At 67.6% G+C, this 57,069-nt stretch carries 50 protein-coding genes, 1 tRNA gene and 1 pseudogene (1 of these 52 only partly in view); 18 read left to right on the forward strand and 34 right to left on the reverse strand.

Annotation, left to right across the window (positions count from 1 at the left end; genetic code table 11):
- The 3 genes and pseudogenes from E3T54_RS17180 to E3T54_RS02420 all read right to left on the reverse strand — a co-directional run.
- Positions 1-151, reverse strand: a pseudogene (locus E3T54_RS17180) (IS256 family transposase); the annotation flags it as partial.
- Positions 152-734: 583 nt separating this feature from the next.
- On the reverse strand, positions 735-3,542 hold the full coding sequence (locus E3T54_RS02415) for a cation-transporting P-type ATPase (protein WP_134474411.1): 2,808 nt from the start codon (positions 3,540-3,542) through the stop codon (positions 735-737).
- A gap of 273 nt (positions 3,543-3,815) precedes the next feature.
- Positions 3,816-4,070 carry a winged helix-turn-helix transcriptional regulator gene (locus tag E3T54_RS02420; protein ID WP_370254673.1) on the reverse strand — a complete coding sequence of 85 codons (255 nt, stop codon included), beginning with the start codon at positions 4,068-4,070 and terminating at the stop codon, positions 3,816-3,818.
- Positions 4,071-4,982: 912 nt separating this feature from the next.
- On the opposite strand from E3T54_RS02420, the gene istA reads away from it, so the two are divergent.
- The 3 genes from istA to E3T54_RS02435 all read left to right on the forward strand — a co-directional run bounded on the left by istA (position 4,983) and on the right by E3T54_RS02435 (position 7,921).
- Positions 4,983-6,458, forward strand: coding sequence for an IS21 family transposase (istA, locus tag E3T54_RS02425; RefSeq protein WP_134474413.1), 1,476 nt, complete (start codon positions 4,983-4,985; stop codon positions 6,456-6,458).
- A complete protein-coding gene (locus E3T54_RS02430; protein ID WP_134474414.1) occupies positions 6,455-7,204 on the forward strand; it encodes an ATP-binding protein in 750 nt (249 codons plus the stop codon). Before istA ends, E3T54_RS02430 begins: the two co-directional genes overlap by 4 nt.
- A gap of 435 nt (positions 7,205-7,639) precedes the next feature.
- The gene (locus tag E3T54_RS02435) at positions 7,640-7,921 is read left to right on the forward strand and encodes a LacI family transcriptional regulator (protein ID WP_134474415.1); all 282 of its coding nucleotides are present in this window, start codon (positions 7,640-7,642) and stop codon (positions 7,919-7,921) included.
- Positions 7,922-8,205: 284 nt separating this feature from the next.
- Here E3T54_RS02435 and E3T54_RS02440 read toward each other — a convergent pair whose 3' ends face one another.
- A complete protein-coding gene (locus E3T54_RS02440) occupies positions 8,206-8,505 on the reverse strand; it encodes a winged helix-turn-helix domain-containing protein (RefSeq protein ID WP_134474416.1) in 300 nt (99 codons plus the stop codon).
- Between the two features lie 851 nt (positions 8,506-9,356).
- On the opposite strand from E3T54_RS02440, the gene E3T54_RS02450 reads away from it, so the two are divergent.
- Both E3T54_RS02450 and E3T54_RS02455 read left to right on the forward strand, forming a co-directional pair.
- Positions 9,357-10,301: a sodium-dependent bicarbonate transport family permease gene (locus E3T54_RS02450; RefSeq protein ID WP_134474418.1), complete on the forward strand. Its 945-nt coding sequence runs from the start codon at positions 9,357-9,359 to the stop codon at positions 10,299-10,301.
- Positions 10,302-10,306: 5 nt separating this feature from the next.
- Complete coding sequence (locus E3T54_RS02455) at positions 10,307-10,609, forward strand: transcriptional regulator (protein WP_134474419.1); 303 nt, start codon at positions 10,307-10,309, stop codon at positions 10,607-10,609.
- A 64-nt stretch (positions 10,610-10,673) separates the two neighbouring features.
- Here the strand turns inward: E3T54_RS02455 and E3T54_RS02460 are convergent, their stop codons facing one another.
- Positions 10,674-11,156, reverse strand: a complete 483-nt coding sequence (locus E3T54_RS02460) for a universal stress protein (protein ID WP_134474420.1) — start codon at positions 11,154-11,156, stop codon at positions 10,674-10,676.
- A gap of 363 nt (positions 11,157-11,519) precedes the next feature.
- On the opposite strand from E3T54_RS02460, the gene E3T54_RS02465 reads away from it, so the two are divergent.
- On the forward strand, positions 11,520-12,524 hold the full coding sequence (locus E3T54_RS02465) for a TerC/Alx family metal homeostasis membrane protein (protein ID WP_134474421.1): 1,005 nt from the start codon (positions 11,520-11,522) through the stop codon (positions 12,522-12,524).
- Between the two features lie 63 nt (positions 12,525-12,587).
- On the opposite strand, the gene E3T54_RS16605 is transcribed toward E3T54_RS02465, so the two are convergent.
- From E3T54_RS16605 to E3T54_RS02490, 5 genes are all read right to left on the reverse strand, one after another.
- The gene (locus tag E3T54_RS16605) at positions 12,588-12,752 is read right to left on the reverse strand and encodes a hypothetical protein (RefSeq protein WP_166804801.1); all 165 of its coding nucleotides are present in this window, start codon (positions 12,750-12,752) and stop codon (positions 12,588-12,590) included.
- Positions 12,753-13,306: 554 nt separating this feature from the next.
- A tRNA-Gln gene (locus E3T54_RS02475) sits at positions 13,307-13,378 on the reverse strand.
- Positions 13,379-13,477: 99 nt separating this feature from the next.
- Positions 13,478-14,149 carry a hypothetical protein gene (locus tag E3T54_RS02480; protein WP_134474422.1) on the reverse strand — a complete coding sequence of 224 codons (672 nt, stop codon included), beginning with the start codon at positions 14,147-14,149 and terminating at the stop codon, positions 13,478-13,480.
- A gap of 48 nt (positions 14,150-14,197) precedes the next feature.
- Complete coding sequence (gltX, locus tag E3T54_RS02485) at positions 14,198-15,718, reverse strand: glutamate--tRNA ligase (protein ID WP_134474423.1); 1,521 nt, start codon at positions 15,716-15,718, stop codon at positions 14,198-14,200.
- A gap of 11 nt (positions 15,719-15,729) precedes the next feature.
- Positions 15,730-16,710, reverse strand: coding sequence for a LysR family transcriptional regulator (locus E3T54_RS02490; protein WP_134474424.1), 981 nt, complete (start codon positions 16,708-16,710; stop codon positions 15,730-15,732).
- Positions 16,711-16,791: 81 nt separating this feature from the next.
- Between E3T54_RS02490 and E3T54_RS02495 the strand changes: the two genes are divergently transcribed.
- Positions 16,792-17,940, forward strand: a complete 1,149-nt coding sequence (locus tag E3T54_RS02495) for an aminotransferase class V-fold PLP-dependent enzyme (RefSeq protein WP_241977020.1) — start codon at positions 16,792-16,794, stop codon at positions 17,938-17,940.
- Positions 17,941-18,090: 150 nt separating this feature from the next.
- On the opposite strand, the gene E3T54_RS02500 is transcribed toward E3T54_RS02495, so the two are convergent.
- A complete protein-coding gene (locus E3T54_RS02500) occupies positions 18,091-19,104 on the reverse strand; it encodes an NADP-dependent oxidoreductase (RefSeq protein WP_134474425.1) in 1,014 nt (337 codons plus the stop codon).
- A 210-nt stretch (positions 19,105-19,314) separates the two neighbouring features.
- On the opposite strand from E3T54_RS02500, the gene E3T54_RS02505 reads away from it, so the two are divergent.
- Positions 19,315-20,565 (forward strand): HNH endonuclease signature motif containing protein, encoded by a 1,251-nt coding sequence (locus tag E3T54_RS02505; RefSeq protein WP_134474426.1) that lies wholly within the window; start codon positions 19,315-19,317, stop codon positions 20,563-20,565.
- Positions 20,566-20,678: 113 nt separating this feature from the next.
- Here the strand turns inward: E3T54_RS02505 and E3T54_RS02510 are convergent, their stop codons facing one another.
- The 3 genes from E3T54_RS02510 to E3T54_RS02520 are packed head-to-tail and all read right to left on the reverse strand — an operon-like array spanning position 20,679 to position 23,688.
- Entirely contained in the window at positions 20,679-21,446 is a 768-nt protein-coding gene (locus tag E3T54_RS02510) for a fumarylacetoacetate hydrolase family protein (RefSeq protein WP_134474427.1), read from the reverse strand.
- The gene (locus tag E3T54_RS02515) at positions 21,443-22,585 is read right to left on the reverse strand and encodes a branched-chain amino acid aminotransferase (protein ID WP_198414425.1); all 1,143 of its coding nucleotides are present in this window, start codon (positions 22,583-22,585) and stop codon (positions 21,443-21,445) included. Before E3T54_RS02515 ends, E3T54_RS02510 begins: the two co-directional genes overlap by 4 nt.
- Positions 22,582-23,688: a 3-isopropylmalate dehydrogenase gene (locus E3T54_RS02520; protein WP_134474428.1), complete on the reverse strand. Its 1,107-nt coding sequence runs from the start codon at positions 23,686-23,688 to the stop codon at positions 22,582-22,584. The genes E3T54_RS02515 and E3T54_RS02520 overlap by 4 nt, the downstream gene beginning before the upstream one ends.
- A 102-nt stretch (positions 23,689-23,790) precedes the next feature.
- Here E3T54_RS02520 and E3T54_RS02525 point away from each other — a divergent pair, with 102 nt between their 5' ends.
- The gene (locus E3T54_RS02525) at positions 23,791-24,042 is read left to right on the forward strand and encodes a DUF6458 family protein (protein WP_092324220.1); all 252 of its coding nucleotides are present in this window, start codon (positions 23,791-23,793) and stop codon (positions 24,040-24,042) included.
- Between the two features lie 108 nt (positions 24,043-24,150).
- On the opposite strand, the gene E3T54_RS02530 is transcribed toward E3T54_RS02525, so the two are convergent.
- Complete coding sequence (locus E3T54_RS02530) at positions 24,151-25,680, reverse strand: MFS transporter (RefSeq protein WP_134474429.1); 1,530 nt, start codon at positions 25,678-25,680, stop codon at positions 24,151-24,153.
- 133 nt (positions 25,681-25,813) lie between these two features.
- Here E3T54_RS02530 and E3T54_RS17525 point away from each other — a divergent pair, with 133 nt between their 5' ends.
- On the forward strand, positions 25,814-26,407 hold the full coding sequence (locus E3T54_RS17525) for a TetR/AcrR family transcriptional regulator (RefSeq protein WP_092324223.1): 594 nt from the start codon (positions 25,814-25,816) through the stop codon (positions 26,405-26,407).
- Positions 26,408-26,439: 32 nt separating this feature from the next.
- Here E3T54_RS17525 and serA read toward each other — a convergent pair whose 3' ends face one another.
- The gene (gene serA, locus E3T54_RS02540) at positions 26,440-28,032 is read right to left on the reverse strand and encodes a phosphoglycerate dehydrogenase (protein ID WP_134474430.1); all 1,593 of its coding nucleotides are present in this window, start codon (positions 28,030-28,032) and stop codon (positions 26,440-26,442) included.
- A gap of 95 nt (positions 28,033-28,127) precedes the next feature.
- Between serA and E3T54_RS02545 the strand changes: the two genes are divergently transcribed.
- The gene (locus tag E3T54_RS02545; RefSeq protein ID WP_134474431.1) at positions 28,128-28,523 is read left to right on the forward strand and encodes a DoxX family protein; all 396 of its coding nucleotides are present in this window, start codon (positions 28,128-28,130) and stop codon (positions 28,521-28,523) included.
- Positions 28,524-28,604: 81 nt separating this feature from the next.
- On the opposite strand, the gene E3T54_RS02550 is transcribed toward E3T54_RS02545, so the two are convergent.
- The 3 genes from E3T54_RS02550 to E3T54_RS02560 are packed head-to-tail and all read right to left on the reverse strand — an operon-like array spanning position 28,605 to position 30,602.
- Complete coding sequence (locus E3T54_RS02550; RefSeq protein WP_134474432.1) at positions 28,605-28,970, reverse strand: hypothetical protein; 366 nt, start codon at positions 28,968-28,970, stop codon at positions 28,605-28,607.
- Positions 28,967-29,518 (reverse strand): hypothetical protein, encoded by a 552-nt coding sequence (locus E3T54_RS02555; RefSeq protein ID WP_134474433.1) that lies wholly within the window; start codon positions 29,516-29,518, stop codon positions 28,967-28,969. Before E3T54_RS02555 ends, E3T54_RS02550 begins: the two co-directional genes overlap by 4 nt.
- Before the next feature lie 28 nt (positions 29,519-29,546).
- A complete protein-coding gene (locus E3T54_RS02560; RefSeq protein WP_134474434.1) occupies positions 29,547-30,602 on the reverse strand; it encodes a zinc-dependent alcohol dehydrogenase family protein in 1,056 nt (351 codons plus the stop codon).
- 117 nt (positions 30,603-30,719) lie between these two features.
- Here E3T54_RS02560 and E3T54_RS02565 point away from each other — a divergent pair, with 117 nt between their 5' ends.
- On the forward strand, positions 30,720-31,643 hold the full coding sequence (locus tag E3T54_RS02565) for an alpha/beta fold hydrolase (RefSeq protein WP_134474435.1): 924 nt from the start codon (positions 30,720-30,722) through the stop codon (positions 31,641-31,643).
- Here the strand turns inward: E3T54_RS02565 and E3T54_RS02570 are convergent.
- From E3T54_RS02570 to E3T54_RS02580, 3 genes are all read right to left on the reverse strand, one after another.
- Positions 31,640-33,040: an FAD-binding oxidoreductase gene (locus E3T54_RS02570; protein ID WP_134474436.1), complete on the reverse strand. Its 1,401-nt coding sequence runs from the start codon at positions 33,038-33,040 to the stop codon at positions 31,640-31,642. The two genes, E3T54_RS02565 and E3T54_RS02570, sit on opposite strands and share 4 nt — an antisense overlap.
- A gap of 165 nt (positions 33,041-33,205) precedes the next feature.
- Entirely contained in the window at positions 33,206-34,507 is a 1,302-nt protein-coding gene (locus tag E3T54_RS02575; RefSeq protein ID WP_134474437.1) for an alkaline phosphatase family protein, read from the reverse strand.
- Entirely contained in the window at positions 34,504-36,141 is a 1,638-nt protein-coding gene (locus tag E3T54_RS02580) for an alkaline phosphatase (protein WP_134474438.1), read from the reverse strand. Before E3T54_RS02580 ends, E3T54_RS02575 begins: the two co-directional genes overlap by 4 nt.
- Positions 36,142-36,306: 165 nt before the next feature.
- On the opposite strand from E3T54_RS02580, the gene ppsA reads away from it, so the two are divergent.
- Positions 36,307-38,682 carry a phosphoenolpyruvate synthase gene (gene ppsA / locus E3T54_RS02585; RefSeq protein WP_134474439.1) on the forward strand — a complete coding sequence of 792 codons (2,376 nt, stop codon included), beginning with the start codon at positions 36,307-36,309 and terminating at the stop codon, positions 38,680-38,682.
- Here ppsA and E3T54_RS02590 read toward each other — a convergent pair.
- Genes E3T54_RS02590 through E3T54_RS02615 form a run of 6 tightly spaced genes read right to left on the reverse strand, consistent with a single transcriptional unit; the run spans position 38,580 to position 46,823 of the window.
- Positions 38,580-39,374, reverse strand: coding sequence for a DUF998 domain-containing protein (locus E3T54_RS02590; protein ID WP_134474440.1), 795 nt, complete (start codon positions 39,372-39,374; stop codon positions 38,580-38,582). The two genes, ppsA and E3T54_RS02590, sit on opposite strands and share 103 nt — an antisense overlap.
- A gap of 10 nt (positions 39,375-39,384) precedes the next feature.
- A complete protein-coding gene (gene ilvC / locus E3T54_RS02595) occupies positions 39,385-40,413 on the reverse strand; it encodes a ketol-acid reductoisomerase (RefSeq protein ID WP_092324242.1) in 1,029 nt (342 codons plus the stop codon).
- 31 nt (positions 40,414-40,444) lie between these two features.
- Positions 40,445-40,954 carry an acetolactate synthase small subunit gene (ilvN, locus tag E3T54_RS02600; protein WP_134474441.1) on the reverse strand — a complete coding sequence of 170 codons (510 nt, stop codon included), beginning with the start codon at positions 40,952-40,954 and terminating at the stop codon, positions 40,445-40,447.
- Between the two features lie 2 nt (positions 40,955-40,956).
- Entirely contained in the window at positions 40,957-42,786 is a 1,830-nt protein-coding gene (locus tag E3T54_RS02605; protein ID WP_134474442.1) for an acetolactate synthase large subunit, read from the reverse strand.
- Positions 42,787-42,831: 45 nt separating this feature from the next.
- A complete protein-coding gene (ilvD, locus tag E3T54_RS02610; RefSeq protein WP_134474443.1) occupies positions 42,832-44,526 on the reverse strand; it encodes a dihydroxy-acid dehydratase in 1,695 nt (564 codons plus the stop codon).
- Positions 44,527-44,582: 56 nt separating this feature from the next.
- Positions 44,583-46,823, reverse strand: a complete 2,241-nt coding sequence (locus E3T54_RS02615) for a bifunctional alpha,alpha-trehalose-phosphate synthase (UDP-forming)/trehalose-phosphatase (protein ID WP_134474444.1) — start codon at positions 46,821-46,823, stop codon at positions 44,583-44,585.
- Between the two features lie 164 nt (positions 46,824-46,987).
- On the opposite strand from E3T54_RS02615, the gene E3T54_RS02620 reads away from it, so the two are divergent.
- A complete protein-coding gene (locus E3T54_RS02620; RefSeq protein ID WP_134474445.1) occupies positions 46,988-47,176 on the forward strand; it encodes a hypothetical protein in 189 nt (62 codons plus the stop codon).
- A gap of 63 nt (positions 47,177-47,239) precedes the next feature.
- On the opposite strand, the gene E3T54_RS02625 is transcribed toward E3T54_RS02620, so the two are convergent.
- Together E3T54_RS02625 and E3T54_RS02630 are read right to left on the reverse strand one after the other, a co-directional pair.
- Positions 47,240-49,039: a glucose-6-phosphate dehydrogenase gene (locus E3T54_RS02625; RefSeq protein WP_134474446.1), complete on the reverse strand. Its 1,800-nt coding sequence runs from the start codon at positions 49,037-49,039 to the stop codon at positions 47,240-47,242.
- 102 nt (positions 49,040-49,141) lie between these two features.
- Positions 49,142-49,405: a GlsB/YeaQ/YmgE family stress response membrane protein gene (locus E3T54_RS02630; RefSeq protein WP_092324255.1), complete on the reverse strand. Its 264-nt coding sequence runs from the start codon at positions 49,403-49,405 to the stop codon at positions 49,142-49,144.
- 154 nt (positions 49,406-49,559) lie between these two features.
- Here E3T54_RS02630 and E3T54_RS02635 point away from each other — a divergent pair, with 154 nt between their 5' ends.
- From E3T54_RS02635 to E3T54_RS02650, 4 genes are all read left to right on the forward strand, one after another.
- A complete protein-coding gene (locus E3T54_RS02635; protein WP_134474447.1) occupies positions 49,560-50,213 on the forward strand; it encodes a biotin transporter BioY in 654 nt (217 codons plus the stop codon).
- Between the two features lie 7 nt (positions 50,214-50,220).
- Entirely contained in the window at positions 50,221-50,901 is a 681-nt protein-coding gene (locus E3T54_RS02640; protein ID WP_092324258.1) for an energy-coupling factor ABC transporter ATP-binding protein, read from the forward strand.
- 10 nt (positions 50,902-50,911) lie between these two features.
- Entirely contained in the window at positions 50,912-51,505 is a 594-nt protein-coding gene (locus E3T54_RS02645) for an energy-coupling factor transporter transmembrane protein EcfT (protein ID WP_134474448.1), read from the forward strand.
- 169 nt (positions 51,506-51,674) lie between these two features.
- Positions 51,675-52,148 (forward strand): flavodoxin family protein, encoded by a 474-nt coding sequence (locus E3T54_RS02650; RefSeq protein ID WP_134474449.1) that lies wholly within the window; start codon positions 51,675-51,677, stop codon positions 52,146-52,148.
- A gap of 107 nt (positions 52,149-52,255) precedes the next feature.
- Here E3T54_RS02650 and E3T54_RS02655 read toward each other — a convergent pair whose 3' ends face one another.
- The 4 genes from E3T54_RS02655 to E3T54_RS02670 all read right to left on the reverse strand — a co-directional run.
- A complete protein-coding gene (locus E3T54_RS02655; RefSeq protein ID WP_134474450.1) occupies positions 52,256-53,149 on the reverse strand; it encodes a glycine betaine ABC transporter substrate-binding protein in 894 nt (297 codons plus the stop codon).
- Between the two features lie 50 nt (positions 53,150-53,199).
- Positions 53,200-54,087, reverse strand: coding sequence for a proline/glycine betaine ABC transporter permease (locus E3T54_RS02660; protein ID WP_134474451.1), 888 nt, complete (start codon positions 54,085-54,087; stop codon positions 53,200-53,202).
- Entirely contained in the window at positions 54,084-55,370 is a 1,287-nt protein-coding gene (locus E3T54_RS02665; RefSeq protein ID WP_241977021.1) for a glycine betaine/L-proline ABC transporter ATP-binding protein, read from the reverse strand. Before E3T54_RS02665 ends, E3T54_RS02660 begins: the two co-directional genes overlap by 4 nt.
- A 374-nt stretch (positions 55,371-55,744) precedes the next feature.
- Positions 55,745-57,069, reverse strand: the 3' portion of a protein-coding gene (locus E3T54_RS02670; protein WP_134474453.1) for a cation:dicarboxylate symporter family transporter. 97 nt of this gene lie beyond the right edge of the window; only the last 1,325 of its 1,422 coding nucleotides appear in the window; the start codon falls outside the window, past its right edge; it ends in the stop codon at positions 55,745-55,747.

The raw sequence follows: 57,069 nt of genomic DNA on the forward strand, positions 1-57,069 counted from the left end.
GTTCGAACGGGGCGGCGCCGATGAACGCGGACGCTTCCGCATCGATCAATTCTTGATACAGGGTTTCGGTCGCGACGCGGATGCGGTCGGTGACATCGGTGAGTTTGAGTTCCCCAAGCAGGTTGAGCAGGGCAGACTGGTCTAGAGCCATCGTGTGGTGTCCTTCGTGAGTTGCTTTAGTCGGTACTCACTGACCATCCCACGGTGGCTCTTTACGTTGACGGAGCAACGCTCAACAGCGGGAAACCACACCACTCACGGGGACGCAACCNAAACCACACCACTCACGGGGACGCAACCGAACCAAGAACAACTGAGAGTCGTCTCGGTCGGTTCACCGACCCGCAACTGGGGCGGAATTCCGCGGATTTCCGCGGTTCTCATGTACAGAGTCTACGCGCTGGCACGGAAGCGTACGGGCCGTTTCAGGTCACGTCGCGGTGCTTTCGGTCCGTTTCTGGTCACATTCCAGAGGCGTGGGATCAACGTAGCCCGCACTGAATCTTGTCGGCGATGCGGAGCCGTTCGGACGGTTCGGGCATCCGTGCGCGCCGCGGGCCTCGCCGCCTACCTGACGAGACGGCCGAGTTCGGACGACTCGTCGACGCGGCTGCCCAATCATCGGCACTTGTTCGTCGCGTTGGCCGCCGAGACTGAGGCGCGGATGCGGAGGGTTGGTGACTATCTTGCCCTCGTCGACGACGCTCCGCGTTCCCCGGGGCCTGGCAGTCGTCTCAGCGCTTGCGTACCGCCCATCGAACAAGCTTGATCGCTTCCTCGATTGCGAGGATTGACGACGCTACCGCAACGCAGATCAGCCACTGGGTAGCGGAAAGCGCCGTGGTGTCGAAGACGCTCTGCAGGAGGGGAAGCTGCACCACGAGGACCTGCAGAATGAGGACTGCCGCGAACGAGATCCACAGCCAACGGTTCGTGAAGAGGTGACTGGTGAACACCGTCTGCCGCTCGTCCCGGCTATTGAGTGCGTTGAAGAACTGGAAGAGCACGAAGGTGGTGAACGCCATGGTGGTCGCCACTGCGACGCCGTATGCCCCCTCGCCCATTGCGAGCACCGACAGCGTGCCGATCGCCATAATGGCACCAGCCCGCAGCATACCCATCAGCCGAGTCAGGTTGAGGATACGGTCGTCGGACCGACGCGGCTGCTCATCCATCAGGCCCGGCCGGGGCCGCTCGACGCCGAGGGCCATTGCCGGCGGGCCATCCATGATGATGTTGACCCACAGCACCTGGATGGCGGTCAGCGGCGCCGTCAGCCCGGCCACGGTCGCGCCGAGGAAGGAGAGGATGGCGCCGATGTTGGTCGACAGTTGGAAGCGGACGAACTTGACGACGTTGTCGTAGATTGACCGGCCCTCGCGGACCGAGGCGACGATGGTGGTGAAGTCGTCGTCGGTGAGGATCATGTCGCCGGCTTCCTTGGTCACCTCGGTACCCGTGATCCCCATGGCCACACCCATGTGCGCCGAGCGCAGCGCAGCCGCGTCGTTGACACCGTCTCCGGTCATCGCCGTCACGTGCCCGCGGGCGGTCAACGCCGTGACGATGGCAACCTTGTGCTCGGGAGCGACTCGGGCGAACACCCCGATGCTTTCCACTCGATCGGACAGCTCCTCCAAGGTCATCTGGTCCAGCTCGGTGCCGGTGACCACGTCGCCTCGGATGCCGAGTTCGTCGGCGATCGCGGAGGCGGTGTCTCGGTGGTCACCGGTGATCATCTTGACCGAAACCCCCGCCCGGTGAGCCAATGCGATGGCGTCTTTGACCTGCGGGCGGGGCGGGTCGGCGATGCCCACCAGGCCGAGCAGGGTCAGACCTGTCAGCCCACCTTCGAGGGCGTCAGCCCTTGCCCGGTCGCCCTCCGCGGGCAGGTCGTCCAGCAGCATCGTCGCGCCGGCCAGTACCCGGAGGCCCCCCGAGGCAAGGCGAGACACCTCGGCTGCCAGCCGGTCCCGGTCTGCGGCGTCGATGTCGCGGACTCCTTCGGGAGTGATCATCGCCGTGCTTCGCTCGAGGAGGATGTCGGGCGCACCCTTGATGTAGACGCGAACCCGGCCGTTCTCGCCGTATGCGGTGGCCATGAACTTCCGGGCGCTGTCGAAGGGGAGTTCGGCGACCCTCGCATGAGACGCTCGCAGCGTCGTGGCGTCGATTCCGACCTTCGCTGCCGCGACGACCAGCGCGCCCTCGGTGGGGTCACCGACGATGCCAGGCCGTCCCCCTGCCTCCAGGCTGGTAAGGGTTGCGTCACTGCACAAGACGAGGGGTTCCAGCAGTCGCTCGGCATTCTCAGCGGGTTCCCCGGTCGCCTCGTCGATGATCGCACCATGCGGTAGATATCCCTCACCGTCGATGCGCATTCGCCGGCCGTTCAGGACCAGTGCGCGGGCGGTCATCTGGTTCAGCGTCAGCGTGCCGGTCTTGTCGCTGCAGATGACCGTGGCCGAGCCCAGCGTCTCCACCGACGCGAGCCGCTTCACGATGGCGCCGCGCCGGGCCATCCGGGCGACGCCGAGGGCGAGGGTCAGCGCGAGAACGGCTGGCAGACCCTCAGGCACCGTGGCCACGACGAGAGCCACGGCGGAGAGCGCCAGGTCGCCCGGCGCCTCCCCGCGCATGAAGGCGATGATTACGTAGACAGTGATGGCGATGCCGCCGATCAGGGCGATGCGCTTGCCCAACGAGTCCAGCTGGATCTGGAGCGGAGTCTTGGGCTCCTCGCCGCTCGTGAGCAGTGCGGCGATCGCGCCGACCTCGGTCTGCATCCCCGTGGCGGTCACTATGAGTTCGGCCCGACCGCGGGTGAGCGTGGTGTTCATGTAGGCCATGCCGGTGCGGTCGGCCAGCGGCACCTTGTCCCCGGGTGCGGCGGCCACCGGAGCGGTGTCCTTGGCCACCGGCAGTGATTCACCGGTCAGCGCGGACTCGTTGACTTCCACTGACTCCGCCACAATGAATCGTCCGTCGGTTGGTACCCGGTCGCCGGCTTCGAGCAGCACCACGTCCCCCGGCACGAGCTCAGCCGCATCGACCACGCGCGCGGTCCCGTCACGCCGAACCCGCGCGGTGGGCACCAGCATGTCACGCAGCGCCTCGAGGCTGCGCTCAGCCCTGTTCTCCTGGACGAAGCCAATCGTGGCATTGATCAGCAGCACGACGAGGATGACGATGGTGTCCTTAAGGTCGCCGACCAAGCCGGCAAGGACCGCAGCACCGAGCAGGATGAGGATCAGCAGGCTGCGGAACTGGTCGAGGAAGCGCAGCCAACCCGGCCGCCGCGGCTGCTCTGCCAGTCGGTTCTCGCCGACAAGTCCCCGCCGACGGGTGACCTCGGTCTCGTCGAGCCCCTGCGCAGGATTGACGCCTAAGGACTCCGCCACGGCAGTCGCGGGCCGCAGGTGCGGATCTGGCGGTTGCGCGCTCTCTGGGCCGCTCGTGGGAAGGAAGGGAGGTGGCTGGGTCACGAGGCGCCTTTCATGACGGGGAGTCTCCGTCACAGATTCTCGCTGTAGCGGGGGCATCGGTAGGACGGTACGGACAACCAGCGGTCAGTGTCATTGGCAGGACCCGAGTCGGACCAACGGTGGCATGGCCGGTGTCGGAAGCGCGCTCTGGCCCGCGATGCCACGCGGCGCCCAGCGACGGGTCCGCGGGTGCACTCGAGGTGCAATGGTGGCGCACCAAAAAATCTAGAGCCAGCCATCGGATCAAATTAGACATGAAGCCTCCCTCCGCTGTGACGGCAAGCCGTGGCGTCCACCGCAACGCTTTCGAGGGCCGAGTCAGCCGCGGCCTCAGGCGTCCTCGCCCTGGGTGCGGGCGAGGACGCGGAGGAGTTCGCCGATCTCATGGTCCGCGATCGTGGGGTGACGGAACGGTTGGTGCCGGTCGATGGTGTACTCGTTGCGACGTCCGATCCGGTTTCGTCTGAGGTATCCCGCCGACTCGAGGTCGCTGAGGATCGTGAGTGTTGCCCGGGGGGTGATTCCGATGGAGGCGGCGATGTCCCTGACCCGCGTGTCGGGATCACGAGCAACCGCGACCAGCACGTGACCATGGTTGGACAGCAATGTCCACTTTGGACGCACGACGGTTCGCGGCCGAGAGGTGCCTTCTACCGGCGCGAGTGCGGAACGCTCCGGCGTCATTGGTACCGCTTCCCCGCGGCAGGTTCCGCATATGAGGTGCCGTGCCCGTCGGCGTCCAACCCGTGCTGGCGCGGCGGCAAGTACCTCGAGGAATCGACCAGCACTATTTCTCCGCCAAACCGAACGCGCGAGGGAAGGTGGGCCGGGGAAACCAGCACAGTCGCGGATGCCCGGCGCGCGGCGCGCACCAAGGCCGCGGCCGAACCGCCCGGCCACTTATGGTGCCAGACCACTTGCCATGTGAACGGCACACCGTGCGCCTCGAGAGTGGGGCGAGTACGCGCGACAATGGCCTGCGCCTGGTGGACCGCAGTCCGATGCTGCCGGGCAACGATCGCAGCGTCTGTCGTGAACGCGGGTCTGGGCATTGGGACCAACAGCAGCAGCTGTGCTCCTCGTTGGCCGGCGATGCGGGCAGCTGATCGCGTGACACGGACGGCTGCCGCTCCGTCGGTGATGACAGCTGCGATCAGGTCAGACGAGCCGTTGTTTTCGGTAGTCATGAGAACAAGTTCCTTCCGATCTCGATTAATCGGAGGTCTCTCCCGGCCTCTGCGGCCCGACCGCCGGACCCCGGAGGGGCCGAAATGACGACGGTGCGTGGATGGGGTACTCCCCTCGCTGAAACAAGTGAAGCACACTTCAGGTGATCAGGCTGAATATTCGTCTCTGAGGGGTCCAGGTGTGGTGCGGGTCAGAGCCGCTGCTCCACCCACGGATCGTGTCGTTCAGAGCCAGCGTTGGTGTGGATGAGAGCCACCTGAAAAGCTCCTTCCACCACGTGACGGCCACGTGGTGGAAGGAGTACCGGTAATGGTACGGAAGATCAAGGCGAAACTCGTCTTGCAGTTACGCAACCAAGGTTTGTCGGGCAGGGCTATTGCGTCCGCGCAGGGCATTGCCCGTAACAGCGTCCAGGCGGTGATCGATGCTGCCGATCAGCTCAATGTCGGCTGGGATGACGTCGCGGCGATGTCCGAGGGCGAGGTATATTCGGCGCTGTTCCCCGGCCGAGGGGTGCGGGAGAGCGTCTTTATGCAGCCGGACTGGCCCCGGGTGCACAGCGAGCTGGCGCGGGTCGGGGTGACGTTGAAGCTGCTGCACCAGGAGCATGTCGACGACTGCGGTCGGGCGGGCCAGGCGGTGATGAGTTATGACCGGTTCTGCAGGCTTTACGGCGAGTACGCCGCTGTCTCCGGTGCGTCGTCCCGGGTCGGCCACAAGGCCGGCCGCAGCATCGAGGTCGACTGGTCCGGGCCCACGATGCAGTTGCTCGATCCGACCACCGGCGAGATCTCGAAGGTGTATTTGTTCGTCGCGTGCCTGCCGTTCAGCCGGTTTGCGTTCGTGGAGGCGACGCTGGACATGCGGCAGGAGTCGTGGCTGCGCGCCCATACGGCGATGTTTGCCTTCTTCGGCGGCAGTGTCCCACGCCTGGTGCCCGACAACCTGAAGACCGGGGTGATCTCCCACCCGCGCGAGGGCGAGGGCGAGGTGATCCTCAACGATGCCTACCGCGAGATGGCGGCGCACTATTCGGCGGCCGTGCTGCCGGGCCGGGTCCGACACCCGAAGGACAAGGCGAGCGTCGAAAACACGGTGTCCCATGTTGCCACCTGGGTCATCGCTTCCCTGCGCCAGGAACAGTTCGTTTCCCTTCCGCAGTTGCGGGGCCGGATCCGGGAGCAGATCGATGCCTACAACCGGCAGCCCTTCCAGGAGCGGGAAGGGTCCCGGCTGAGCGTGTTCACTGCCGAGGAGAAGCCGGTGATGCAACCGCTGCCGGCGGTTCCGTTCGAGATCAGCACCTGGACATATAAGCGCAAGGTGAGCAAGAACGCTCATGTGGTCTGGGCGAAGAACTTCTATTCCGTGCCCTTCACCCATATCGGCGCCCATGTTGACCTTCGTCAGACGAACGAGGCGGACCTTCCCGAGGGGCGCAGCTGGCAGGCCTGGGACCGGGCCCGGATTGACGACTGGGCCTCCCGGACGGGACCTGCGACGGTGACGGTGGTCGGCAAGATCTTCGAATCCGCGGCCATCGAGGAGGCCGGCTACGACCCCGCCCTGGCAGTGTTGCGTCTGTCGCGCCGGTTCTCCCCAGCCCGGGTGGAGGCCGCCTGCGAGCTGGCGTTGCGCGGGCCGATCCGCTCTCCCCGTTACGCGCACCTGCGGCCGATCCTCGACACCGGGCAAGACAAGACCGGGCACGTCCCCGATGAACCCGAGGCCGACGGCGGCGGGTACGTCCGTGGCAGCGCCTACTACGCCGGCGGCACCCGATGAGCCGGCTGGACGGGGAGACCAAACGCAAGCTGCGCGAGATGAACGCCGGCGAGCTGTTGGAGGCGATCGACACCCAAGACGAAACGCTCAGCATCGGCCTGCCGTTCGAGGACCGGGTCCGGTTGGCCGTCGATGACGCCTATTCCACCTTCACGCACTCCAAAGTCGCGGGCCTGATCCGGCGGGCGGGGCTGCGTTACCCGAACGCCGACCTGCGCCGCATCGACCTGCTCGACGAGCGCAGCCTCAACCGGCAGCTGCTGGCGCAGCTCGGCACCTGCTCCTTCGTGACCCGGCAGCAGAACGTCGTCCTCCAAGGGTTCACCGGGTCGGGAAAGTCGTATCTGGGGTGCGCGATCGCCAAACGCGCCTGCGAACACCGCATCCGCGCCCACTACGTCCGCATGCCCGACCTCGAGGAAGCCTGGGTCGCCGCGCAAGACAGCCCCGGCGGGTCCGGCAAGTTCCTGCGCAAATACGCCGCCTTCACCCTGCTGGTCATTGACGAGTGGTTGCTGGATCGGCCCACGGAATCGATGCGCGGCATGCTGTTGGACTTGATGGAGCGCCGCTACGGCGAGACCTCGACAGTGTTCTGCACCCAGTACTCGCAGAAGGACTGGCACCAGCGGCTGGGCTCGGGAGTCCACGCGGACGCGATCATGGACCGGATCATCCACAACACGATCTGGGTCGAGACCGGCACCTACAACATGCGCGAGCACACCGCCCTCGCCAGCGCCTAACGACGGGCGGAGAGAGCCAGTGGCTCCCAGTAACACCACCACTGGCTCTCTCTCGCACGATCGCTGGCTCTGAACCGCACGATCGGGTGGCTCTCAAAGCATCAAATACTCAAGGCAACGTATCGCCCAGAGAGAAGCACGCGTGTGGGTCGCCACACCAAAAACCAGGGTTCCTTCAGGACGTGGATTCGATCGTGAAATGTTCCGCTGGGATCGAAATAATCGATCGAAAGTGAGCTGATGCGCGGTCGCGCTCGGAAGGGTGCGTCCGTACAAGCGCTTGCACGGCATGGTTCTGTGAAAGGTCAGTGGTCTTGCCCAGCTGACGGGATCGTCGGCGGTGAACATCAGGGGAGATCTTGCCAACCTTGGTAAACGAGCGCGTGATTCACCGTGCCCACGGTGGCGCCATGCTCGCCTCGTCCACAAAACACCTTGAGCCCCACCAGCAGGCGGCGACGAACGACGATAATTCGCCGATCATCGGACTTTGTCGTTCCTGCATCCGGCTACTACTTCGCCATCGTGCTCGAAGGCATCCGGTCGGCGGCGCGTGACGTGGGTGTGCGAATCGTCCTGGCTGTGTCCGGGTACTCGGGAGAGCGGGAACGACGACGAATCGCCGGGCTCGTCGAGCTCGGCGCGAGCGGGCTCATCGTCAGTCCGTCGCCGACCGTCAATCTCGAGAGCGAACGTTCACCGACCTGGCCGGCATGAGGAGCCCCAGAGTGGCGATGGCGCGAGAGGTCAACGACGGGCTCCGACGGCTGGATGTGGTCCGATCGGATCACGCAGCTGGTGCGCTGGAAGCGTTCACCAGTTTCGCCGAGCACTAGCATCGCGGCACTGCACTGAGCTCGCTTGTGCCGGGACCCGTCGCATGGCTGAGAACGCTGACGCGGAGCGTGGAGGGCGCAGAGGGACGTGTTTGCGGTGTGGAGGCTGTGGATCGAAAACGCCAAGCCCTCACGCGTTCGCCCGACGGGGATTCGATTGGGAACTCAGGGCATCGGAGGCTCCACGCGGTGTTCGGATCCAAGCGCCGCGAGGAGTTCGCCAATCTGGTGGTGGCGTTCCAGGGGATGCCGAAGCGGCAGCTCCGGGTAGAGCTGGTAGCGGTTGCGCCGCCCATCGCGTCGACGCGTGAGATAGCCGTCTGCGACGAGTTCTGCGATGATGCGCTGGCCGGCACGTTCGGTAATGCCCACGGCTTCGGCGATATCCCGCAGCCGCATACCGGGATCTTTGGCAACACACAGCAGAACATGCGCGTGATTAGTAAGAAAGGTCCAGTCGGCCACCTCCCAAGCATAGAAGACATACGATACGCAATACACGCCATTCTAAGCACGTGTCATTCGATTTGTCCTATGGAAGGATGGCGGCGACTTTTCGCCTCGGTGTTACTTGCTGTCGCCGTGATCAACGCGGCGATTAGCTACGCTCAGGAGTGCCGGGCGGAAAGTGCCTTGGACTGCATTCGCAAGATGCACTCTCTACACGCGCACTCTCGCCGCGAGGAGGTTTGGGTCGATGGGAACGCGGAAGCGGGGGTCCCTGTCGACGTCACACGATTGAAGTCCGGTGACAAGGTGTCCATCGACGTTTGCCTCACCGGGTCAATCAATTCGCGGGAAAAGGAAGCCGCACTCACCGGTTTGCCCGTTCCCGCCGAAAAGACGATCCATCCTGGTTCGCCAATGCCGAGGTCGGCAACCGGCACTCGCCTGGAGCTCCGCTGTCTCGACCCTGATACCCCAGTTCGCCTTCTCCTGCACCCCGCGCATGAACCCATGATTCCCACTCAGCCGCTCTCGGTTTGCACAAGTGAAGCGACCCTCGGCCTGTAAGTGGCGATGCTCCCGCTCGCCAATACAGGCGAAGATATCGAACGCGGCTGCGCACCAACAGTGGTGACGGTTCTTCACCGTCGCGGTGCAGGCCCGAGTTGTTCGCAGCAGCAAACCGCTGGCCAGCTCAGGGTGTTCGAATTGCGTGCGCAAGGGTGGCTGGTCAGTTCGGTATGCATGTCCGTATACAAGACATGCGTTCCGCAATACGCGCTACTGTTAGCGTACATTGCTTAGCGTATATCGGAAGGACTGTCCTTCTCTGTGGCGCTACGAGCAGAGTCGAACCAGAGAGCCACCGCGTGATCGATCCCATCATCCTTTTCTTTCTGCTCGGAGCCGTCGCCGGCCTGCTGCGTTCGGAATTGCGCCTGCCGGCGGCGATTTACGAGTTCGTCAGTATCGTGCTGCTGCTCGCCATCGGCCTCAAGGGTGGCGTCGAACTCGCCAGGCAGCCTTTCGCCGACCTTTTACCGCACATGGTGATTGTGGTGGCTATGGGCTTCTTCCTCGCTCTAGTCGCCTTCCCCGTTTTGCGCTATCTGGGCCGGTTCAAGCGCGCGGACGCGGCCTCCATCGCTGCCCACTACGGTTCGGTGAGCGTCGGAACGTACGCCGTGGCCGTCGCCTACCTCGGCAGTCGGCAGATCGCTTTCGAAGAACACATGCCGTTGCTTCTGGTCTTGCTGGAGGTTCCGGCCATTCTGGTGGGAATTGTCCTCGCGCGAGGCCTTTCGCGCGAGACGCGCTGGAGGTCGGTCGCCCATGAGGTGTTCCTGGGCAAGGGCATCGTTCTGCTCCTGGGTGGACTGCTCATCGGCTGGGCAGCGGGGCCGGATGGTTTGTCGTCGATCGAGCCGTTGTTCTTCGATCTCTTCAAGGGAATCCTCGCCCTTTTTCTGCTGGAGATGGGGTTGATCACGGCGAAACAGGTGGGGAGCCTGCGCCGGTATGGACCATTTCTGGTCGCCTTCGGAGTTGGGATGCCGCTCTTTTCGGCACTGGTGGGGACCGGGCTGGGGTGGGCTCTTGGCCTCTCCATCGGCGGAACGACCATCCTCGCGACGCTGGCGGCGAGTGCTTCCTATATCGCGGTGCCGGCGGCCATGCGCATTTCCGTGCCCGAGGCCAACCCCACCCTGTCGCTGGCCGCATCGCTGGGGATCACGTTCCCATTCAATGTCCTGCTCGGCATCCCGATCTACCACGCGCTCGCCGTGTGGGCACATACATTCGCGGAAGGATGAGACCCATGCACAGCCATACCCGCAAGCTATTGACCGTCATCACCGAAACAGCACTCGAGGGCACCCTCGTCCGGGATATCGACCGGTTGAACGCCCACGGCTACACCATCACCGACGCCCGCGGCAAAGGGAGCCGAGGCGTTCGCGACGCCGGCTGGGAGGCGAGCGGCAACATCCGCATCGAGGTGGTGTGCGACGCAGAGACGGCCGGAGCGATCACCGCCTATTTTCAGGAGCATTACTACGACGATTACGCCATGATCCTGTTCATGAGCGACATCGACGTGCTGCGATCGGAGAAATTCTAAGCCTCGATCCGCCGGTCGAATCGGACACGTGAACCTACGCCGGAGATGCAGGCGCGGTGTCGGGTCAGGTGCGAGGCCGCACGACAAGGACTGCGCAAGCCGCGTGCCGCACGCACTGCTCACTCACGGAGCCGAGCAGCATCCCCGCGAGGCCACCACGCCCGCGGGTTCCGACGACGAGCAGTCGGGCGTCTCGTGAGAGGTCGATGAGGCTAGTCGCGGGGCTGGCGTGAACGGCACAGTAGCTCACCGAAATCGCGGGATACTTCTTGACGGCGGCGCGCGCGTCCTGCACGAGTTCGTCGTGGACCGCCGCGGAGTACTGATCGAACGAAGAGACGTACCCGAACTCCCAATTTGACGGGCGTGGAGCCGTGGCGATGGACCAGGCCCGCACCACCACGACCGGCACGTGGAGCTGGTCGGCGAGTTCGAGGGCCGCGGTCAATGCGTCATCGGCACCGTCGGATCCATCGTGTCCGACCACAATGCTGTTGCGCGCTGCGGGTACCAGTTCGGTGTTGTCGATCGCGTCTTCAATGCTCATGGATGGTTCTCCTTCTTGGGGGTGACAGCGATGCCGGCTCTCAGGACGCTGGGGTGGTGGTGGGATGATCGGTTGTGAAGGCAGCGGCGTGGCACCGTGGCGGCGCGCCAGGCGGATCATCGCCGCAGACACTGGATCCAAAAGGGAAAAAGGCAGGTGTTTCTCGACTGGACAACAACGAAATCCCTTCCTGCGGCAGATCGGCGGAGCCGTGCCGGATACCTTCCAGTTGGACATGCTGGCTACGTGACGTGTGCGGAAACCAATCAACGTACGTATTTAGATTAGCGAATTGCGCTTCAGGTGTCTATCCTTGGAAGCGAACGCGGGATGTAATCTCGACCGACGACAGAAAGGTCACTGGTGCTCGAAGTCACCGCGCTCCGCTGGGCGCTCACCATCGGACTCATTCTGGGGCTGCTCGCTCTGGACCTGGGTCTGGCCGCCGCCCGGCCGCACGTTGTCAAGTTCCGCGAAGCGGCAATCTCATCGGTCCTCTACATCGCAGTGGCGATCGTGTTCGGTCTGGTATTCGCCGCCCAGGTGGGCTGGGACTTCGGCGCGGAATACTTCGCCGGCTACATCGTCGAGAAGAGCCTGTCGATCGACAACCTCTTCGTCTTCGTGATCATCATGTCGACCTTTGCCGTCCCGCAGAAGTACCAGCAGAAGGTTCTCATCTTCGGAATAGTACTGGCCCTGGTCCTGCGAGCGATCTTCATCGCGCTGGGTGCCGCGCTGCTGTCGCTGTTCTCCTTCATGTTCCTGATCTTCGGTCTCGTGCTGATCGTGACGGCCGTACAACTTTTCCGCCACCGCAACGTCGACCCCGACGTGCAAGACAACGTGCTGGTACGGGTGGCTCGCCGCGGCCTGACCGTCACCACGGACTATGACGGCGGGCGAATGTTCACGCGCAGCGCCGGCCGCCGGGCGGTGACGCCGCTTTTCATCGTGCTGCTGGCAATCGGGAGCACCGACCTGTTGTTCGCGCTCGACTCGATTCCGGCGATTTTCGGTATCACCGACGAACCGTACATCGTCTTCACCGCCAACGCCTTCGCCCTGCTCGGGCTGAGGGCGCTTTTCTTCCTCGTCAAAGGGCTTCTGGACCGGCTGGTCTACCTCTCCACCGGCCTGGCTCTCATCCTGGCCTTCATCGGCGTGAAACTCGTTCTCCACTGGGGGCATGGCCTGGACAACCGTGTGCCGGAGATCAGCACCAACCTCAGCCTTGTCGTCATCGCTGTCGTCCTGACCGTGACTACAATCGCCAGCCTGATCCGGGTCCGGCTCGACCCCACCGCACGCGCCCACGCCGGCTCGTTGACGGCGGAGGATCCGCCCGACTCCGGTCGGACAAGCTGACCGTCTGATCAGGCAATTGCCCTCGTTCACCATCGGGGGTGTCGCGACTAGCGCCGGTGTATTTTAGTCTCGATCCACCTTCCGCTCCAGCGCGTCGGCGCGCACGGCGTAGCCGCAGACGAGGCTCAGCACCGCGCGGGCACGACGTGCTTTCGAGATCGTTTCCTCCTCCAGGATCCGCTGCAGGATGCGGTCGCAGCGACCGACGGTCAGTCGGTCGAGCCTCACTCCCCCGCATCGCGGCACGATGATTACGCGCGCAGTCGTCTCGTACGATTCGTAGGTCGAGTACGTGAGGCTGCCGGTCTTCGCGCGGGTGAGGATTTGCGAGTGGAAGCGCGGGCTCGGTACCGGCCGCTCGGAAGGAGTCCGACGACGATGTTGCCCAGCTCACCGGCGGGGATCCGCGGCCTAGCCATGCCGGCGATCCTGGACCCAGGCGAGCACGCCTGGCGGCCGAGCTTCAGGTATGGCGGACCCGAGTGCGTCAGGCGCCATTCTTCCAGGGTGCGCTCGGGTAGTCGGAGCAGCTCGGCGAGTTCGTGCTGGGTGAGGAACGTCGGAGGGATCTGCGTCGTCGGGTCCATACCCAAGAGGTGGGCGAGCGATGCCGTGAGTAGCCCGACTGGTTCAGGCCGGGTCCGTATTAGCCCGGGCACCAGAACGCCGCGGTAGCCCCAAACGGGGGTTTTGGGTCGTTTCTGGTCATGGAGGCCGTTTCCGGCTTCGAGAGAAGGATGGACGATGGGTGATATCGCCGCGGGATTCTGCGCCTGTTATTGCTGGGGTACCTGGACTCGAACCAAGAACAACTGAACCAGAATCAGTCGTGTTGCCAATTACACCATACCCCAATGCCCGTTCCGAAGACCGGGCCGGGAGCTACTCTAGCCCATCCGGGCGGGCCCGGACAAACCCGCCGGTGAGTCGCGCGGGTCGCGCCGGCCTGGCCCTCAGCCGAAGCTGAACTCGTCGACGATCATGCACGTGCTGTCTCCCGAGCAGGTTGCCGTCACGGTGAGGGCGACCCCAAGGGCGTTGTCGGTGTGGATGCGGTACTCGTAGGCGGCGTCGGCCTTGAAGGCCCTCTCCGCGGCCGTCGGGAAGCCCGCGAGGTCGGCATCCGGGATGCCGTACCGGGCCGCGCGGCCCCGGAGGAGGTCGAGCGTGTTGCGGTAGCCGAGCACCCGGGTGGAATCCTCGACCCTCGCCGCGGCAAGGCGGCCGCCGGCGGTCGTGATCTCGGTCGAGGTGCCGTTGAAGCGCATGCCGCCGCCCGGCCCGAGCACGGTGAGGTACTCGTAGACGCCCTCTGTGGGCGGCACGACCGTCAGTCGGCCGGAACGAGACAGCCCGAGCGGTTCGGCCGGGATCGGCACGGTGGTCGCGTCGATGGAGACCCTGCGCGTGTCTGCGATGTAGCTGAGGCCGTCGTCAGTGAAGAGCGAGGTGCCCTTGGCCGTCACCGCTCCGGCGGGGGCGGCCGTCGGGGCCGTGCCGACATCCGTGACCCGCGTGTTCACCGCAATCGTGAACGCGGCTCCGATCGCGGCCAGCAGCACCGCGGCGGGAATCCAGGATCGGATCGCCTTGCGGCGGCGCAGCTGCTCATGAGTTGGGGGCACCCGCATACTCTATGGGTGCGCGGGCGCCCCGGTCGTCGAACCGAACGGTCAGTCGACCAGCGTGGAGGCCAGGCGCGCGAGGCGCGCGACCGACTCCGTCTTGCCCAGGATCTCCATCGACTCGAACAGAGGCGGCGACACGCGCCGGCCGGAGACGGCCACCCGCAACGGTCCGAAGGCGACGCGGGGCTTGAGGCCCAGCCCGTCGATCAGCGTCTCGGTGAGCGTCGTGTGCACGCGGTCGGTGTTCCAGTCCGTCTCGGGGATGTCCAGGAGGGCGGCACTGGACGCGGCCAGGATCTCGCGGGCGTTCGCCGGGAGCGATTTGAGGGCATCCGCCTGGTATTCGAGCACGTCACCGGCGGTGAAGAGGAAGCCGAGCATGCCGGGCGCTTCGCCCAGCAGCGCGATGCGCTCCTGCACGAGGGGCGCTGCCGCCGTGAGGATGGCCTGCTCCTCGGCGCTGAGCGGCTCGCTGATGTCGCCGGCAGCGACGAGGTACGGAACGACCCTCTTCGCGAAGTCGGCGGGATCGAGCAGGCGGATGTGGTCACCGTTGATCGACTCGGCCTTCTTGAGGTCGAACCGGGCCGGGTTCGGCAGCACGTCGGCGACGTCGAACGCGGCGATCATCTCGTCGATCGAGAAGATGTCGCGGTCGCTGGCGAGCGACCAGCCGAGCAGCGAGAGGTAGTTGACGAGCCCCTCTGGAATGAAGCCGCGGGCGCGGTGGTGGAACAGGTTGGACTCGGGATCGCGCTTGGAGAGCTTCTTGTTGCCCTCGCCCATCACGTAGGGCAGGTGCCCGAAGCGCGGGATGAAGGTGGTCAGCCCGATGTCGATGAGCGCGTGGTACAACGCGATCTGCCTGGGCGTGGATGAGAGCAGGTCCTCGCCGCGCAGCACGTGCGTGACGCCCATCAGCGCGTCGTCGACGGGGTTCACGAACGGGTAGAGCGGATGTCCGTTGGGCCGCACCAGCACGAAGTCGCTGAACGAACCGGCCGGGAAGGTGATCTCGCCGCGGACCAGGTCGTCGAAGGAGGTATCGCCGTCGGGCACCTTGAGGCGGAGCGCCGGCTTGCGGCCCTCTGCGCGGTAGGCGGCCTTCTGCTTCTCGGTCAGGTTGCGCTCGAAGTTGTCGTAGCCCGTCTTCGGGTCGCGGCCGAGCGATACGTTGCGCAGCTCGATCTCCTCGCCGGTGGCGAAGCTCTCGTAGAGGTGGCCGGAGACCTTGAGCTGCTCGATCACATCGCGGTAGATGTCGTAGCGCTGGGACTGGCGGTACGGCGCGTGCGGTCCGCCGACGTCGACGCCCTCGTCCGAGTCGAGTCGCAGCCAGCGCAACGCGTCGAGCAGCTGCAGGTAGCTTTCCTCGGTGTCGCGGGCCGGATCCGTGTCCTCGACCCGGAAGATGAACTTTCCGCCGGTGTGCCGGGCGTAGGCCCAGTTGAACAGGGCCGTGCGGATCAGCCCGACGTGCGGCGTTCCGGTGGGCGACGGGCAGAACCGAACACGGACATCGCTGCCGGTTGCGGTGGACACGGGGTATGGACTGGTCTCAGACATCACCTCCGATTCTACGCGTCGTTCGCCCCGGCGCCGGGGACCGCGGAATCGGGGGCCGACGGGTCGGGGGCCGCGAGCGCACCCAGCTGGCGCAGGGTCGCAGCGAGGGCCGGGACCAGGGTCGCCCCGGATGCGGTCACGGCGTGCACCGTGCGCTGGTCCCGGCCGGTCGTCGGCCGGATCACGATCCCGGCACGGACGCCGACGGATTCGACGGCGAGCATCGGCAGCATCGCGACGCCGATCCCCGCCTCTACCAGGCCCAGCACGGCCGCCACGTTGTCGGTCTCGCAGGCGATGCGGGGCGCGAAACCCTGGCGGGCGCAGAGCTCGAGGAGGTGGCCGCGGCACCGCGGGCATCCGCCGATCCAGTTCTCCTCGGCAAGGTCGCCGAGGTCGACGGCGTCGCGGCCGGCCAGCCGATGCGTCGTCGGCAGCACGAGCATCATCTCGTCGCGCCGCAGGGCGGTCACGGCCAGCCCCTCCGTGCCGGCGCGGTGCGGGTCGACCCGGTCGCCGGGGTAGCTGAAGGTGATGGCCAGGTCAGCCCAATGCTCGCGGACCGCGGCGACGGCCTCCGGCGGCTCCGCTTCCAGGTAGGTGATCCGGATGCCGGGGTGCCGCTCCGCCATGACGGCGAGCAGCCTGGGGACGAGAGCCGCGGACGCCGAGGGGAACGCGGCCAGTCGCACCCGGCCGGCGCGCAGGCCCTGCAGCTCGGCCAGTTCCCCGGCCGCCGCCTCCAGGGCGCTGGTGACGGCGACCGCGTGCCTGGCGAGCACGCTCCCGGCCTCGGTGAGTCGCACCGTGCGCCCGACGCGCTCGATCACGGCCATCCCGAGACGTTGTTCGAGTCGCTTGAGCTGCTGGCTGACGGCGGGCTGGCTGTAGCCGAGCGCGATCGCGGCGGCGGTGATCGAACCGTGCTCGGCCAGCGCGCGGACGACGCGCAGCGAGTGGGAGTCAAGATCGGACGGAGCGATGCGGGGCATCTGCGAAGGATAACGGATGCTTATGCTTTGCATCGATCACTGGTCATTGTTGAATGGATGCCGCCGGCACAGGATGGACGCATGAGCCGCGCACCATGCCCCACCGTCCCGCCCTCCGGCACCGCCATGCCCTCCGCCACCATCCCGCCCTCCGCGGGCATCGCAGCGTCCGGCCCGCGTGCCCGGCGCGGTGTCCGCGAGGCGCGCGGCCGGTTCAGCGGCGGGCGCGGCTACCTCGCCGCGTGCACGCTGGGCCTGCCGACCCGGGAGACCCTCGCTGCCATGCGGGCCGACGCCGAGGAGTGGGCGCTCGGCCGGGCCGACGCCGCGAGGTACGGCGCGGTGGTCGAGCGGGTTCGGTCGGGGTATGCGGGCTTGGTGAGCGTGCCCGTCGGCGCCGTCGCGATCGGCTCGCAGGCATCCGTCATGGCCGGACTTGTCGCGGCGAGCGTGCCGGACGGCGCCGAGGTGCTGTGCGTCGACGGCGACTTCAGCTCGATGGTGTTCCCGTTCCTCAGCCAGCGGCACCGCGGGGTGACCGTGCGCCATGTGCCCCTCGGCGAGCTGGCCGGGAGCATCACTGCGAACACGTGGCTCGTCGCCTGGTCGCTCGTGCAGTCGGCCACAGGAGCGATCGCCGACACGGAGGCCATCGTGGCGGCCGCGCACCGGTCAGGCACGTTCACCCTGTGCGATACGACGCAGGCGGCCGGCTGGATGCCCGTCGACGCGTCGCGGTTCGACGCGACGATCTGCCACAGCTATAAGTGGCTGTGCGCTCCGCGCGGGGCGGCCTTCCTCACCGTGAGCGCGCGGCTGGCCGAAGAGCTCAACCCCGCGCAGGCCGGCTGGTACGCCGGCGAGTCGCCCTGGGCATCCTGTTACGGCCCGGAGATGAACCTCGCGACCGACGCCCGCCGCTTCGACGTCTCCCCGGCGTGGCCGGCCTGGGTGGGCGCCGAACCCGCGATCGAGCTGTTCCGGAGCCTCGACCTGGCCGAGGTCCGCGCCCACGCCGTGGGGCTCGGCGACGCGCTCTGCGACGGCCTGGGGATCGACCGGCTCGGCCAGGCCATCGTGAGCTGGCCGGATGCCGACGGCCAGGGCCTCGGGCGCCTCACCGCCGCGGGGCTGGTCGCGTCCGGTCGCGCCGGCCGTGCCCGCGTGGCGTTTCACCTCTGGAACGACGAGGACGACGTCGCTGACGCGCTCGCAGCTCTCGGCCGCTGACCCGACCCCTGCCCACCTCGCCGAACTGTGAGTTTGGCACCTTCGCGGGCCCAACGAAGGTGCCAAACTCACGGTTCGGCGATGGGTGCTCCGGGTGATCGGGCCGGTCGCGTCGGTCGAGGTCCCGGTTTCGACAAGCTCGCCAACCGACTACGCCGTGCGGACGACCATCTTGCCGGTGTTCTCGCCGCGCATGAGGCCGAGGAACGCCTCGACCGTGTTCTCGATCCCGTCGACGACGGTCTCGTCGAAGACGACATCGCCGGTCGCGAGCCAGCCGGCCATGTCGGCGGAGAAGGCCGGGAAGTGCTGCACGTAGTTGCCGACAGTGAACCCCGTGAGGCTCAGCCCGCGGGTGATGATGTTCGCCATGTTGCGCGGCCCGGCGGGGGCATCCGTGCTGTTGTACAGGGAGATGGCGCCGCAGAGAGCGGCGCGGCCGCCGTCGTTGAACGCGCCGAGCGCGGCTTCGAGGTGGTCGCCGCCGACGTTGTCGAAGTAGACGTCGATGCCCTCGGGTGCCGCGGCGGCGAGCTGGTCGGCGAGTGAGCCGTCCTTGTAGTTGAAGGCGGCGTCGAATCCGTATTTGTCGGTCAGCAGCGCGATCTTCTCCACCGAGCCGGCGGAGCCGATCACGCGCCCGGCGCCCTTGAGCCTCGCGATCTGCCCGACCATGGTGCCGACGGCCCCGGCCGCACCGGACACGAACACCGTGTCGCCTTCCCTGAGGCCGGCGATCTCGAGCAGGCCGACGTACGCGGTGAGGGCGGTCATGCCGAGCACGCCGAGATAGGCGGAGAGTGGGACGCCTGGGATTTCGGGGACAACGCGGAACCCGGCGGCATCCTCCTGCACCAGGTCGCGCCAGCCGTGCTGGTGCACGACCACGTCGCCGACGGCGACGGCGTCAGAGGCGGATGCGATCACCCGGCCGACGGCCCCGCCGCTCATCGTCTCACCGAGCGCGTAGGGCGCCGCGTACGATTTTGCGTCGTTCATCCGTCCGCGCATGTACGGGTCGACCGAGACGAACTCGTTGGCCACGCGCACCTGGCCGGGAGCGAGGTCGGGCAGGTGCACCCGGGCGGTGCGGAAGTCGGCGGCGGTGGGCCAGCCGACCGGGCGGGCGACGAGCTGGGTCTGCGTGCTGACGGATGAGGCCATGGATGACTCCTTGGTGCTTTGTCGTGCTGTGAACGGTTTCGGAACGAACGGTCCACCCTATGCCCGCAACATCCTTTTCAGGTGCGTGCCGACCCCTCCTCCACAGGGGCCAGCCACTTTCGGTTCTTCACCTGATTTGAGCCGAAATTGTGGGGGTGATCGGCTCTTCCAGCCCGCAGGAATGTCGGTGGGCGCCCGGAGAATAGCTGCATGGACCCCCGCGACGCACTCAGCGCAGCAACCATCGACGACCTCGTCGATGCGGTTGTCGCGGCTGATCGGCAGCTCGCATCCGTGAGCGCACACCGCGCGGTACTCATCGACGAAGCCCGTCGGCGCAGCGAGGCACGTCGCTCAGACGCCCCGCGGGCTCCGGGCGCACGCTGGGACGCCGGCACCGTGGCGCGACGGGAGCTCGTGTCCGAGCTGGCCTGCGCACTCCGACTTCCCCAGCGCAGCATGGAGACTCTGCTCGCGGAGAGCGAAGTCCTCGTGCACGAGTTGCCGGCCACCATGTCGGCGCTTCGCGCGGGCGAGATCAGCTACCGGCACGCAAAGGCCATGATCGATCACGCGGGGTCGCTCCCGGCCGAATCACGGAAGGAGTTCGAGGAGGCCCTGCTGCCGCAGGCCAGGAGGCTCACCGTCGCCAAGTTCGACGGCACGGCGCGAAAGGCCAGGGAGCGCACTCATCCCGAGACGATCAGGACGAGGCACGAGAAATGCGCCGGCGACAGGGCTGTGCAGCTCGTGCCCGCCCGCGACGGAATGGCCTGGTTGAACGCATACCTGCCCACCGCCACCGCGCACTCCATCTACAACCGGATCAGCGATCTCGCGATCAGTCTCCAACGGCCCGACGAGACGCGCACCCTCACCCAGCTCAGGGCCGACGTGCTGTCAGAGCTGTTGATCGACGGTGTCGGTGCGCCCGGCACTCCGTCCGCCGGCCTCGGCCAGGGCGTCCGCGCTACGGTGCTGATCACCGTTCCGGTCATGACCCTCCTCGGCCACAGCGAGGAACCCGGCCACCTCGAAGGCTACGGACCGATCGATCCGGAAACCGCGAGGCGCCTGGCCGCGAAGGCGCCCAGCTTCATACGCATCCTCACCCACCCCGAGACCGGATGTGTGCTGTCGGTCGGCCGATCCCGCTACAAGGTGCCCAAAGACCTCCGCCGCTGGCTCAGGGTGCGCGACGAAACCTGCCGGTTCCCCGGCTGCAACCGCAGTGCCTCCCGCTGCGACATCGACCATGGCCTCGACTGGCAGTTCGGCGGGCGCACCGACTCCGACAACCTGCCCAATCTCTGCCCACCCGATCACGATCTGAAAAGCGAGACCGGCTGGAGCGTCAAACACGCCAGGGACGGCACCCTGAACTGGACCTCCCCCGGCGGCCGAACGTACAGCACCGACCCCGCGACCCCGATGGGGCCCGCCCCGCCCCCGCCGTTCTAGGCCTCGCCGGCTCCTGCACTCCCTCGCCGAACCGTGAGTTTGGCACCTTCCCGAGCACAACGAAGGTGCCAAACTCACGGTTCGGCGAGAGGAGGATGAGGGAGCGGGAGGGGCTACCGCGCGCGGCGCACCGGGTTCGACAGCGTGCCGATGCCGGGAATCTCCACCAGCACGGTGTCGCCGTCGGCGATCGCACGGGCCCGGCCGGACGCACCGGTCAGGATGACGTCGCCGGGCAGCATGGTGAAGACGCCCGAAACGAAGGAGACGAGTTCCGCGATCGAGTGGCGCATCAGTGCGATGTCGTCGCTCTGCACGTCCACGCCGTTGACCTGGCCACGGATGACCGCCGCCGCGGCGTCGAACTCGGTGTCAATGATCGGCCCGAGGGGGCAGAACGAGTCGAAGCCCTTCGCCCTGGCCGGCTGCCCGTCGCGCTCCTGCAACTCGTGCGCGGTGACGTCGATCCCCACCGTGTAGCCGAGGATCACGTCTGCGGCCTGCTCGACCGGCACATTCTTCGCGATCTTGCCGATGACGATCCCGAGCACGCCTTCGGCCCGCACGTCGTTCACTCCGGCCGGGAGCACGATCGGGTCGCCGGGTCCGACGACGGCGGTGTTCGGCTTGAGGAACAGCACCGGTTCGCCCGGCTCCCCGTCCGCCTTCTCGTGCGCAGTGAGGAACGCGGCATTGGCCACCCCGACGATCTTCGACCGCGGGATCACGGGAACGAGCAGGCGCACGTCGTGCAGCGCCACCCGCTCGCCCGTCGGGTCGTAGCCGGCGAACATCGGATCGCCCTTGAGCACGACGAGTTCGTCCTCATCGACGATGCCGAACGCGATGATCTCCCCGCGGCTGAACCGCGCGATCTTCATGCCCGGGATTCCGGGGCGTCGAGCCGGGTGAGCCAGCCGTGGCGGTCGGGACGACGGCCGTACTGGATGTCGGTGAGCTCCTGGCGGATCGCCATGGTGATCTCCCCGGCGGGCGCGTCGGCGTCGCCGATCTCCAGGTCCTTGCCCTTGAGCTGGGCGATCGGGGTCACGACGGCGGCGGTGCCGCAGGCGAAGACCTCGGCGATGGCGCCGGATGCCACGCCGTCGCGCCACTCGTCGAGGGTCACCTCGCGCTCTTCCACGGTCATCCCGCGGTCACGGGCGAGCTGCATGATGCTGTCGCGGGTGACGCCCTCGAGGATCGACCCGGTCAGTCGCGGCGTGACGAGCGTGTCGGTGCCGTGCACGAAGAACACGTTCATGCCGCCGAGTTCGTCGATGCGGGTGCCCGTCTCGCCGTCGAGGAAGAGCACCTGCGCGCATCCGTTCTCGTTCGCCTCCATCTGCGGAAGCAGCGACGCGGCGTAGTTGCCGCCGCACTTGGCGGCTCCGGTGCCGCCGCGCCCGGCGCGGGAGTAGTCGGCCGCCAGCCAGATCTTCACGGGGGCCACGCCGCCGTGGAAGTAGGCACCGGCCGGGCTGGCGATCACGTAGTAGCCCACCTTGTGCGCGGCGCGCACTCCGAGGAAGGTCTCGTTGGCGATCATGAACGGGCGCAGGTACAGGCTCGTCTCGGGAGCGGATGGCACCCAGTCGCCGTCGACGGCAACAATCTGCTTGATCGATTCGATGAAGTCGCGGGCGGGCAGCCCGGGCAGGGCGAGACGGCGTGCGGAGCGCTGCATCCGCTCGGCGTTCTTCTCCGGGCGGAAGGTCCAGATCGAGCCGTCGGCGTGCCGGTAGGCCTTGAGTCCCTCGAAGATCTCCTGCGCGTAGTGCAGCACGGATGACGCCGGGTCGAGCATCAGCGGGCCGTACGCGGTGACGCGGGCGTCGTGCCAGCCCTCGTCGAGGGTCCAGTCGATCGTCACCATGTGATCGGTGAAGTTCTTGCCGAAGCCGGGGTCGGCGAGGATGGCCTCGCGCTCGGCGGCCGAACGCGCGTGGGTCGACGGAGTGACGGTGAAGGTCAGCGGCGCTCGTTCGGTGGCAGCGGTCGCGGCAATTGTCTGGCTCACTGGAGTCCCTTTTCTGTCGGACGGGTCACGATGGTCTCGGTCAGGCGGGTCACGATCGCATCGCCCACATCGGCGGTGCTGCGGGGGGCCGAGTCAACGCCCCGGTCGGCGCGGTCGGCGATATCGGCGGTGACCGCCGCCTTCACCCGGGCGCCGGCCTCGGTCAGGCCGAGGTGGTCGAGCAGGAGCGCGACCGAGAGGATGGCTGCGGTGGGGTCGGCGAGTTGCTTGCCGGCGATGTCCGGAGCGGAACCGTGCACCGGCTCGAACATGCTGGGGAAGCGGCCGTCGGGGTTGATGTTCCCGGAGGCGGCAAGCCCGATGCCGCCGCTGATCGCCGCTGCCAGGTCGGTGAGGATGTCGCCGAACAGGTTGTCGGTGACGATCACGTCGAACCGGCTGGGCTGGGTGACCATGAAAATGGTCGCGGCGTCGACGTGCAGGTAGTCGACCGTGACATCCGGGTACTCGGTGGCCACGGCCAGCACGATCCGCTGCCACAGGCTCCCGGCGAAGACGAGCACGTTGGTCTTGTGCACGAGCGTCAGCCTGCGGGCGGGCCGCTCCTGCGCCACGGCGAACGCGTGGCGCACGACCCTTTCGACGCCGAAGGCCGTGTTGACCGACACCTCATTGGCCACCTCGTGCGAGGTGCCCTGGCGGATGGACCCGCCGTTGCCGACATACGGGCCCTCCGTTCCCTCGCGCACGACGACGAAGTCGACGGCACCGGGTGCCGCGAGCGGGCCGGGCACGCCGGGGAAGATCACGCTGGGGCGCAGGTTCACATAGTGGTCGAGCGAGAAGCGCAGCCCCAGCAGCAGACCACGCTCGATGTTCGCGTCGGCGAGCCGCGGATCGCCCGGAACCCCGCCCACTGCGCCAAGAAGAATCGCGTCGTGCGAAGCGATTGCTGCCAGGTCCGCGTCGGTCAGCACGTCGCCGGTTTCGAGGAACCTGGCCGCCCCGAGCGAGAACTCGGTCTTCTCGAAGGTGACCTCCTCGCGGGCCGTCACGGCATCCAGAACCTTGACTGCTTCGGCGATGACCTCGGGGCCAATCCCGTCTCCGGGAATGACAGCAAGCTTGATTTGACGTGACATTCGGCTCCGTATGTCTGAAAGTAACCAGTAGATAAACCCTACTGCCGCGAATCGTGTGTCTAAGCTGGACCAACCCTGACAACCGAAAGAAAGCAGAACACCATGAGTATCGGACTGGGAATTTTCCTTTTCGTCGTTGGCGCCATCCTTGTCTTCGCCCTCAACGTCAGCGTTGATGTCATCAACCTCGACCTCGTCGGCTACATCCTGATGGGTGCCGGAGCGGTCATCACGATCCTGGGTCTCGTCCTGATGACCCGCAAGCGCAGCAGCGTCGTCACCACGCGCAGCGCCGTTGACCCCGCCAGCGGCGAGCAGGTCACCCGCCACGAGAACAAGGCCAACGACATCTAAGTCAACGACATGCACGTGCGCGGCATCTAACCGTTCGACCAACGGTTCACGCACGAGGGAGGCCCCGGGGATTGCTCCCCGGGGCCTCTTTCCTGTCACGGACACCGCTCACCGGGCGTTGCGCAGCGTCAACCGGGCCACGACGGCCGCCACCAGCACGAGAGCGACCCCGATCCAGGCGCTGGGCCCGATTCCGCTGCCGAAGGCCGCCCGCGCCGACTCCAGGAGCGCCGCCGCGGCATCCGGAGGAAGCCCGGCGGCCACCGACACCGCGCCGCCGAGCGTCTCCCCTGCCGCAGCCTGCTCGGGGCCGGTCAGCCCATCGGGAAGCACAACGGCGTTGCGGTAGGAAGCGGTGAGGATCGAGCCGAGGACTGCCGTGCCGAGCACCGCGCCCAGCTCGTACGCGGTCTCCCCGACGGCCGCGGCCGCGCCCATCTTCTCGGCCGGGGCGTTCGTCACGATGAGTTCGTTGGAGACCGTCTCCGCGGCTCCGATCCCGATGCCGAGGGCCACGAAGACCAGGGCCATGCCGACCGCATCGAGCGAGTCTCCGACCAGGGCGACGGCCGCGTAACCGCCGGCCGACACCAGCAGCGCGAGCGGGACAAGCACCGAGGGTCGCACCCGCCGGGCGATCGGCACGACGAGCAGGCCGGCGATCATCATGGTGACCAGGCCCGGCACGAGTACCACGCCCGCGTTCAGCGGCGACAGGCCCAGCACGAGCTGCAGGTACTGCGAGACGAAGAACAGCCCGCCGACGAGCGCGACAACGCTGAGCAGGTTGACGCCCACCGCCCCGCTGAACGCACCGCGGCGAAACAGCCGCAGGTCGAGCATGGGCTGGACGAGCCTGCGCTGCCGGCGCACGAAGAGGATGCCGAAACCGACTCCAAGCAGGATCGGCGCAAGCGTGGCGGCGCCCGGTCCGTGCTCCGCGACCACCTTGATGCCGAAGACGATGGGCAGCATCGTCACGAGCGAGAACAGGATGCTCGGCACATCGATTCGTCCGGGATTCGGATCCCGGGACTCGGGGACGAGGAACGGCGCGAGCGCGAGCAGCGGCAGGAGCAGTGGAACGGCCAGGAGGAAAACCGAGCCCCAGGCGAAGTGCTGCAACAGCACCCCGCCCACGACGGGGCCGAGGGCGCTTCCGGCGGCGAAACCACTCGCCCAGACCGCGATGGCCAGTCGCCGCTGGTCGCGGTCGACGAAGACGGAGCGCAGCAGCGACAGGGTCGGCGGCATGAGCATGGCGCCGAAGATTCCGAGCACGGCCCGCGCCACGATGAGCCACTCGATGGTCGGTGCCGCCGCCGCAACCACGGAGACCGCGCCGAAGCCGGCCGAGCCGATCAGCAGCAGCCGGCGCCGCCCGATCCGGTCACCGAGGCTGCCCATCGCGACGAGCAGCCCGGCCAGCATGAGCGGGTAGACGTCGATCATCCAGAGCAGTTGCGCGCCGGTGGGGCCGAGGTCCTCCGAGATCGCGGGCAGGGCGAGGTTGAGCACGGTGTTGTCGATCGACACCAGGAGCACCGGCAGCATGAGCACGGCCAGCGCCCACCACTGCCGGCGTCGGCGTGCGGCGACGTGCAGGGGCGAAGATGCGGTAATCGTAGGGCGTGACATGAACGGGCGGCTTTCTGGACTCGTGTTGCCTTTACTATACCGTCCAGACGGTATAGTCATCCAGTCGGCAGGCTTGGCGCTCGCCTGAGCGGCGTGCGATCCGGCGAGGCAGGCGCCTCGGTACGATGGCCGCATGGCCTTGTCCTCCCCCGCACCGTCCACCCCCGCCTCCTCCCTCGCCGCGGTCCCCACCCGGGACCGGATCCTGGACGCCTTGGTGGCCGTGCTGATCGACCAGGGTGAGCGCGCCGCGACGCTGGATGCCGTCGCCGCCGCCGCCGGGGTGTCCAAGGGCGGCCTGCTCTATCACTTCGCCTCGAAGGATGCCCTCGTGGACGGCTTGATCGCGCGCCTCCGCGCGCTCGTCGGGGTCGACATCGACAACATCCGCTCGGCCCCGGCCGGCGTGGTCGACTATCTCATTCGCACCTCGGTCAGCGAGGGCACGCCCCTGGACCGGGCGATCGTCGCGGTCGCCCGGCTGGCGCAGGGGTCACATCCGAGCGCGAACCAGGCGCTCGCGGACATCCGTCGCCAGTGGCTCGCCGTCGTCGAGGAAGCCGTGGGCGACCCCGGCACGGCGGAGGCGATCATGCTGATCAGCGACGGTCTGTACTACGAGTCGACGCTGGCACACCCGGGCGCGCCGGCGACATCCGGTCAGGACGCCGCCGCGCTCGACCGGCTTCTCGGAGTGATCGAACGGCTGACCGCCACTGGGACCTGACGGCAGCGCTCGTAGGGCGAGCGCCCGTCGCGCTAGTCGGTGAGGTCGATCTCCACCAGGATGTCGGCCTCAATCGCGTCGCGCACGCTGGCCAGGAGACTGGCCGGAACCGGTGAGTCCACGGTCAGGATACTGAGCGCCTTGCCTCCGGCAACGTGGCGGGCGATCTGCATGCCGGCGATGTTGATCTGGGCATCGCCGAACTCGCGGCCGTAGACGGCCACGATGCCCGGGCGGTCCGTGTAGAGCATGACGATGAGGTTCTTCGCGAACGGGACCTCGACCTCGTAGCCGTTGACCTCGACGATCTTCTCCGCCTGCTTGGTGCCGGTCAGCGTGCCGGAGACGGAGACCTGCGAGCCGTCGGCGAGGGCGCCGCGCAGCGTGATCACGTTGCGGTATTCGGGCGACTCGGCCTCGGTGATCAGGCGCACGCTGACGCCGCGCTGCTCGGCGAGGAGCGGCGCGTTCACGTAGGACACGGTCTCGCTCACGACATTGGTGAAGATGCCCTTGAGCGCGGCCAGGCGGAGCACACTGACGTCGTAGTCGACAAGCTCGCCGCGCACCTCGACGTCGACACTCGTGAGCGGGCTGTGCTGCGCGAGCCCGGAGAACACCTGGCCGAGCTTCTCCACCAGCGGGATGCCGGGGCGAACATACGGGTCGATGACGCCGCCGGCGACGTTGACCGCGTCGGGCACGAGCTCGCCGGACAACGCCAGGCGCACCGACCTCGCGACGGAGACCCCGGCCTTCTCCTGGGCCTCGTCGGTCGACGCGCCGAGGTGGGGCGTGGTGATGATGTTGTCCAGGCCGAGCAGCGGAGATCCGGTCGGCGGCTCGCTGACGAACACGTCGAGGCCCGCGCCGGCGATCGTGCCGGTGGTCAGCGCCGTGAACAGGTCGTCCTCGTCGATCAGCCCGCCGCGGGCGACGTTGACGACGAACGCGGTCGGCTTCATCAGCTTGAACTGCGCCTCGCCGATCATGCCGGTGGTCTCCGGCGTCTTCGGCATGTGGATCGTGATGAAGTCGGACTGCGCGAGCAGTTCGTCCAGGCTGACCGGCACGACCCCGAGCTGCTGCGCCCGGGCCGACGTGATGTAGGGGTCATAGGCGATGACGTTGGTGCCGAACGCCTGCATACGGGCCGCGATGAGCGCGCCGATGCGGCCCAGCCCGATGATGCCGATGGTCTTTTCATACAGCTCGACACCGGTGTACTTGGAACGCTTCCACTGCCCCTCGGCCAGGGCGCCGTGCGCGGCCGGGATGTGGCGGGCCAGGCTGATGATGTGGCCGACGGTGAGTTCGGCGGCCGAGATGATGTTCGAGGTGGGCGCGTTGACGACCATGACGCCGGCGGTGGTGGCCGCCTTGATGTCGACGTTGTCGAGGCCGACGCCGGCGCGGGCGATGACCTTCAGCAGCGGCGCGGCCGCAATCGCCTCGGCATCCACCTTCGTCGCCGACCGCACGAGGATGGCGTGCGCCGTCGCAAGCTCGGCGATCAGCGCGACACGGTCCGTGCCGTCGACCTGGCGCACGTCGAAATCGGGGCCGAGGGCGTCGACGGTAGCGGGCGAGAGTTCTTCGGCGATCAGGACGACAGGCTTCGACACGAAAAGGGATCCTTCGTTTGCGACAGGCAAGGGATGTGCGCCGCGACCGTGGGGCGCCAGATACCAAATCAGCCTACTGGCTGCACAATGGACCGATGAGCAGCGTTACGTTTCCCGGCATCCAGTTGGCCCTCCGCCTGGTGCTGGCCCTCCTCTTCGTGGTGGCGGGAACCGCGCATTTTTTGCCCGGCGTGCAGCGCACAATGGCGGCGATGGTGCCGCCTCGCCTGCGCTGGAGCGGATTCGCCAACCCGCGCAACCTCGTCATCTTCACCGGGCTCTGCGAACTGGCCGGAGGAATCGGACTGCTCTACCCGCCGACGATTGTGACGTCCGGCGTCTGCCTGGTGGTGTTCCTCGCCCTCGTCTTCCCGGCGAACGCGTATGCCGCCCGGCACCCGGAGCGTTTCGGGCGGGTCGCCATCCCCCTCGTGCCGCGCCTCATCGGCCAGCTCGCCCTGATGGCCCTCATCGCTCTCGCGATCGCCTAAAACCCCCGCGAAACCGCAGTTGTGCGCGCTAAAACGCCCGAATAACGCGCACAACTGCGGTTTCGCGGGGAGAGGACGGGGTTAGAGGAGGAGGGCGCCGAGGCCGAAGGTGAAGATGTCGAGGGTGAGCGCGGCGACCAGGCAGAGCCCGACGAGGAAGAGCACGGCCCGGGCCACGGCCGTGCGGCCTCGGCCGAGCCGGAATGCCAGCGCATAGACGACCACGGGCAGCAGAACACCGCCGATGAGCACGGCCCACGCGCCGCCGTTCAGTTGCGTGTCGAGGCCCTGCGCGGCGAGGTTGAGGCCGACCAGATTGGTGACGGCCTCCCAGACGTCCCAGGCGAAGAAGAGCCCGAAGAAGATGGCGATGGTGAGGGTCACCCACTGCGGTGTGGGTCGCCCGGTGCGGGCGGCCTCGACCTTCGCCTCGGATGCGTCGCTCATGAGATACCTCCGGTGCCGAGAATGAATGGGAGCGGCGCGAGCAGCACCGCGCCGGCGAGGAGCCAGCTGATGCGCGCGTTGCCGTGCCCGGAGGTGAGCCAGTAGGTCGCACCGAACCAGGCGGCGGGCGCCGCCACGGCGAGCCCAAGCCCCAGCGAAAACATGAACCTGGCCACCGGCTCGATCAGCGAGTTCTCGATCCGGCCGACGCCGAGGAACCAGCCGATCGTGTACAGCAGGTAGATCCCGGCGAAAACGCCCAGGGCGATAAGCGCGGCCGAACTCGCCGGGGCCGCTGCCTCGCGTGCCGCCTGCGCCTCCAACGCGGTCGTCGGCCCGGCGACGGACCACCCGTCCTGGATGTCGGCCGGCGGCTCGGCCTCGGGCGCCGGCTCGGCTACCGGCGCGGTTTCGGGCTCGGCCTTTGCCCCCGTCCCGGCATCCGGCCCGGCCTCGGGCGCGTGTTGCCCCCGGGCCGGTCCGGACGCGAGGGTCGGATCGTCGTCGCCGGCCCAGCCGAGGGCATCGTCATCCCGATGAGAAGTCATATCCCTAGGTTAGCGAGCGCGCGGGAGATTACCGGCTGATCACGACCTTGAGCGCCTTCGTTTCCGCCGCGCGGGAGAACGTGTCGTAGGCCTCGAGGAACTGGTCGAAGCTGAAATGGTGCGTCGCGAGCTTCTCGGCCGGGATCTTCTTCTGCGCCACCAGCTTCAGCAGCATGGGCGTCGTGTTGGCGTTGACCAGGCCCATGCTGATGTTGATGTTCTGGATCCACAGGTTCTCGAGGTGCAGCTCGACCGACTTGCCGTGCACGCCGACGTTGGCCACGTTTCCGCCAGGGCGCACGATGTCGGTGGCCATGGTGAAGGTCTGCGGGATGCCGACGGCCTCGATGGCGACATCGACCCCGGCACCGTCGGTCAGGGCGAAGACCTGTTCCTTCCAGTCGGCCGCATTGGAGAGCACCGTGTCCGTCGCCCCGAACCCCTTCGCCTGCTCGAGGCGGTTCGGATCCAGGTCGAGCGCGATGATGGTCGCGGCGCCGTAGAGTCCGGCCGTGGCGATCGCGGCCAGGCCGACCGGACCGGCCCCGATCACGGCCACCACATCGCCGGGCTTGACCCGGCCGTACTGCACGCCGATCTCGAACCCGGTCGGCAGGATGTCCGAGAGCATGACCGCCTGGTCGTCGCTGACACCCGCCGGCATCTTGTGCAGGGAGTTCTCCGCATACGGCACACGCACGAATTCGGCCTGGGTGCCGTCGATCAGGTGCCCGAAGACCCAGCCGATGCCCGACTGGCCTTCGTCGCCGAGGCAGTGCGAATACAGCTCCGACTTGCAGTTGACACAGTGCCCGCAGGACTTGATGCAGGAAATAATGACTCGGTCGCCCACCGCGAGGCTGCTCACCGATGAGCCCACGGCCGTGATCGTTCCGACGCCTTCATGGCCGAGGATCCGGCCGACCTGCACTGCCGGCACATCGCCCTTGAGGATGTGCAGGTCCGTGCCGCAGATCGTGGTCGTATCGACCCGCACGATGGCGTCGGTGGCGTGCACGATCTCCGGGTCCGGAACGTCCTGCCAGGTCTTCTTGCCCGGACCGCCATAAACCAGTGCCTTCACAGTGACTCCCTCAGTGGATTTCTTTAAGTGGACTTCGTTCAGTGGATTTCGCTCCGGGCATCCGCCCGCCTGTGCCCACCGTACTCCCGGCGGCCGACGCGGGGCTACGATCCCTGCATGGCGGATCAGACCACGAATCCCTTCGCCCTCCCCGGTGCCGAGGCGCCGCGGGCAGGTCTGCGTGACGTGAACGGATGCCGGCTCCACACGGAGGTGCGCGGCAGCGGCCCGACGATCCTGATCATCGGCGCGGCGAGTGATGACGCGGAGATGTTCCGCCCCATCGCCGAACGGCTGACCGGGTTCACCGTTGTCACCTATGACCCGCGCGGCACCCTGCGGAGCAGCCGCGACGGCTGGCCCTGCGACTCCACGCGGCATGCGGAGGACGCCGCGGAGCTGCTCCGCACCCTCGGACTCGGCGCCGAAACACGCGCGGACGTCTTCGGCTCCAGCGCCGGCGGCATCGTTGCCCTGCAGCTGGCCCTGCGACACCCCGAGCTGGTGCGACGCGTCACCGTGTTCGAGCCGGGCTACTTCCAGCTGACGGCATCCGGCCGCGCCCTGGCCTCCCGCGTAGGCGCGCAGGTGGACCGGCACCTCGCCGCGCATCCCGGCGACTGGGCCGGGGCGATGGCGCTGGTGTCCGGCGTCGCGCGGGTCGAACGGCCCGACGACAAGCAGCCCGGCGTCACGCAGCCCGGCGCCCGGCCGTCCGGGCTGCTCGCCGCCCCGGCGGGCCTGGAATGGTACGCGGCACGCGGCGAAGCGCTGGCCGAGAACCTGATCAGGGGCGACCTCCCGGTCACCAGCGAGTCCGTCGACCTGCGGGCCCTGGCGACATCGGCCGCCGACATCCGCTTCGCGCTCGGAAGCGCGTCGCATCCCGTGTTCGGCGAGATCGCCCGCGAACTGACCCGGGTGCGGCGGCGCCCGGGTTCGGCCGATCCCGAGGAACCCGACGTCATCGACGGCGTCGGCCACGTAGTCTGTTTCGCTCCGGAGCCGGTCGCCGAGTACATCCGGCGGCGATGCGCCTAGATCAGCGGGATGTTGTGGTTGAGCCGGAAGATGTTCTCCGGGTCGAACTCGCGTTTCAGGGCCGCGAGGCGCTGCAGTTTCTCCGGACCGTAGACCGAGAGCGCCTGGGCCACGGGATCCCGCCCGCGCTCCTCGCCGAGGAAGTTCACGTACTGCCCGCCCGTCGAGTACGGCTCCATGTCGGCGGCCATCCCACGCACGAAGGCGGTGTGCGGCGCGTCGTCCGCGGCATCCGGCCAGTAGCCGTAGACATTGAGCCAGAACCGCGCGGAGCGGTTAGGGAAGGGCGTGGCGTCTTCGGGGACGCGGCCGTAAGCCCCGCCCAGGTGGTGGATGTCGAAGCCCGTCCCCCGCCAGGTCTGTTCGGTTCCCCGACGCACGAGCGTCCCGATCACGTCGTCATCCAACCGGTCGAACGAGGTGTTCTTCCAGTACCCCCGGACGCCCTTCGGGAACATCTCGTCCGCGGCCGACTGCCACTCGACCCAGCGGGCCGGCGGGGCGACTGCCGTGTCGGGCGGGGCCGTCGCCCGCAGCCGGTCGACGATCCGCTCGCCCTCCTCTGCATCCGGTGATGCCCAGACGAACCCCAGCAACATGAGCGGGTCACCGCCGAGTTCCCAGGTCTCCGGCGGAACAAAGAACGAGACGATCGAAGTCATCTCATCGGGCAGGTCGCGCGTCCAGGTGTCGTAGACCCGGAGAGCGTCGGCCCAGCCGTCCCGGCGGTAGACGAGGTTGCCGGAGAACACCTTCGAGGGCAGCGGATGCGCGCGAAAGGTGAATGAGGACACCACGCCGAAATTGCCTCCGCCGCCCCGGAGTCCCCAGAACAGCTCCGGGTTCTCCCCGGCGCTCGCTCGCAGGACCTCGCCCGACGCCGTGACCAGCTCGGCCGAGAGGAGGTTATCGATCGTCAGGCCGTGGGCCCGGGTCAGCCAGCCGACTCCACCGCCCAGCGTCAGGCCGGCCACGCCGGTTCCCGAGACCACCCCGACCGGCACGGCGAGGTTGTGCGGCCCGGTCGCCCGGTCGATGTCACCGAGCGTCGCCCCGGCCTGGGCCCGCACGGTGCCTCGTTCCTCGTCGACCTGCACGGCCTTCAGCCCGCCCAGGTCGAGCACGATGCCGCCCTCGACGGTTCCGTTGCCGGCGACGTTGTGTCCGCCTCCCCGCACCGCGAGGGGCAACGCATGCGCCCTCGCGTACCGCACGGTCGGAGCAATGTCGGCCGGGGAGGCCGCCCGAACCACCGCCGCGGGCCGTCGATCGATCATCCCGTTCCAGACGCGCCTGGCCTCGTCGTACCCGGGGTCTTCGGCCAGCAGCACGCTTCCGGTGACCTGTCCCCGCAGGCCGTCGACAGCAGCCGAGGCCATGGTCTTCGGATCACCCATGTGTCTCACCTACAGATTTGCCGATACTGATGTGCCGATATCGATTTGCCGATACTTGCGTGTGTGTGCGGCTGGCCGCGCCGGCTGGTGAGCGCGGCCCGGATCATCCGCTTCGTCCATTATCGGCAGGGTGAAACACACTCGCAAGGACCACGTCCCGGACGGTCAGGCCCCGAAAGCGTCGATCCGCGCCGTCCCGTCGTAGCCGCCTTTCGGCGCGGGCAGCCCGAACAGCGCCCCCACCGTGGGCGCCACATCAATCGTGCGGGCGGGCTGGGAAGACGACCCTGCGAGAACCCGAGGGCTGCCCCCGGCGATGAAGAAGGGGATCGGTTCTGTGGCCGGATGCCCGTGGTTGCCCGGAATCGGGTTGGACGCGACCCAGGGATCGGAGAAGCGCCAGCCCGCCCGGCAGAACGCGACCAGGTCGCCCGCCTCCGGGCCGAGGCGCAGGTCGGCGGGGTTCGCAATCGACAGCACTCCCGGGTGCGCGGCCACGAGACCGCGAATCTCGGCCACCCCGGCATCCCGAGCACCAGCGGGCCCCGTCCAATACAGCAGGTCGGCCCCACCGTTCTGGGCGATGGCGACTCGATCGCGCAGGTCGGGGCGTCCGGCGAGGATCTGATCCACGGAGATGACGTTCGACGGGATGGACCAATCCATGGAATGGTCCGCGAGCACGATGAGCACGCTGCTCTCCCAGGTGCCCGCCGCGACGAGATGATCCACGAATCGCCCGACCTGGTTGTCCGTGTCGCGCAGCGCCGTGGTCCGGGCGGCCTGCAGGGTCGTGCCGGAGACATCCGAATGCCCCACTCGGTCGACATCGCCGAGGTTCGTGAACACGAAATCGGGGTCCACCCCGTCGACCATGGCGATCAGCGCGTCCATCGTGAAGTTGTCGGGCGCGTGCCCCGTCACCGGGAGAAGCGGGGAGGGCTCCCAGCGGTAGGTGGCGCGCTCGCCGAAGATACCGAAGAGGTAGCGTTTGCTGAGCACCGATCCCGTCGAGAAGCCCTCATCCCTGAGCCGGTCGAGCAACGTCGGAAAGCGAAGGTCGGCGGGCCGGTCCAAATCGCGCACGACGGACTCTGCGCGGTCGTAGATCGAGTTGGCCGGAACCCCGGAGCGAATCGGTCGGACCCCGGTCATCATCATCACGTGGTTGGGGATGGTCTCCATGACGGGCAGGGAACGGGCGGCGGGGAAGTCGGTCCCGGCGGTGCGCAGCGCCGCCAGGCGGGGGGTGAGGGCCGAGGTGATCTCATCGGGGCGGCAACCGTCGACGACCAGCACGTACACCCGCGTTCGCGACGCCGGCGCCGTCACGCGGGTCGGCAGCGCGGATGCCTGGCCGGCGGTCCCCGCGGCGATGGAGAGGATGACGGAGGCCCCGCCTGCCGCGGCCAGTCTGAGGAACCGGCGGCGATCGGAGTCCGGGAATCCGGACGGCGCGGCGTTCACAGGACGCGGCTCACGGCCTGGGTGCCGGCGGCAACCTGCCACGACGCGGACAGGGTGCTGGTCGCCGCCCTGCTCGTGCGGTCAGAAAGCACGTACCAGTCCATCCGCAGGGCGCCGGGCGTCACCTCCAGAACCGAGAATCCGTGCGAGTCGAAGTCCAGGTACTTGACGTGCGGGTTCGCGGCCTTGAAGGCTTCCTCGACGGCGACGGATGCCGTGCGCGGATGGGTCCCGAGGATGTCGTCCAGGTTGTCGCTGGTCACTGACGTGCAGACGAGTTCCGCGGCCACGGACGCGCCATTCGACGGGTAGGTCAGCGGGTCCGCCGGCACGTCGCAGGCCCAGCTGGAGTGGATGTCCCCGGTGAGGAAGACGGCATCCGTGATGGCGTTGTCGCGCAGGTGGCTGATCACCCGGCTGCGGTCCGCCGTGTAGCCGTCCCACTGGTCCACGTTGTACGGGACGCCGTCGATCGTGGTCGACCCGAGCAGCTGCGAAACGGCGCCGACTTCCTGCGCGCTCAGCGTTGACGGGAAGCGGACGGGGGCGATCATGACGGGGTTGCCGATGAGTTTCCATTGCGTCTCGGCCCCGGAGAAACCGTCCAGCAGCCAGTCCATCTGCGCCGCACCGGTCAGGGTGCGTGCCGGGTCGCCAATCGCGGGATCGACCATGTTCGACGCCTGCTGGCTGCGGTAACTGCGCAGGTCCAGCATGGAAATGCTGGCCAGAGCGCCGTAACTGAAGCGGCGGTAGAGGTGGCCGCCCGGCTCGTATCGCACCGGCATCCACTCGGCGTAGGCCTGCTGGGATGCCGCCTGGCGCGACGCCCAGGACCCCTCCACGCCTTCCGTGTGGTTCTCGGCTCCCCCGGACCAGGCGTCGTTGGCGGATTCGTGATCGTCCCAGGTTACGACGAACGGAACGGCCGCATGCAACGCCTGCAGCTCGAGGTCGGTCTTGTACTGCGCGTGACGGCGCCGGTAGTGGGACAGCGTGGTCATTTCGACCGCCGGGTCGTGCGGCCGGACCACGACATCCCGGGCCTGGTACTCGCCGGGGCCGTACTCGTAGAGGTAATCACCCAGGTGCAGCACCACGTCCAGGTCGCCCCGGTCCGCGAGGTGGCGGTACGCGCTGAAGTAGCCGGCCTGCCAGTTGGCGCAGGACACGACCCCCATCCGCAGGCGTTGCACGGCCGATCCGGCCGCGGGCGCCGTGCGTGTGCGACCGGTTGCCGACGTCACTCCGGCCACGATGAATCGGTACCAGTAGGTCGTGCCCGGTCGCAGCCCGCGGGCCGCCACCTTGACGGTGTGGTCCCGTGCGGCGCCCGTAGTGACGGAACCGCGCGCCGCGACCCGGTGGAAACCGGAGTCCTCTGCCACCTCCCACTTCACGGCCACGTCCGCGCCGACCCCCGATCCCGGCACGGCGTCCGCGGAGGGGGTCACCCGCGTCCAGAGCAGGATTCCGTCGGGCAGCGGGTCGCCGGAGGCTACGCCGTGCAGGAAACCGGGCACGACGGCAGCGGCCGCCTGGGCCGGCAGCGCGCGCTCTGTCGTCGCGGCGGCACCGGCAAAAGCCATGACGCCTGCGGAGCGGAGAAGATCTCGTCGATTGAAAGGACTCATGCCCCCAGTCTGGGGGGGCCTTTTCGCGCGCCCGTGCGTTCGAGGGGTCGTTCACCCGCTGTTCTCCCAGGATTCTTCCGCCGTCCACGCCCCCGCGCAGGGATTCTTTGGGTGTACCGTGCGACGAGAGACCCCTGTTTCTGAACGGATGAGCGGAGCAAACGGATGCAACGAGTTCTCTGGCTGGGCGACGCGTCGCTGGCCGATTTGGGCGCCCTGGGCGGCAAGAACGCATCGCTCGGGGAGATGATCTCGCATCTGTCCTCCCTCGGGGTCACCGTGCCGATGGGTTTCGCCACCACCTCGGACGCCTTCCGCGAGTTCCTGCTCGAGAACGGCGTCGACAAGCACGTCGACCGGGCGCTGCAGGGCCTCGACACGAACAACCTCGCGGCGCTGCAGACCGCCGGCGCCTCCATCCGCGCCGCGATCATCGCCGGCACGCTCCCGCCTCCCCTCGAGGCCGAGGTGCGGGAGGCCTACGGCCAGCTGGAGAGCTGCAACCCGGCGGGCCTGAGCGTGGCCATGCGCTCCAGCGCCACCGCGGAGGACCTGCCCGAGGCATCCTTCGCCGGCCAGCAAGAGACTCTGCTCAACGTGGAGGGAATCGAGGAGGTGCTGCGCCGCCTGCCCGAGGTCTTCGCGTCGCTGTTCACCGACCGGGCGATCGCCTACCGGGCACACCACAACGTGCCGACCCTCGGCATCGCGCTGTCGGTGGGGGTGCAGGTGATGGTTCGCTCCGACATCGGCGCATCCGGGGTGCTGTTCACGATCGACACCGAGTCCGGCTTCAAGGACCTCGTGTTGATCAACTCCGTCTACGGGCTCGGCGAAGCGATCGTGCAGGGTGCGGTCAACCCGGATGAATTCCGGGTCTACAAGAGCTCCCTGGCCGCGGACAAGTACGCGATCCTCAGCCACGAGCTCGGCACCAAGGAGCAACGGATGGTCTACGCCGACGGGGCACAGGCGACCACGCGCTTCGAGCCGGTGCCGGTCGTCGACCAGCGCCGGTTCAGCATCACCGACGACGACGTGCACGAGCTCGCCCGGATGGCCGTGACGATTGAAAACCACTACGGCCGGGCGATGGACATCGAGTGGGGCAAGAGCGGCATCGACGGCCGTCTCTACATCCTCCAGGCCCGGCCGGAGACCGTGGAGTCCCGGGCCGGCACGGCTGGGGTCCTCCGCCAGTACCGCCTCACCGGGACGGCCCCGGAGCTGCTCTCCGGCCGGGCCGTGGGCCGCAAGATCGGCAGCGGGATCGCCCGGATCCTCGCGTCCACGGCGGAGATGGGGCGGCTGCAGCCGGGTGATGTTCTCGTCACGGACATGACGGACCCGGACTGGGAACCGGTCATCAAGAAGGCCAGCGCCATTGTCACGAACCGTGGCGGCCGCACCTGCCACGCGGCGATCATCGCCCGCGAGCTTGGGATTCCGGCCATCGTGGGCACCGCCTCCGGCACGACGGCCCTGTATGACGGGCAGCCGGTCACCGTCACCTGCGCCGAGGGAGAGACCGGCCGCGTCCTCGACGGGCTGGTCGACTTCACCGTTGATGAGGTCAGCATCAACGAGCTCCCGCCCATCGGGCCCCGCCTGATGCTCAACGTCGGCTCCCCCGACCAGGCCTTCTCCCTCGCGTCGCTGCCCCACCACGGCGTCGGCCTGGCCCGGCTCGAGTTCATCATCAGCACCCGCATCGGCATCCACCCCGCCGCGCTGATCGCGGTCGAGTCGGGCGACACCGCCGGGCTGACGGATGAGGTCGTCGCGGAAATCCACCAGAGAACGGATGCCTACGGCGGCGCGACCGCCTTCTACGTGAAGCGCCTCGCCGAGGGCATCGCGACCATTGCAGCCGCCTTCGCCCCCGAGCCCGTCATCGTCAGGTTCTCCGATTTCAAGTCCAACGAATACGCCAATCTGCTCGGCGGCCCGGCGTTCGAACCCGACGAGGAGAACCCGATGATCGGCTACCGGGGTGCATCCCGGTACGTGTCCGACGCCTTCCGGGAGTGCTTCGACCTCGAGTGCCAGGCCGCCCTGTTCGTGCGGGACACGATGGGCCTGACCAACCTCAAACTCATGATCCCCTTCGTCCGGACGATCGCCGAAGCGGAGGGTGTGATCCGCATTCTCGCCGAGAACGGGCTGGAGCGCGGGCGCAACGGTTTGGAGGTCGTGATGATGTGCGAGGTCCCCTCGAACGCCATCCTGGCCGACGAGTTCCTCGAGCACTTCGACGGGTTCTCGATCGGCTCGAACGACCTCACCCAGCTGACCCTCGGACTCGACCGGGACTCCGCGCTGGTGGCCGAGGCATTCGACGAGCGCAACCCGGCGGTGCTGAAGCTCATCTCCCAGGCCATCGCCGCGGGTAAGCGCGCCGGCAAGTATGTGGGCATCTGCGGCCAGGGGCCGAGCGACTACCCGGACTTCGCCCGCTGGCTCGCGGCCGAGGGGATCGACTCCATGTCGCTGTCGCCCGACACGCTCGTCTCGACCTGGCTGGCGTTGGCCGAACCCTGATCCGCGCCGGCCGGGCCCGGATCCGTCATCGTGCGGCGGATGGCCGCACAGACGACGAAGGCCCAGCCGAGGATCCCGGCCAGGCAGACCCGTTCTGCGACCCCGAGCAGGGTCGGTTCGAACCGGTCGGACAGGCCGACGCCGAGCAGCCCGGCCGCCGCGACGGCGACGAGAGCCAGGGCGGCCGGGTAGACGCGACGGAGCTCGCGTGTGGCCCGGAGCCAGCCGGTCAGGAGCGCGAAGGCTGCGAGTGCGGCGAAGAAGCCGAGCGACGCCACGATGAGGTGCAGGGTGCCGGCAAGGGTGGAGGCCCGCAGGCCGAACTCCCCCGCCGGATTGATGTCCGTGGGAAGGAACGCCAGCGCCGCCGAGCACGCGCCGGCGACGATCAGCAGCACCAGCCCGGCTCCCCGGAGCCTCGTCGGGGGGCCGACCAGGCCGATGGCCGCGGCCGCGCAGAGCGTCAACCCGGCCCGGCCGAGGAAGTTGAGGTTCATGATCCAGCCGAAGGGACCGACCGCGAGGTTGCTCTCGGCATCACTGACCACGCTGTAGTGCGGCGGCAGGAATTGCAGCACGACGTCCACGAGCACGTACACGACGACGCCGACCATCGCCGCAGTGGCGAAACGCCGCGCCGCATACGGCGGCAGGGCCGGTCGAAACCGACCGGCCCTGCCGCGAACAATCACCTGGCGATACTTAGCGCGCGGCTTCGCCGTCGACGTAGTCGTCGTCGGCGGAGGCGTTCCAGGCGAACAGCTTGCGCAGCTCGCGGCCGGTGGCCTCGATCGGGTGCTCTTCGCCCTTCTTGCGCAGCGCCAGGAACTCCGGCGCGCCGGCGTCCTGGTCGGCGATGAAACGGGCGGCGAAGGCGCCGTTCTGGATGTCGGCCAGAACGGCCTTCATGTTCTCCTTGACGTGCGGGTCGATCACGCGCGGGCCGGAGACGTAGTCACCGTACTCGGCCGTGTCAGAGACGCTCCACCGCTGCTTGGCGATGCCGCCCTCCCACATCAGGTCGACGATGAGCTTGAGCTCGTGCAGCACCTCGAAGTAGGCGACCTGCGGCTGGTAGCCGGCCTCGGTCAGAACCTCGAAGCCGTACTGGATCAGCTGCGACGCGCCGCCGCAGAGCACGGCCTGCTCGCCGAACAGGTCGGTTTCGGTCTCTTCGGTGAACGTGGTCTTGATGCCCGCGGCACGCAGCCCGCCGATGGCCTTGGCGTAGCTGAGGGTGAGCGGCCAGGCGCTGCCTGAGGCATCCTTCTCGACGGCGACGATGACGGGAACGCCGCGGCCGGCCTCGTACTCGCGGCGCACGGTGTGGCCGGGACCCTTCGGAGCGACCATGACGACATCCACACCCTCGGGGGCGGTGATGTAGCCGAAGCGGATGTTGAAGCCGTGGCCGAAGACGAGGGTCTTGCCCTGGGCGAGGTTCGGTTCCACGTCGTCGGCAAAGAGGTGGCGCTGCACCTGGTCGGGCGCGAGGATCACGATCACGTCGGCCCAGGCGGATGCCTCGGCGGCGCTCAGCACGGTGAAGCCGGCTTCCTCGGCCTTGGCCCTGGACTTCGAGCCTTCCTTGAGGCCGACGACGACCTCGACACCCGAGTCGCGCAGGTTCTGCGCGTGGGCGTGCCCCTGCGAGCCGTAGCCGATGACGGCCACCTTCTTGCCCTGGATGATCGACAGGTCGGCGTCTTTGTCGTAATAGATCTCAGCCAATGGGTTTCTCCTTGTTGGTTGTGGAAAAGGGTTAGTTCTTGAAAACGCGGTCGGTGATCGATTTGGGGCCGCGCCCGATGGCGAGCAGGCCCGACTGGGCGATCTCCTTGATTCCGTAAGGTTCGAGAACGCGCAGGAAGGCCTGGGTCTTGCCGGAGTCCCCGGTGACCTCGATCACGAGCGCATCCGTCGAGACGTCGACGACGCGGGCGCGGAAGAGCGTGACGGCCTCGAGCACCTGGGACCGGGTGGCGCTGTCGGCGCGAACCTTGATCAGGAGGTGTTCGCGCTGCACCGATTGCGACGGTTCGAGTTCGACGATCTTGATGACGTTGATCAGCTTGTTCAGCTGCTTCGTCACCTGCTCGAGCGGCACGTCTTCGACGTCGACGAGGATCGTGATCCGGGACAGGCCCTCGATTTCGCTGTGGCCGACGGCCAGGCTCTCGATGTTGAAACCGCGCCGGGCGAACAGGCCGGCGACGCGGGTCAGCAGGCCCGGCTTGTTTTCAACGAGGAGGCTGAGAACGTGGGTGCTCATGGTTACTCCTCTTCCCAGGTCGGTGCGTGGTCTTTGGCGTACTGGACGTAACTGTTGCTGACGCCCTGCGGCACCATCGGCCAGACCATCGCGTCGCGGCTGACGATGAAGTCGATCACGACGGGCCGGTCATTGGTCGCCAGCGCGAGCTTGATCGCGTCGTCGACCTGGTCGGCGCTCGTGACCCGGATGGCGAGGGCACCGTAGGCTTCGGCCAGCTTCACGAAGTCGGGCACCATCGCGGTGCCGTGGCCCGTGTTCAGGTCAGTGAAGGAGTGCCGTCCGTCGTAGAACAGCGACTGCCACTGGCGCACCATGCCGAGGGACGAGTTGTTGATGATCGCCACCTTGATCGGGATGTTGTTGATCGTGCAGGTGGCGAGCTCCTGGTTGGTCATCTGGAAGCATCCGTCGCCGTCGATGGCCCAGACCACGCGGTCGGGCTCGGCGACCTTGGCGCCCATCGCGGCGGGAACCGAGTAGCCCATGGTGCCGGCGCCGCCGGAGTTCAGCCAGGAGTTGGGGCGCTCGTACTTGATGTACTGGGCCGCCCACATCTGGTGCTGGCCGACGCCGGCCGCGTAGGTGCCTTCCGGCCCGGTCAGCTCGCCGATCCGCTTGATCACGTACTGGGGGGCGAGGAGGCCGTCGGAGGGCTCGGAGAAGCCCAGCGGGTACTCCTCGCGGAGGCCGTTCAGGTACGACCACCAGACGCTGATGTCCGGCGTGGTCTCGGCCGCGGCCGCAGCATACGCCACCGTGAGGTCGGCGATGACGTCCTTGGCGTCGCCGACGATCGGCACGTCGGCCGCGCGGATCTTCGAGATCTCCGCTGGGTCGACATCCACGTGCACGATCTTCGCGTTCGGGGCGAACTCGGACACCTTGCCGGTGACGCGGTCGTCGAACCGGGCGCCGAGCGCCACGATCAGGTCGCTTTCCTGCAGCGCGAGGACGGCCGGCACCGTGCCGTGCATGCCGGGCATCCCGACGTGCTGCTCGTGCGAGTCGGGGAAGGCACCGCGCGCCATCAGCGTGGTGACCACGGGGGCCCCGGTCAGTTCGGCCAGTTTCAGCAGCTCGGCCGACGCGTGGGCGCGGATGACGCCGCCGCCGACGTAGAGCACGGGCTTCTTCGCTTCGACGAAGAGTTGCGCCGCGGCCTGCACCTGCTTGCCGTGCGCCTTGGTGATCGGCCGGTAGCCGGGCAGGTCGAGCTTGGGCGGCCAGATGAACGGTGCCAGGTTCTGTTGCGCGTCCTTGGTGATGTCCACGAGCACCGGGCCGGGCCGGCCGGTGGATGCGATGTGGTACGCCGCGGCGATGGCCGCCGGGATGTCTTCCGCACGGCGGACGAGGAAGGAGTGCTTCGTGATCGGCATCGTGATCCCCACGATGTCGGCTTCCTGGAACGCGTCGGTGCCCATCGAGGTCGAGAACACCTGGCCGGTGATGCAGAGGATGGGCACGGAGTCCATGTAGGCGTCCGCGATCGCCGTGACCAGGTTGGTCGCCCCCGGTCCGGAGGTGGCGATGGCCACGCCGACGCGGCCGGTCGCCGCCGCGTAACCCTCGGCCGCGTGGCCGGCGCCCTGCTCGTGGCGCACGAGGATGTGGCGGATGACGTCCTGCGTCATCAGCTCGTCGTAGAGCGGGATGACGGCGCCGCCGGGGATGCCGAAGACATCGGTGACCCCGAGGAGCTCGAGGGTGCGGATGATCGCCCCGGACCCCGTGAGGACCTCCGGCGCTGAACCGTGCGCACCTGACGTGTCGGGGGCCGTGGAGGCGCGCGGTGCGGGCGATGGCACGGGCGAAGGTTCCGTGGTCATGGAAGGTTGAATCCCTACTTCAGATACGTACGGTGAGCAGAAGGCCTAGCCGGTAATCGCGCCGAGAGCCGCGGATTGCACGAGCTTCGTGTACTTAGCCAGGACGCCACGGGTGTAGCGCGGAGGAAGCGGAGCCCAGCCGATGCGGCGGGTGGCCAGCTCATCAGGGTCGACCAGTAGGTCAAGCGTGCGAGCTGCGATATCGACCCGTATGAGATCACCATCGCGCACGAAGGCGATGGGACCTGCGTCCACCGCTTCGGGTGCTATGTGGCCGATACACAGTCCGGTTGTGCCGCCTGAGAATCGACCGTCAGTCAATAGTAGTACATCGGCACCGAGCCCGGCGCCCTTGATGGCGGCGGTGATCGAGAGCATCTCGCGCATGCCGGGACCGCCCTTCGGGCCCTCATAGCGGATGATCACGACGTCGCCCTTTTCGATGCGACCCTCGGTCAGGGCGTCCATCGCGCCGCGCTCTCGCTCGAACACCCGCGCCGGACCTTCGAAGATGTCGGAGTCGAAACCGGCGGTCTTCACGACCGCGCCCTCGGGGGCCATCGTGCCCGTGAGCACGGTGATGCCGCCGCTGGCGTGGATCGGGTTGTCGAGGGTGCGCAGAACCTCGCCGTCGAGGGCGGGCGGGTCGATCTCGGCCAGGTTCTCGGCGACGGTCTTGCCGGTGACGGTGAGGGCGTCGCCGTGGATCAATCCGGCCTCGAGGAGCGCGCGCATGACCGCCGGCACCCCGCCGTGACGGTCGACGTCGTTCATGACGTACTTGCCGAAGGGCTTGAGGTCGCCAATGTGCGGAACCTTGTCGCCAATGCGGTTGAAGTCGTCGAGGGTGAGCTCGACCTCGGCCTCGCTGGCAATGGCCAGCAGGTGCAGCACGACGTTGGTGGATCCCCCGAACGCCATGGCGACGGCGATCGCGTTCTCGAAGGCCTTTTTGGTCAGGATGTCCCGGGCCGTGATCCCGAGGCGCAGCAGGTTGACGACGGCCTCGCCGGAGCGGTGCGCGTAGTAGTCACGGCGGCGGTCGGCCGACGCCGGCGACGCGGAGCCGGGGAGGCTCATCCCGAGGGCCTCGGCGACGCTCGCCATCGTGTTGGCCGTGTACATGCCGCCACAGGCCCCCTCGCCGGGGGCGAAGGCACATTCGATCCGCTTCGCGTCCTCGACGCTCATCCGTCCGGCCTTCACCGCGCCGACGGCCTCGAAGGAGTCGATGATGGTGATGTCTTTTTCGGTTCCGTCCGAGAGCTTGACCCAGCCGGGGGCGATCGACCCGGCGTAGAGGAAGACGGAGGCCAGGTCCAGGCGCGCGGCGGCCATCAGCATCCCGGGCAGCGACTTGTCGCAGCCGGCCAGTAGCACCGAGCCGTCGAGGCGCTCGGCCTGCATGACGACCTCGACGGAGTCGGCGATGACCTCGCGGGAGACGAGCGAGAAGTGCATGCCCTCATGGCCCATCGAGATGCCGTCGGAGACGGAAATCGTGCCGAACTGGAGCGGGTAGCCGCCGCCGGAGTGCACGCCTTCCTTCGACGCCTGGGCCAGGCGGTCGAGGGACAGGTTGCACGGCGTGATCTCGTTCCACGAGCTGGCAATACCGATCTGGGGCTTGTCCCAGTCGGCGTCCCCCATCCCCACGGCGCGCAGCATGCCGCGCGACGTGGTGGCTTCGATCCCGTCGGTGACGGCACGGCTGCGTGGTTTCAGATCGTTCTCAGTCATGCTCCGATTCTAGAACGTCGGAACAAGGGTCACTGTTCGTGTGACAACTCGTGTGATCAGGTGGCCGAATCGGAGGCGCCCGCCCGGAAATCGGCGAGAAGCCGAAGCACCTCGGTGACCTCGCCCGGGCCGCGAACGCGGTAGCCGGCCAGCGACACCCCTGGCCCGATCTTGAGGCCGATGTCGCCCTCGCGAAGCACCGCGAACGCGTCCTCATCGGTCACGTCGTCGCCCGCGTAGAGCACCCGGTCGGCGCCCGTGTGATCCCGAAGGCGTGCCAGGGCGTCTCCCTTGGAACTCGCGCGGACGGAGAACTCGAGCACGTTCTTGCCCTCCCGGATGGTGAGTCCCGGCAGAAGCTGCTCTGTTTGCTCGCGCGCCTGGCGCTGGGCGGCCAGGCCGTCCTGCGGCGTCGCGAGCCGGGTGTGCAGCGCCAGGCCGGCCGGTTTGCGCTCGATCCAGGTGCCGGAGGTCGTCCCGGCGATCCGGTCGAGCACTCCGGCGAGCGCGTCGAGCTGCTCGAGTTCGGCGGCGACCAGGTCCAGCTCGATCTCCGGGGTGTCCAGTTGCACCTCGATGCCGTGCGACCCCGTCAGCAGCACGTCACTTTGGGGCTGCGCGACGTGCTGCAGGCTCACCAGGGCGCGGCCGGAAACGAACGCGACGCGAACGCCGGGAAGGTCGAGCAGGCGCTGCACGGCCTCCCGGGTGCCTGCCACCGCGCGCGCCTCTTCCGGCCGGTCGACGTGCGGGGCCAGAGTGCCGTCGAAGTCGAGGGCCACCAGAAGCGTCGGGGCGCCGCTGATCTCACGCAGGGCTTCGGCGAGCTTGTCGGGTACTCCGGCGCGCACAACGGCTCCTTCGGTCAGGGTTCGGAGGAAGGATGCCGACCAGGCGGCGACATCGTTGTCAAAGACTTTGCGGCGCAGCGCGCGCATCCGGCGTGTGCGCTCGTTCTGGGGCATGGCGATGGCGCGGAGGATGGCGGCCTTCACACCGTCGATGTCATGGGGGTTGATCAGGATCGCCTGTTTGAGTTCGTCGGCGGCTCCGGCGAATTCGCTCAGCACAAGCACCCCGTCGCCGTCGAAACGCACGGCCACGTACTCCTTGGCGACGAGGTTCATCCCGTCCCGCAGGGCGGTCACGAGCATGACGTCGGCGGCCAGGTAGAGGGCGACCATCTCTTCCCGCGGGTACCCGTGGTGGTGGTAGCTGATGGCCGTGTGGCTGATGGTGGAGTAATCGCCGTTCAGGCGCCCGACGGCCAGCTCGATCTCGTCGCGCAGGGCCATGTACGTGCCGACCCGTTCCCGGGAGGGGCTCGCGACCTGCACCAGCGTGACATCCTCAACGCTCAGGCTGCCGTCTTCGAGCAGTTCCCCGAAGGCCTTGATGCGGTGCCCGATGCCTTTGGTGTAATCGAGCCGGTCGACGCCGAGCATGATCGTCCCGGGGTTGCCGAGGTCGGCACGGATCTGCCGGGCGCGCTCCTGGATGTCCGGGCGCCTGGCCAGCGCCTCGTAGCTGGCCGCGTCGATCGAAATCGGGAAGTGCTTCGCGATCACGCGGCGCGAACCTGCGGCGTCGGGAACGTCGATGGCCACCCCGCGCGTCGGGTATCCGAACAGTCGTCGCACGGCGAGCGAGAAGTTGCCGGCGTCCGCGACCCTTTGGAAGCCGATCAGGTCGGCGCCGAGAAGGCCGTCGAGGATCTGTTTGCGCCACGGCAGCTGCGCGTAGATTCCGTAAGGCGGGAACGGGATGTGATTGAAGAAGCCGATCAGCAAGTCGGGGCGCGCCTCGCGAAGCATCCGCGGCACGAGCTGGAGCTGATAGTCGTGCACCCAGACCGTGGCGCCCCGCGCCGCGGCCGAGGCCGCCCGTTCGGCGAATCGCCGATTCACCGCTACGTAGGAGTCCCACCATTCCCGGTGGTAGCTCGGCGGGGCGATCACGTCGTGGTACAGCGGCCAGAGCGTGTCGTTGGAGAAGCCCTCGTAAAACTGCTCCAGCTCGAGGGCGCTCAGCCGAACCGGGATGATCGAGATCCCGTTTTTCTCGAAGGGGTCGAAACTCCGATCGGCGACCCCGGGCCAGCCGACCCAGGCGCCATCCGACGCCTGCATCAGGGGCTCCAGGGCGGTCACTAGTCCTCCCGGCGAGGTGCGCCAGGCGTCGGACCCGTCGGGATTCACCTCGTGGTCCACCGGCAGGCGGTTCGACACGACGACCAGGGGGTAGGTGCCCTGGGGCTCGGCGGACTGTCGGGGTTCGGCGGGAGTTGAAATGGGAATGTCCGTTCCGCTGCGCGCTTGGTTGTCGAAGTGTGCTGCAAAATCTGGAGTTTACCAGCCGGGCACATTCCGGGCCGGGAAGAGCGCTGCCTACCGGGAGGCCGCCGGGCCGGCCATCCACGCCGCGCCCGAGTAGCCTAGGACCCAGACGAAACGGAGGCCCCATGCGCAAGTACATTTTCAACGGTCCCATGCTCGGCGTCATCCTCGGCGGGTGGAGCACCCTCCAGGCCACCAGGAACCGCCCGCGCGATTGGCGACTCGCGCTGATGTGGCTGGGCTGGGCGCTCAGCGCCGTCGCCGCCATCGACGCCGTCGTCGAAGACGCCAAGGCTCGCAAGATCGAGTCCTGAGCGGGCCGAACTCCCGGCGTGTCCGGCATGGGGAACCGGGGCTCGTCAGCGAGAATTGAACCACTACAGTCGTACCACTCGAAAGGGGTCCCGATGTTTGGTCGCCGACGTCGCGTCGCACCCGTCATTCAGGTGCCCGCGCCTGAACTCAGTGACGAGCAGATCTTCGACCTGCTGCATAGCAAGCTCGCCGAACTCATCGGCGAACAAGGCCAGTGGACCCTCGTTTCCCGCAGCGTCGACGACAGCGACGTCATCTTCCACGGACTCAAGGCGACGCAGATCGCCACGACCCTGACCGGCATCCTGAGCAGCCAGAAGGCCGAGCTTCGCGGCGAACGCACCGCCGAGCCGACCGCCCTGTCGTGGACACCCGCCCCGATCTCCGTCTGGGCCGAACCCGCACGCGCGGCTGCGGTTCCCGTGCTGCTCCCGACCCGAGCGGTTCGAAGCAGCGAGCCGGCCCGCCTCGTCGCGTAACCGCGACCAGCCCAGGCCGCTCCAGCCCGACGGACCGGTTGTGCCCGCCGCGTATTCTTCGAGCGCCGGCTTTCCCGCGCGCCAGGCCGCGAGCACGGGCGCCACGATTCGCCAGCATTGTTCCGCGACGTCGCCGCGCACGGAGAGCGCCGGATCGGAATCGAGCACACCTTCGAGCACCTCCCCATAGGCCAGCAGCTGGCCCGGACCGAAGACCGCGCCGAGGCTGACCCGTTCGAGCACGTGCGGGTCTCCCGGGCCGTTGAGATTGAGTTCCAGTGACAGCTCGTCGGGCCCGAGGAAGATGCGCAGGACCGTCGGCTCTTCGTGTCCGATCAGTCCCACCGGCAGGTGCGGAACGGGCTTGAAGGTGACGACGATCTCGCGGCGCCGCGCGGAGAGGGCCTTGCCCGACCGGAGCGTGAAGGGCACTCCGGCCCACCGCCAGTTGTTGATCTCGAAGGTGACCTCGGCGAGCGTCTCGGTGTCGTTGGCGGGGTCGACGCCCGGCTCATCGACGTAGGCCGGCACGGGTCGCGCGGCGACGACGCCCGCGCCGTAGCGGGCTCGGCGGCTCGACCGACGCGGGCTTCCGCCGCGCACCCGTGTGGCGCGCAGCACGATCCCCTTTGCGTCTCGCAGGTCTGCGGCCTCCAGCGTCGACGGCGGCTCCATGGCCAGCACGGCGAGCACCTGCAGGAGGTGGCTCTGGATCATGTCCACCAAAGCCCCGGCCCGGTCGTAGTATCCCGCTCGTCCCTCGAGTCCGAGCTGCTCGTCATAGACGATGTCGACACGCTCGATGTGGTCGTTGTTCCACAGCGGTTCGAAGATGCGGTTCGCGAACCGGAAGCCGAGCAGGTTGAACACCGTCGACCGGCCCAGAAAATGGTCGATGCGGTGGATACACTCTTCCGGAACGAGCCTGGCAAGGCTCGCGTTGAGCCGCACCGCACTGTCCTCGTCGAAACCGAACGGCTTCTCCAGGGCGAGCTGGGTGCCGCCGGGAAGTTCCAGCTCAGCAAGCGCATCGCAGACCAGCCCGGTCACGGCCTGCGGCAGCGCGAAGTAGACGGCCGGCGCCCCCTCGCACAGGGCGAGCAGCCCCTGCATCTCCTCGGGCCGGGTCACATCGGCCCGTCGGTACACCGTCGTGGCCACGAGGTGGTCGACGCAGGCGCCGGACGCCTCGGCGGTGGCGAAGGACTTCACGACGATCGCCCGCCACTCGGCGGGCGTGAGGTCGTCGCTGCCCGCACCGACCAGGCGCAACCGACGTACGTGCTGCTCGGTCAGGAGCTGCCCCAGCGCCGGCAAAAGGAGCCGGGAAGTGAGGTCTCCGCTTGCGCCGAGGACGAGGAGAGTCGCGATGGGCTGCGTCATACGCCCACCGTAGCTGTCCGGATGGCGCCGGGCATCAGGCACAGGAAAAGGGAGCCCCGCCGAAGCGGAGCCCCCTTCCCTGTGGAGCGTTGGAGTGCGGGATCAGGCCTTCCGGCTGCGGGTGAAAAGCCCGTAGATGAGCAGCACGACGATGGAACCGAGAATCGCGATGATCCAGGTCCGCCAGTCGAAGAACTCGCCCATTTCGACACCGAAGAGCAGGCTGGCAAGCCAGCCGCCGAGGAGCGCCCCAACCACGCCGAGGACCAGGGTGATGACCCAGCCGCCGCCCTGTGTGCCGGGCAGGAGTGCCTTCGCTATGGCGCCTGCGATTAGGCCGAGGAGGAGAAAGCCGAGAAAACTCATAATCGATACCCTTCTGTCGGCACCCACATTCTGGATGCGGCGGTGCGGCCGGCTGTGAATTTGCTGTCCGTGGAGGGCAGCTTATAGACTTTCCGCGATTTTGTTGTAGGTTCCCTTTTCCCCGGCGTGTCGCACGAATTCTAAATTGGGGAATATGACAAATCGGACACTCGCCGCACGCGACCTCGCACACATCGCCATCTTCGCCGCCCTGATCGCAGCCCTCGGTCTTCCCGGTGCGCTGTCTATCGGTGCCGTCGCGGTTCCGATCACCTTCCAGACCCTCGGCGTCATGCTCGCCGGTGCCATCCTCGGTGCGCGCAAGGGCTTCTTCGCGGTGGCATTGTTCCTCGCCCTGGCCGCGGCGGGCCTTCCCCTGCTGTCCGGCGGTCGCGGCGGGCTGCTCTGGTTCACCATCTCCCCCTCGACCGGCTACCTGTACGGCTGGCTGCTCGCCGCGGTCGTGATCGGCTACCTCACTGCGCGCCTGCTGCCGAGGTATCCGTTCTGGCCCGCCGTCGGAGCGACCGCGCTCGGCGGCATCGTCGCCGTCTATCTCATCGGCGTTCCGGTGACCGCGATCAACCTGGGCCTGCCCCTCTGGGTCGCGTTGTTCGACAGCGCGAAGTTCCTGCCCGGCGACCTGCTGAAGGTCGTCGTGACCGTACTCGTTGCCCGCCAGGTGCACCGGGCCTACCCCGGACTCATCGCCCCGCTCGGCCGGCGGTCCGCGTCCAGCGCGGCGCCGGTCGCGGTCAACGCTGAGCCCGCCAACGCGAAGCCGGCCAACGCAGAGAACGCGGGCTAGGGGTTCGATGAGCGCAATCACCTTCGACCGGGTCTCACACTCGTTCGGCGAGAGGCAGGTGCTGCGGGGCATCGACCTGAGCCTCACCGAGCACCGCATCGGGATCGTCGGCGCCAACGGCTCCGGCAAGTCCACGCTGGTGCGCATGATCAACGGCCTCGTCGCACCGAGCAGCGGCACCGTGACAGTGGACGGGCTCGACGTGGCGAAGAAGGCTCGCGACGTGCGCCGCCTGGTCGGTTTCATCTTCACTAATCCCGACAACCAGATCGTCATGCCGACCGTGCAGGAGGACATCGCCTTCACGCTTCGGCGCCGCGGCCTGAGCGCCGCGGAGATCGCCGAGCGCACCACGGCCGCGTTGCACCGCTTCGGGCTCGCGGAACACGCAGACCATCCCGCTCACCTGCTCTCCGGTGGACAGAAGCAGCTCCTCGCCCTGGCCGCCGTGCTCGTCGCGGAACCGCAGGTGCTCGTCGCGGATGAGCCGACGACCCTGCTCGACGCCCGCAATGCCCGCCGCATCGGCGAGCTGCTGCACTCGATGAGCCAGCAGGTCATCGTGGTCACCCATCAGTTCGCGCTGATCGAGGGCTTCGACCGGGTGATCGTCATCGAGCACGGCGAAGTGGTCGCCGACGGAGTGCCCGAGGACTCCCTCGACTCGTACCGCGCGCTGCTGGCATGATCGGCCTCGCGTGATCGGCCTGTACTCCCCCGGCCGGTCGGTCATCCACCGGGCGCCCACCCTGCTGAAGCTGCTCCTGCTCTCGGTCGGCGTGGTGGTCGTCGGCGTGCTGGCGCAGCCCTGGCAGCTCGCCATCGCTGCGCTCGTCGTTCTCTCGCTCTTCGTCATCGCGCGCATTCCACCGCGCGCCGCGGTGGCGCAGATCGCGCCGATCCTCTGGATGCTCGTGCTCGTCGTTCCGATCCAGGGGCTGCTCTCCGGATGGCTCATCGCGGCACTGATGGCCGGGCGACTCATCGTGGCAGTCGCCCTCGCCGCGCTGTTCACCCTCACCACGACCGTGACGGCCGTGCTCGAGGCCTTCCAACGCATGCTGCGGCCGTTCGGGCGCTGGGTCGACGCCGACCGAATCGGCCTGCTGGTGGCCCTCACCATCCGCTGCATCCCGCTGGTGACCGAGATCGTGACCGAGGTGCTCGAGGCACGCCGCGCTCGAGGCACGCGCGGCTCCGTAATGGCGCTGGCCGTTCCCGTCGTCGTCCGGTCGCTGTACGCGGCGGATGCCCTGGGCGAGGCACTCGTCGCCCGGGGCCTCGACGACTGAGCGGGTCTGCTGGGGCCACGTTCTGGCTGACTTGCGGAAAAAGTACCTTCGTCGCGCCAGTGAACGTACTTTGTCCGCACCTCAGCGCGGAATTCCCGGAGTACATTGCCTGCATGGCTGCATGGGCACATGTTCAATCAGAGATGCGTCTGAAGGAAGGAAGCTGGTCATGAGTACACTCGTTCTGTTTGACTCGAACTTCGGCAACACCCGGAAGATCGCCGAGGCGGTTGCCGCGGAACTCGGAAACGACGCCACTGCGACCCCCCTGGCAGGCCTGGGACAGGGCGGTCTGGAGGGCGTGGACCTGCTCGTCGTCGGAAGCCCGATCAACGCGTGGAAACCCACCCCTCGGACGCAGGAGTTCCTCGACGGCCTCGGCGAGGGGTCCCTGCGCGGGGTCCGGGCCGCGGCCTTCGACACGCGCGTGAGGCTCTTCATCCACGGCGACGCCGCGGCGAAGATCTCCCACGCCCTCGAAAAGGCGGGAGCCCGGATCGTAGCGAGACCCCGCGGCTTCATTGTCGAGGGCCGGGAGGGGCCGCTCGCTGCCGGCGAGGTGGAGGGGGCAACCGCCTGGGCGCGGTCGATAGCGGTCGCCGCCCGGGGCTCCGGCCCGCGCGGCACGGACGTCTCGGACTAGACACTCCGCCTGCGCCGTCGCATTCGCGCGCGGGCCGCCAGTGGGCGCCGAAAGGCCCGCGTCAGCGCGACGCGGGCCTTCCGGATGAAACGTGGAGCCGTGCGGCCCTACTTGGCGGTCATGGAGTCGACGTACTCCTGGTTTTCACCGATCCACTTCTTGACGATCGGCGCGTAGTCCTGGCCGTCGTAATCGACGAACATGGCCTTCTCGAGCGAGTACAGCTTCTCGAGGTCCATGTCGAAGCCCTTGATCCACTTGGTGGCCTGCGGGAAGTCCTTAGCAACATCCTTCTTGCCGTAGGCGTGGATGCTTTCGACGTTCTTGAGGGTGCCCTCTGGGTCCTCGAGGGTCTTGATCGGCAGCGAGCTGTAGGCCCAGTGCGGCTCCCAGAGGGTGACGGCGATGTTCTCGCCGGCCTTGGTGGCCGCGGTCAGCTCGGTGAGCATGGCCGCGGTCGAGGAGGTGAGGTATTCCATCTTTTCGAGGCCGTAGGCCGGGATGACCCGGTCGGTGGTCGCCGCGGTCAGACCGGCGCCGGGCTCGATTCCCACGATGCGGTTGCCGAACTTATCGGCGTTCTTGGCGAGCTCGTCGAGGGAGTCGATCGGAGCATCCTCGTTCACCGCGATGGTGAGCCGGGACTCTTCGTTCCAGGCGCCGAGGTCGACGATGTCATCGCCGTACTCCTTCACGTAGGAGGCGTGGGTTTCGGGCATCCACACGTCCAGGTTGAGGTCGTAGTCGCCGGTGGACAGGCCCGAGTACACCGGGGCCACGTCGGCGTATTCCAGCTCTACGTTGTAGCCCTTCTCGTCGAGAACGGCCTTCCATAGCTCGGAGGCGGCGACGCCTTCATCCCAGCCGTTGAACACGGCGATGGTGAGGTGCTTCTTGTCTTTGTTGCCGCCGCCGACGGACTCCTCAGCGGACGCGCAACCGGTGAGGGCGAGGAGCCCGACTGCTCCGGCGGCGATCAATGATCGTGAACGATTCTTCATGTTTTCCTTTCATGCCACCGCGATGGGTGGCCGGGTGTGAGGTGTGTGGGTCAGGCTGCCAATGCCTGCTGGCGGCCGCGTTTGCGCGCCTCGAGGAAGCGACCCAGGGGGGTGTCGCCCGTGCCGAGGGCCGCGGTCAGGCGGTCCAGGAAGATCGCGAGGATGACCACGGCAAGTCCGGCCTCAAAGCCGAGGGCGACGTCGATCCGGTTGAGGCTGGCGACCACCTGGGCACCGAGACCGCCGGCGCCGACCATTCCGGCGATGACGACCATCGACAGCGACAGCATGATGACCTGGTTGATTCCGGCCATGATCGTCGGCATCGCGAGCGGGAGCTGGATCTGGCGCAGGATGCGCCAGGGCGACGCGCCGAAGGCCTGCCCGGCCTCGACAACTTCCTTGTCGACCCCGCGAATGCCCAGTTCGGTGAGACGGACACCGGGTGCCATCGCGAAGATGATCGTCGCGACGATTCCGGGAACGACGCCGACGCGGAAGAGGATGAGCGCCGGGATCAGGTACACGAAGGCCGGCATCGTCTGCATGAAGTCCAGGACCGGTCGGATGATGCTTGACGCGGCTGCGGACTTCGCGGCCAGGATGCCCAGGGGAACGCTGATGGCGATGGCGAGCAGGCTGGCTACCAGCACGAGCGCCAGGGTGTCCATGGCGTTTTCCCACTGGTCGACGCCCACGATCAGGGCCAGCCCGACGACAGAGCCGACCGCGAATTTCCAGCCACGGGTGGCGTAGGCCAGCGCGGCGGCGATCACGATGATCACCCAGAAGGGCGGAGCGACCAGCAGGAAGGCCACGACCTCGAACGCGCCATCGAAGACCGCACGGATGATGTCGAAGAGGAAACCGAAGGTGTCGGTGATGTACTCGATGAAGCCGTCGACCCAGGTGCCCAGGGGAATGCGGAAGTCGTTCACAGCTGTGCCCCTTCCAGCGCGGTTTCGCGCAGGGTTTCGGTGATCAGGCTGACGGAGATCGTTGCAGCCGGCTCGACGACGGGCAGTTCGCCCGTGTTGGTGGTGACGTTGCCGATCGCGGCGAGAAGCGTGACCCGCGGGATGACCCCGACCAGGCGATTCTTCTCATCGACGACGGCGATGGGCAGGTCGCTTTCGACCGAGGCCTCGACGAGATCGACCAGCGCCGTATCGGGAGTGACCGCCGTGGCGGTGTCGCGGATGATCGTTCGCAGGTCGGTTTCACCGGCCTTGACCAGCCGGAGCACGTCCCGGTCACGCACGACACCGGCGAAGGTGCGGTCGCGGTTGACGACGAACGTGGCCGAGGTCTGCAGGTCGCGCATGGTGCGAAGCGCCGCGCGCGGCCCGGCATTGATCGTGACGACGCTGCGCACGGGCTCCATGACACTCGAGGCGGTGAGAACCCGGGCCCGGTCGACATCCTGCACGAACTGGGCAACGTAGTCGTTCGCCGGGTCGGTCAGGATCTCTTCTGGCGTGCCGATCTGCACGATTCGGCCGTCGCGCATGACGGCGATGCGGTCGCCAAGGAACATGGCCTCGTTGAGGTCGTGGGTGATGAAGATGATGGTCTTGCCCAGTTCGGCCTGCAGCTCGATGAGCTGTTCCTGCATTTCGCGACGGATCAGCGGGTCCAGCGCCGAGAAGGCCTCGTCCATCAGAAGCACGTCGGTGTCGGCGGCCAGCGCACGGCCGAGGCCGACGCGCTGCCGCATTCCACCGGAGAGCTCCGACGGAAGGCTGTCGGCCCAGCCGCCGAGTCCGACCAGGCGGATGATCGTGCGGGCGCGCTCCAGGCGCTCCTCGCGACCAATTCCCTGCACTTCGAGGCCGTAGGCGACGTTGTCGATCACGGTGCGGTGCGGCAGCAGGGCGAAATGCTGGAAGACCATGGAGATGCTGCTGCGGCGAATCTCACGCAGCGCCTTGGCCGGGATGCCCGTGATGGGCTTGCCGGCGACCGTGACGGTTCCGGAGGTGGCGTCGAGAAGGCCGTTGAGCATGCGGATGAGCGTGGACTTGCCCGATCCGGACAGGCCCATGACGACGAAGATCTCGCCGCGCTTGACCTCGAACGACGCGTCGATGACGGCGGCCGTACCGAGGGAGGAAACCTCCGACCTGCTGGCTCCTGCTGCGAGTTTCTTGACCATCTCGCTCGGGCGGCGCCCGAACGCTTTGTACAGTCGATCTGCCTTGACGGCAATAATTTCGGTCACGTGTTCTCCGTGCACGCCGAACGCCCACCGGTTTAACGGTCGACGCATCGAATGCAAGCTGTTGCCGGACGGGTAGGCAGTGACCGGCCACGGCGCGCTTCGATGAGCGGGGCTGGAGCGATCATGGGACCACTCGTCAGGGCCTCACCATACGATCACGGCCGTCCCGCGCGATTGTTTGCATCGGGGCTGTCGGCTGCGTGAGCGCGTCCTGGTGAAGGGTCGTAAGACCGTCGCCAACCCTAGCACACCCCCTTTTTGGGGGATGGCCGCGCTTTTTTGTCGCGAGGGGGATGGACGCGCGAGTGCCGCCCGGGAGTACTGCTGCCCGGACGGCACTGCCTTGCGCGTTCCCCCCAAGTTGTTTCGCCGGGTCAGGCGCCGACGGAGACCGGCTGCCTGGTGGCGTCGCCCTGGCCCTCGCCCTGGCCCTCGGCCTGGCCTTCGCTCTGGCCCCCGGCCTGGCCTTCGTGGTGTTCGAAGCTGTGGTGCGCCAGCATCGTGGACTCGTCGAAGGGCTCGAGGCGGTCGAGAACCCGGTCGACCTGCACCCGGTCGATTTCCCTCGTCCAGGTGCCGATAAGCACGGTGGCGACCGCGTTGCCGGTGAAGTTGGTCAGCGCGCGGGCCTCGGACATGAACCGGTCGATCCCCACGATGAAGCCGACGCCATCGAGCAGTTGCGGGGCGTGAGCCTGCAGGCCGCCGGCGAGGGTCGCGAGCCCGGCTCCGGAGACGCCGGCCGCACCCTTCGAGGCGATGATCATGAAGACCAGCAGCCCGATCTGCTCCCCCAGCTGCAGGGGCTGGCCCAGCGCCGTCGCGATGAAGAGGGACGCCATCGTCAGGTAGATGGCGGTGCCGTCGAGGTTGAAGGAGTACCCGGTGGGGACCGTGACACCGACAACCGGCCGGGAGACGCCGAGGTGCTCCATCTTCGCGATCAGGCGCGGCAGGGCGGCCTCGGAAGACGAGGTGGAGAAGATGAGCAGGTATTCGCGTCCCAGGTACCGCATCAGCTTGAAGATGTTGATCCCGGTGACGATCTTCAGCAGCCCGCCGAGGATGACCACGATGAAGACGACGCAGGTGGCGTAGAAGGCCGCCATCAGGGTGAAGAGGCTGATCACGGCCTGGATGCCGGTTTCACCGACGACCGCGGCAATTGCACCGAAGGCGCCGATGGGCGCAAGCCACATGATCATGATCAGGATGCGGAACACGAGGGCCTGGACGTGGGCGATGCCGCGGAGGATCGGCAGCCCGGCCGGCCCCATCTTCTGCAGGGCGAAGCCGGCGATGAGCGCCACCATCAGGGTCTGGAGAATGTTGCCGGAGGTCAGCGAGGAGAAGAGTGTGGTCGGGATGATGCCGAGAATGAAGGTCTCGGTGTCGGAGGATTCCGTCACCTCGTAGCTGGCGCCTGCGATGTCCAGGCCCGCCCCCGGCTGGATGAGGTTGCCGACCAGCAGGCCGATGCCGAGAGCGAAGGTGGACATGACGAGGAAGTACCCGAGCGCCAGGCCGCCGATGCGTCCGACCGTTGCGGCCTTCGCGATGGATCCGATGCCGAGCACGATCGTGCAGAAGATGATCGGCGAGATCATCATCTTGATCAGGCCGATGAACGCAGCCCCGAGCGGCTTCAGCGAGACGGCGAACCCGTCCGGACCACCGAACATCAGTCCGACGACGACGC

The organism is Cryobacterium sp. Sr8, assembly GCF_004403225.1.
Lineage (GTDB): Bacteria > Actinomycetota > Actinomycetes > Actinomycetales > Microbacteriaceae > Cryobacterium > Cryobacterium psychrotolerans.

Bases quoted from the DNA above. Each gene is read 5' to 3' on its own strand.
- E3T54_RS02415 (WP_134474411.1), bottom strand. From the start codon at position 3,542: ATGCCCCCGCTACAGCGAGAATCTGTGACGGAGACTCCCCGTCATGAA.
- istA (WP_134474413.1), top strand. From the start codon at position 4,983: ATGGTACGGAAGATCAAGGCGAAACTCGTCTTGCAGTTACGCAACCAA.
- E3T54_RS02430 (WP_134474414.1), top strand. From the start codon at position 6,455: ATGAGCCGGCTGGACGGGGAGACCAAACGCAAGCTGCGCGAGATGAAC.
- E3T54_RS02455 (WP_134474419.1), top strand. From the start codon at position 10,307: ATGCACAGCCATACCCGCAAGCTATTGACCGTCATCACCGAAACAGCA.
- E3T54_RS02460 (WP_134474420.1), bottom strand. From the start codon at position 11,156: ATGAGCATTGAAGACGCGATCGACAACACCGAACTGGTACCCGCAGCG.
- gltX (WP_134474423.1), bottom strand. From the start codon at position 15,718: ATGTCTGAGACCAGTCCATACCCCGTGTCCACCGCAACCGGCAGCGAT.
- E3T54_RS02490 (WP_134474424.1), bottom strand. From the start codon at position 16,710: ATGCCCCGCATCGCTCCGTCCGATCTTGACTCCCACTCGCTGCGCGTC.
- E3T54_RS02495 (WP_241977020.1), top strand. From the start codon at position 16,792: ATGAGCCGCGCACCATGCCCCACCGTCCCGCCCTCCGGCACCGCCATG.
- E3T54_RS02500 (WP_134474425.1), bottom strand. From the start codon at position 19,104: ATGGCCTCATCCGTCAGCACGCAGACCCAGCTCGTCGCCCGCCCGGTC.
- E3T54_RS02505 (WP_134474426.1), top strand. From the start codon at position 19,315: ATGGACCCCCGCGACGCACTCAGCGCAGCAACCATCGACGACCTCGTC.
- E3T54_RS02510 (WP_134474427.1), bottom strand. From the start codon at position 21,446: ATGAAGATCGCGCGGTTCAGCCGCGGGGAGATCATCGCGTTCGGCATC.
- E3T54_RS02520 (WP_134474428.1), bottom strand. From the start codon at position 23,688: ATGTCACGTCAAATCAAGCTTGCTGTCATTCCCGGAGACGGGATTGGC.
- E3T54_RS02525 (WP_092324220.1), top strand. From the start codon at position 23,791: ATGAGTATCGGACTGGGAATTTTCCTTTTCGTCGTTGGCGCCATCCTT.
- E3T54_RS02530 (WP_134474429.1), bottom strand. From the start codon at position 25,680: ATGTCACGCCCTACGATTACCGCATCTTCGCCCCTGCACGTCGCCGCA.
- E3T54_RS17525 (WP_092324223.1), top strand. From the start codon at position 25,814: ATGGCCTTGTCCTCCCCCGCACCGTCCACCCCCGCCTCCTCCCTCGCC.
- E3T54_RS02545 (WP_134474431.1), top strand. From the start codon at position 28,128: ATGAGCAGCGTTACGTTTCCCGGCATCCAGTTGGCCCTCCGCCTGGTG.
- E3T54_RS02550 (WP_134474432.1), bottom strand. From the start codon at position 28,970: ATGAGCGACGCATCCGAGGCGAAGGTCGAGGCCGCCCGCACCGGGCGA.
- E3T54_RS02555 (WP_134474433.1), bottom strand. From the start codon at position 29,518: ATGACTTCTCATCGGGATGACGATGCCCTCGGCTGGGCCGGCGACGAC.
- E3T54_RS02565 (WP_134474435.1), top strand. From the start codon at position 30,720: ATGGCGGATCAGACCACGAATCCCTTCGCCCTCCCCGGTGCCGAGGCG.
- E3T54_RS02570 (WP_134474436.1), bottom strand. From the start codon at position 33,040: ATGGGTGATCCGAAGACCATGGCCTCGGCTGCTGTCGACGGCCTGCGG.
- E3T54_RS02580 (WP_134474438.1), bottom strand. From the start codon at position 36,141: ATGAGTCCTTTCAATCGACGAGATCTTCTCCGCTCCGCAGGCGTCATG.
- ppsA (WP_134474439.1), top strand. From the start codon at position 36,307: ATGCAACGAGTTCTCTGGCTGGGCGACGCGTCGCTGGCCGATTTGGGC.
- ilvN (WP_134474441.1), bottom strand. From the start codon at position 40,954: ATGAGCACCCACGTTCTCAGCCTCCTCGTTGAAAACAAGCCGGGCCTG.
- E3T54_RS02605 (WP_134474442.1), bottom strand. From the start codon at position 42,786: ATGACCACGGAACCTTCGCCCGTGCCATCGCCCGCACCGCGCGCCTCC.
- ilvD (WP_134474443.1), bottom strand. From the start codon at position 44,526: ATGACTGAGAACGATCTGAAACCACGCAGCCGTGCCGTCACCGACGGG.
- E3T54_RS02620 (WP_134474445.1), top strand. From the start codon at position 46,988: ATGCGCAAGTACATTTTCAACGGTCCCATGCTCGGCGTCATCCTCGGC.
- E3T54_RS02625 (WP_134474446.1), bottom strand. From the start codon at position 49,039: ATGACGCAGCCCATCGCGACTCTCCTCGTCCTCGGCGCAAGCGGAGAC.
- E3T54_RS02630 (WP_092324255.1), bottom strand. From the start codon at position 49,405: ATGAGTTTTCTCGGCTTTCTCCTCCTCGGCCTAATCGCAGGCGCCATA.
- E3T54_RS02635 (WP_134474447.1), top strand. From the start codon at position 49,560: ATGACAAATCGGACACTCGCCGCACGCGACCTCGCACACATCGCCATC.
- E3T54_RS02640 (WP_092324258.1), top strand. From the start codon at position 50,221: ATGAGCGCAATCACCTTCGACCGGGTCTCACACTCGTTCGGCGAGAGG.
- E3T54_RS02650 (WP_134474449.1), top strand. From the start codon at position 51,675: ATGAGTACACTCGTTCTGTTTGACTCGAACTTCGGCAACACCCGGAAG.
- E3T54_RS02655 (WP_134474450.1), bottom strand. From the start codon at position 53,149: ATGAAGAATCGTTCACGATCATTGATCGCCGCCGGAGCAGTCGGGCTC.